The organism is Rhizobium sp. C4, assembly GCF_021026315.1.
Classification (GTDB): domain Bacteria; phylum Pseudomonadota; class Alphaproteobacteria; order Rhizobiales; family Rhizobiaceae; genus Ensifer_A.
In genome coordinates, this window is the sequence record NZ_JAJNCX010000002.1 from 456482 (window position 1) to 514152 (window position 57671).

51 protein-coding genes (2 of these 51 running past the window's edge) are annotated in these 57671 nt (G+C 62.2%); 26 read left to right on the forward strand and 25 right to left on the reverse strand.

All coding sequences use genetic code 11. The features are described 5' to 3' along the window. The 10 genes from LQK84_RS05675 to LQK84_RS05720 all read right to left on the reverse strand — a co-directional run. Window positions 1-1268, reverse strand: partial view of an amidohydrolase family protein gene (locus LQK84_RS05675; protein WP_230827714.1) — the 5' portion only. It extends 109 nt beyond the left edge of the window; only the first 1268 of its 1377 coding nucleotides appear in the window; it begins with the start codon at window positions 1266-1268; its stop codon lies beyond the left edge, outside the window. A gap of 37 nt (window positions 1269-1305) precedes the next feature. Next, window positions 1306-2862, reverse strand: a complete 1557-nt coding sequence (locus LQK84_RS25210) for a GMC family oxidoreductase (RefSeq protein ID WP_230827715.1) — start codon at window positions 2860-2862, stop codon at window positions 1306-1308. Window positions 2863-2877: 15 nt separating this feature from the next. After that, entirely contained in the window at window positions 2878-3486 is a 609-nt protein-coding gene (locus tag LQK84_RS05685; protein ID WP_230827716.1) for a thiamine pyrophosphate-dependent enzyme, read from the reverse strand. Further along, a complete protein-coding gene (locus tag LQK84_RS05690) occupies window positions 3483-3983 on the reverse strand; it encodes a thiamine pyrophosphate-binding protein (RefSeq protein WP_230827717.1) in 501 nt (166 codons plus the stop codon). Before LQK84_RS05690 ends, LQK84_RS05685 begins: the two co-directional genes overlap by 4 nt. Before the next feature lie 104 nt (window positions 3984-4087). Next, the gene (locus LQK84_RS05695; protein WP_230827718.1) at window positions 4088-5008 is read right to left on the reverse strand and encodes a LysR family transcriptional regulator; all 921 of its coding nucleotides are present in this window, start codon (window positions 5006-5008) and stop codon (window positions 4088-4090) included. Window positions 5009-5015: 7 nt separating this feature from the next. Beyond that, window positions 5016-6815 carry an adenine deaminase gene (locus LQK84_RS05700; RefSeq protein ID WP_230827719.1) on the reverse strand — a complete coding sequence of 600 codons (1800 nt, stop codon included), beginning with the start codon at window positions 6813-6815 and terminating at the stop codon, window positions 5016-5018. A gap of 54 nt (window positions 6816-6869) precedes the next feature. Further along, complete coding sequence (locus LQK84_RS05705) at window positions 6870-7502, reverse strand: glutathione S-transferase family protein (protein WP_230827720.1); 633 nt, start codon at window positions 7500-7502, stop codon at window positions 6870-6872. Further along, window positions 7502-8179: a Rieske (2Fe-2S) protein gene (locus LQK84_RS05710; RefSeq protein WP_230827721.1), complete on the reverse strand. Its 678-nt coding sequence runs from the start codon at window positions 8177-8179 to the stop codon at window positions 7502-7504. The genes LQK84_RS05705 and LQK84_RS05710 overlap by 1 nt, the downstream gene beginning before the upstream one ends. A gap of 13 nt (window positions 8180-8192) precedes the next feature. Continuing rightward, a complete protein-coding gene (locus tag LQK84_RS05715) occupies window positions 8193-8444 on the reverse strand; it encodes a hypothetical protein (RefSeq protein ID WP_230827722.1) in 252 nt (83 codons plus the stop codon). A gap of 185 nt (window positions 8445-8629) precedes the next feature. Beyond that, window positions 8630-8863: a hypothetical protein gene (locus LQK84_RS05720; protein ID WP_230827723.1), complete on the reverse strand. Its 234-nt coding sequence runs from the start codon at window positions 8861-8863 to the stop codon at window positions 8630-8632. A 76-nt stretch (window positions 8864-8939) separates the two neighbouring features. On the opposite strand from LQK84_RS05720, the gene LQK84_RS05725 reads away from it, so the two are divergent. The 6 genes from LQK84_RS05725 to guaD all read left to right on the forward strand — a co-directional run bounded on the left by LQK84_RS05725 (window position 8940) and on the right by guaD (window position 16096). Then, complete coding sequence (locus LQK84_RS05725; RefSeq protein ID WP_230827724.1) at window positions 8940-10064, forward strand: BMP family ABC transporter substrate-binding protein; 1125 nt, start codon at window positions 8940-8942, stop codon at window positions 10062-10064. Window positions 10065-10159: 95 nt separating this feature from the next. Beyond that, window positions 10160-11740 (forward strand): ABC transporter ATP-binding protein, encoded by a 1581-nt coding sequence (locus LQK84_RS05730; RefSeq protein WP_230827725.1) that lies wholly within the window; start codon window positions 10160-10162, stop codon window positions 11738-11740. Beyond that, a complete protein-coding gene (locus tag LQK84_RS05735; RefSeq protein WP_230827726.1) occupies window positions 11740-12777 on the forward strand; it encodes an ABC transporter permease in 1038 nt (345 codons plus the stop codon). The genes LQK84_RS05730 and LQK84_RS05735 overlap by 1 nt, the downstream gene beginning before the upstream one ends. 9 nt (window positions 12778-12786) lie before the next feature. Beyond that, a complete protein-coding gene (locus LQK84_RS05740) occupies window positions 12787-13722 on the forward strand; it encodes an ABC transporter permease (RefSeq protein WP_230827727.1) in 936 nt (311 codons plus the stop codon). 122 nt (window positions 13723-13844) lie between these two features. Then, window positions 13845-14702 (forward strand): aromatic ring-hydroxylating oxygenase subunit alpha, encoded by an 858-nt coding sequence (locus LQK84_RS05745; protein ID WP_230827728.1) that lies wholly within the window; start codon window positions 13845-13847, stop codon window positions 14700-14702. A 5-nt stretch (window positions 14703-14707) separates the two neighbouring features. After that, a complete protein-coding gene (gene guaD, locus LQK84_RS05750) occupies window positions 14708-16096 on the forward strand; it encodes a guanine deaminase (RefSeq protein WP_230827729.1) in 1389 nt (462 codons plus the stop codon). A 62-nt stretch (window positions 16097-16158) separates the two neighbouring features. Here the strand turns inward: guaD and LQK84_RS05755 are convergent, their stop codons facing one another. After that, the gene (locus LQK84_RS05755) at window positions 16159-17052 is read right to left on the reverse strand and encodes an aldo/keto reductase (RefSeq protein WP_230827730.1); all 894 of its coding nucleotides are present in this window, start codon (window positions 17050-17052) and stop codon (window positions 16159-16161) included. Then, window positions 17052-18209, reverse strand: a complete 1158-nt coding sequence (locus LQK84_RS05760) for an LLM class flavin-dependent oxidoreductase (protein WP_230827731.1) — start codon at window positions 18207-18209, stop codon at window positions 17052-17054. The genes LQK84_RS05755 and LQK84_RS05760 overlap by 1 nt, the downstream gene beginning before the upstream one ends. A 162-nt stretch (window positions 18210-18371) precedes the next feature. On the opposite strand from LQK84_RS05760, the gene LQK84_RS05765 reads away from it, so the two are divergent. After that, window positions 18372-19076, forward strand: a complete 705-nt coding sequence (locus LQK84_RS05765; protein WP_230827732.1) for a GntR family transcriptional regulator — start codon at window positions 18372-18374, stop codon at window positions 19074-19076. A 19-nt stretch (window positions 19077-19095) separates the two neighbouring features. Beyond that, window positions 19096-20211 (forward strand): Gfo/Idh/MocA family protein, encoded by a 1116-nt coding sequence (locus LQK84_RS05770; RefSeq protein ID WP_230827733.1) that lies wholly within the window; start codon window positions 19096-19098, stop codon window positions 20209-20211. 17 nt (window positions 20212-20228) lie between these two features. On the opposite strand, the gene LQK84_RS05775 is transcribed toward LQK84_RS05770, so the two are convergent. The 10 genes from LQK84_RS05775 to LQK84_RS05820 form a co-directional block, all read right to left on the reverse strand. Beyond that, window positions 20229-21296, reverse strand: coding sequence for a Gfo/Idh/MocA family protein (locus tag LQK84_RS05775; RefSeq protein WP_230827734.1), 1068 nt, complete (start codon window positions 21294-21296; stop codon window positions 20229-20231). Then, window positions 21293-22315 carry a Gfo/Idh/MocA family protein gene (locus tag LQK84_RS05780; protein ID WP_230827735.1) on the reverse strand — a complete coding sequence of 341 codons (1023 nt, stop codon included), beginning with the start codon at window positions 22313-22315 and terminating at the stop codon, window positions 21293-21295. Before LQK84_RS05780 ends, LQK84_RS05775 begins: the two co-directional genes overlap by 4 nt. A 5-nt stretch (window positions 22316-22320) precedes the next feature. Then, a complete protein-coding gene (locus tag LQK84_RS05785) occupies window positions 22321-23616 on the reverse strand; it encodes a Gfo/Idh/MocA family protein (protein WP_230827736.1) in 1296 nt (431 codons plus the stop codon). Next, the gene (locus tag LQK84_RS05790; protein WP_230827737.1) at window positions 23613-24707 is read right to left on the reverse strand and encodes an ABC transporter ATP-binding protein; all 1095 of its coding nucleotides are present in this window, start codon (window positions 24705-24707) and stop codon (window positions 23613-23615) included. Before LQK84_RS05790 ends, LQK84_RS05785 begins: the two co-directional genes overlap by 4 nt. Before the next feature lie 11 nt (window positions 24708-24718). Continuing rightward, window positions 24719-25567 carry a carbohydrate ABC transporter permease gene (locus LQK84_RS05795; protein ID WP_230827850.1) on the reverse strand — a complete coding sequence of 283 codons (849 nt, stop codon included), beginning with the start codon at window positions 25565-25567 and terminating at the stop codon, window positions 24719-24721. A 49-nt stretch (window positions 25568-25616) separates the two neighbouring features. Beyond that, complete coding sequence (locus LQK84_RS05800) at window positions 25617-26510, reverse strand: carbohydrate ABC transporter permease (protein WP_230827738.1); 894 nt, start codon at window positions 26508-26510, stop codon at window positions 25617-25619. A gap of 71 nt (window positions 26511-26581) precedes the next feature. After that, a complete protein-coding gene (locus LQK84_RS05805; RefSeq protein WP_230827739.1) occupies window positions 26582-27865 on the reverse strand; it encodes an ABC transporter substrate-binding protein in 1284 nt (427 codons plus the stop codon). A gap of 157 nt (window positions 27866-28022) precedes the next feature. Further along, window positions 28023-29132, reverse strand: coding sequence for a beta-galactosidase BglB (bglB, locus tag LQK84_RS05810; RefSeq protein WP_230827740.1), 1110 nt, complete (start codon window positions 29130-29132; stop codon window positions 28023-28025). Window positions 29133-29246: 114 nt separating this feature from the next. Further along, window positions 29247-32366, reverse strand: a complete 3120-nt coding sequence (locus tag LQK84_RS05815; protein WP_230827741.1) for an alpha-mannosidase — start codon at window positions 32364-32366, stop codon at window positions 29247-29249. A 198-nt stretch (window positions 32367-32564) separates the two neighbouring features. Beyond that, complete coding sequence (locus tag LQK84_RS05820) at window positions 32565-33617, reverse strand: LacI family DNA-binding transcriptional regulator (RefSeq protein WP_230827742.1); 1053 nt, start codon at window positions 33615-33617, stop codon at window positions 32565-32567. A gap of 220 nt (window positions 33618-33837) precedes the next feature. On the opposite strand from LQK84_RS05820, the gene pglB reads away from it, so the two are divergent. From pglB to LQK84_RS05865, 9 genes are all read left to right on the forward strand, one after another. Beyond that, on the forward strand, window positions 33838-35160 hold the full coding sequence (pglB, locus tag LQK84_RS05825) for a polygalacturonase PglB (RefSeq protein ID WP_230827743.1): 1323 nt from the start codon (window positions 33838-33840) through the stop codon (window positions 35158-35160). Between the two features lie 385 nt (window positions 35161-35545). Continuing rightward, on the forward strand, window positions 35546-36010 hold the full coding sequence (locus LQK84_RS05830) for an Lrp/AsnC family transcriptional regulator (protein ID WP_269071827.1): 465 nt from the start codon (window positions 35546-35548) through the stop codon (window positions 36008-36010). A gap of 469 nt (window positions 36011-36479) precedes the next feature. Beyond that, on the forward strand, window positions 36480-36938 hold the full coding sequence (locus LQK84_RS05835; protein WP_230827744.1) for an RrF2 family transcriptional regulator: 459 nt from the start codon (window positions 36480-36482) through the stop codon (window positions 36936-36938). Between the two features lie 40 nt (window positions 36939-36978). After that, a complete protein-coding gene (locus LQK84_RS05840) occupies window positions 36979-38334 on the forward strand; it encodes an FAD/NAD(P)-binding protein (protein ID WP_230827745.1) in 1356 nt (451 codons plus the stop codon). 235 nt (window positions 38335-38569) lie between these two features. Continuing rightward, entirely contained in the window at window positions 38570-39202 is a 633-nt protein-coding gene (gene msuE / locus LQK84_RS05845) for an FMN reductase (RefSeq protein ID WP_230827746.1), read from the forward strand. An 84-nt stretch (window positions 39203-39286) separates the two neighbouring features. Next, window positions 39287-40639: an LLM class flavin-dependent oxidoreductase gene (locus tag LQK84_RS05850; protein WP_230827747.1), complete on the forward strand. Its 1353-nt coding sequence runs from the start codon at window positions 39287-39289 to the stop codon at window positions 40637-40639. A 30-nt stretch (window positions 40640-40669) separates the two neighbouring features. After that, the gene (locus tag LQK84_RS05855; protein ID WP_230827748.1) at window positions 40670-41587 is read left to right on the forward strand and encodes an ABC transporter permease; all 918 of its coding nucleotides are present in this window, start codon (window positions 40670-40672) and stop codon (window positions 41585-41587) included. Window positions 41588-41634: 47 nt separating this feature from the next. After that, on the forward strand, window positions 41635-42639 hold the full coding sequence (locus tag LQK84_RS05860) for an ABC transporter substrate-binding protein (RefSeq protein WP_230827749.1): 1005 nt from the start codon (window positions 41635-41637) through the stop codon (window positions 42637-42639). A 63-nt stretch (window positions 42640-42702) separates the two neighbouring features. After that, complete coding sequence (locus tag LQK84_RS05865; RefSeq protein WP_230827750.1) at window positions 42703-43473, forward strand: ABC transporter ATP-binding protein; 771 nt, start codon at window positions 42703-42705, stop codon at window positions 43471-43473. 18 nt (window positions 43474-43491) lie between these two features. On the opposite strand, the gene LQK84_RS05870 is transcribed toward LQK84_RS05865, so the two are convergent. Continuing rightward, on the reverse strand, window positions 43492-44526 hold the full coding sequence (locus LQK84_RS05870; RefSeq protein ID WP_230827751.1) for a LacI family DNA-binding transcriptional regulator: 1035 nt from the start codon (window positions 44524-44526) through the stop codon (window positions 43492-43494). Between the two features lie 143 nt (window positions 44527-44669). On the opposite strand from LQK84_RS05870, the gene bglB (LQK84_RS05875) reads away from it, so the two are divergent. The 7 genes from bglB (LQK84_RS05875) to LQK84_RS05905 all read left to right on the forward strand — a co-directional run bounded on the left by bglB (LQK84_RS05875) (window position 44670) and on the right by LQK84_RS05905 (window position 53716). Beyond that, window positions 44670-45770, forward strand: a complete 1101-nt coding sequence (gene bglB / locus LQK84_RS05875; protein WP_230827752.1) for a beta-galactosidase BglB — start codon at window positions 44670-44672, stop codon at window positions 45768-45770. Next, window positions 45767-46603, forward strand: a complete 837-nt coding sequence (kduI, locus tag LQK84_RS05880) for a 5-dehydro-4-deoxy-D-glucuronate isomerase (RefSeq protein WP_230827753.1) — start codon at window positions 45767-45769, stop codon at window positions 46601-46603. Before bglB (LQK84_RS05875) ends, kduI begins: the two co-directional genes overlap by 4 nt. A gap of 8 nt (window positions 46604-46611) precedes the next feature. Beyond that, window positions 46612-49104: a hypothetical protein gene (locus LQK84_RS05885; protein ID WP_230827754.1), complete on the forward strand. Its 2493-nt coding sequence runs from the start codon at window positions 46612-46614 to the stop codon at window positions 49102-49104. Between the two features lie 89 nt (window positions 49105-49193). Continuing rightward, window positions 49194-50456 carry an ABC transporter substrate-binding protein gene (locus LQK84_RS05890; RefSeq protein WP_230827755.1) on the forward strand — a complete coding sequence of 421 codons (1263 nt, stop codon included), beginning with the start codon at window positions 49194-49196 and terminating at the stop codon, window positions 50454-50456. 76 nt (window positions 50457-50532) lie between these two features. Then, window positions 50533-51549 carry a carbohydrate ABC transporter permease gene (locus LQK84_RS05895; protein ID WP_442966888.1) on the forward strand — a complete coding sequence of 339 codons (1017 nt, stop codon included), beginning with the start codon at window positions 50533-50535 and terminating at the stop codon, window positions 51547-51549. Next, a complete protein-coding gene (locus LQK84_RS05900; protein ID WP_230827756.1) occupies window positions 51549-52616 on the forward strand; it encodes a carbohydrate ABC transporter permease in 1068 nt (355 codons plus the stop codon). Before LQK84_RS05895 ends, LQK84_RS05900 begins: the two co-directional genes overlap by 1 nt. Window positions 52617-52627: 11 nt before the next feature. Next, window positions 52628-53716, forward strand: coding sequence for an ABC transporter ATP-binding protein (locus LQK84_RS05905; protein ID WP_230827757.1), 1089 nt, complete (start codon window positions 52628-52630; stop codon window positions 53714-53716). A gap of 98 nt (window positions 53717-53814) precedes the next feature. Here LQK84_RS05905 and LQK84_RS05910 read toward each other — a convergent pair whose 3' ends face one another. Both LQK84_RS05910 and LQK84_RS05915 read right to left on the reverse strand, forming a co-directional pair. Beyond that, a complete protein-coding gene (locus tag LQK84_RS05910; protein WP_330166396.1) occupies window positions 53815-54810 on the reverse strand; it encodes an MDR family oxidoreductase in 996 nt (331 codons plus the stop codon). Window positions 54811-54858: 48 nt separating this feature from the next. Continuing rightward, window positions 54859-55617 (reverse strand): FadR/GntR family transcriptional regulator, encoded by a 759-nt coding sequence (locus tag LQK84_RS05915; RefSeq protein WP_230827758.1) that lies wholly within the window; start codon window positions 55615-55617, stop codon window positions 54859-54861. Between the two features lie 131 nt (window positions 55618-55748). On the opposite strand from LQK84_RS05915, the gene LQK84_RS05920 reads away from it, so the two are divergent. Together LQK84_RS05920 and LQK84_RS05925 are read left to right on the forward strand one after the other, a co-directional pair. Next, window positions 55749-57221, forward strand: coding sequence for an FAD-binding oxidoreductase (locus LQK84_RS05920; protein ID WP_230827759.1), 1473 nt, complete (start codon window positions 55749-55751; stop codon window positions 57219-57221). Further along, a protein-coding gene (locus tag LQK84_RS05925; protein ID WP_230827760.1) for an indolepyruvate ferredoxin oxidoreductase family protein crosses the window boundary here: on the forward strand, window positions 57218-57671 show its start. 3047 nt of this gene lie beyond the right edge of the window; only the first 454 of its 3501 coding nucleotides appear in the window; the start codon lies at window positions 57218-57220; its stop codon lies beyond the right edge, outside the window. Before LQK84_RS05920 ends, LQK84_RS05925 begins: the two co-directional genes overlap by 4 nt.

Consider the following 57671-nt stretch of genomic DNA (forward strand, 5'->3'; position numbering starts at 1 on the left):
AGATCGACTTCCGTCAGGCGGCCGTCCTCCACGATGATTTCCCCATCCACCATGGTCATGACGACATCGCTGCCGCGCACCGCGTGGACGAGATTGTGCTGGAGATTGAAATAGCGACCTTCGCCGAAAAGCGGCGTCATGCGCGGTGTGGAGGTGTCGACGGCGATGATGTCGGCGCGCTTGCCGACCTCGATGGAGCCGATTTCGTGGTCGAGGCCGATGGCCTTGGCACCGAGGATGGTGGCCATGCGCAGGCATTGCCAGCTGTCCATGGCGGCCGCATCCCGGTGACGCAGCTTGCCGAGCAGCGAGGCCACCTTCATCTCCTCGAACATGTCGAAATTGTTGTTCTCCTTCTCGCCATCCGTGCCGATGCCGACGGGCACGCCCAGCGCCAGCATGTCGGAGATTGGCGCAATCCCGGAGGCGAGCTTCATGTTGGAGACGGGATTATGCGCCACGGAGACGGGATATTTGGCAATCAGCTCGATCTCTGACGGGTCGAGCCAGACGGCGTGTGCAATCATCGTGCGCGGGGTTTCGAAGAAGCCGAGGTCTTCCAGCGCAAACATCGGCCGCTTGCCGTAGCGGTTGACGAATTCCTCGACCTCGATATCGGCTTCGGAGCAATGGGTGTGGAAACCTGTCTGGTGCTTCTTCGCCAAGGCGATGGCGCGCTGTTGGCCCGCCTCGTCGGCATAGAAAAGATGTTCCAGCCCGACCCAGACATTGATGCGGCCATTGGCCTTTCGATGCCATTGCTCGATCATCGCCTCGTTCATGTCGAGCGTGTCGAAATAGTGGTAATCCGGATGCTCGCCGACATAAGGAACGGCGACAAGGCGGGTGCCGACCGCTTCGGCCGCCGTCGCGCTCCCCTCCATGAAGCGCCACATGTCGACGACGGTCGTGGTGCCGGCGAGCGCGGATTCGGCATAGCAGAGGAAGGAGGCGGCTTCCGCCTCATGCGGACGGAGGACCCGGTGCATGGGGTTGATATGCTGCGTCAGCCAGTCCCAGACCGGCAGATGCTCGGCCGTGCCGCGCAGGAAGCCGGAATGCGCGTGGGCGTTGATGAGCCCCGGCATCAGCACGGCGTTTTCAATCTTTGTCACCTCGAAGTCGGGGTGTGCTGCCTTGACGGTCTCCAATGGGCCGACGTCGAGAATGCGGCCATCTTCGATGGCCACGGCGCCATGGGTGATGACGCTGTTGTTGGCATCCATGGTGAGGAGAAATTCGGCTGTCAGGATGCGGCCTGAAGTCATTTGATGTGTCCTTCCGTCGCGGCGCTTCCGGCCGGGTTCAATCCTGTCCGGTGAGGAAATCGGCGGCGCGTTCGCCGATCATCGTCACGGGGGCATGGGTGTTGCAGGTGGGGATGATCGGGATCACCGAGGCATCCGAAATGGTAAGACCGTCGAGGCCGTGGACCTTGAGGCGTGGATCGACGACCGAGAGAGCATCGCGCCCCATCTTGGCCGTGCCGCTGGTGTGGAAGAATGTGCCGCAGGCATTGCGGATGAATTCGACCGTTTCGGCCTTGCTCAGCCGCCGCTCCGGCGCTGCAAAGCCGGCGAAGAGATCGCTAAAGGCCTTTGTTTCGGCGAGGTCCATGATCGTGCCGACGGCAGAGACCAGTGCTTCGAGATCTTGCCGCTCTGCGAGATAATTCGGCTGGATGTCCAGCGGGCCGAACGGGTCGGAGGACAGCATGCGCAAATGGCCGACGCTCTTCGAATGCATCAGCCCGACGCCCATCGAGAAGACCTCGCCCGAGGTGTCGTAGAGTTCGCGAACGCGCGGTTCGGCGCTATTGCCCTGAACCGGGAAGGCATGGACATCGGCTTGCACGAGGTCGGGTCGCGATTTCCAGTTCAGCATCGTGCCGCCGCCATTGTCGCGCGGCTCGCCAAGCGGCTGCTTTGCCTTGCAGACGATCGCCTGCACCAGCGGGTGGTCCTGCAGGTTCTTGCCCACGCCCGGCAGCGCGTGGCGAACAGGAATGCCGAGCGGTGCAAGCTCGGCCGGGTCGCCGATGCCGGAGAGCATGAGAATACGCGGCGTGTTGATGGCGCCGGCGGAGAGTATGACCTGCGTCGTCGCGCGCGTTTCGACCGGCTGGCCATCGACCAGATGGCGAATGCCGGTGCAGGTCGTGCCATCCAGCAGGAGGGTGAGCACATGGCTGCCGGTCAGCACTGTCAGGCGCGGGTTGCTGAGGATGGGTTTCAGATAGCCATCAGCGGAGCTGAAACGGCGGCCTTCGGCGATATTGAAATTGGAAGGCGCTGCCCCCTCATTCGTCTCGCCATTCGGATCGGCAATGGCGCGGATGCCGACATCTCCAGCGCCTTCGAGCATGGCACTCGCGACCGGGTGAAGATTGCGGCTCGTCGTGAGCCGCAACGGACCGCCCGCACCGCGAAAGGTGGTTTCGCCGCCTTCCCAATCTTCCGCGCGCTTGAAATAGGGCAGGACCGAGGACCAGCCCCATCCATCGCAGCCGGCGGCGTCCCAGGCGTCATAATCAGCCGGATTGCCGCGATACCACATCAGCGCATTGATGGCCGAAGAGCCGCCCAGAACCTTGCCGCGCGGAATGCCGATCGTGCGGCCATTGACCAGCGGCGAGGGGGTATAGTCATAGCCCCAGTCGAAGCGGCTGCGGCCGAGCGGCACCCAGGCGGCCGGATCTTCGATCTCCGGCACGCCGAAGCCGGTCTCGCCGGCCTCGATGAGGAGCACTGTCGCATCCGTACGCTCGATCAGCCGCCGCACCACCGGCAGGCCGCCAGAGCCAGCACCGACGACGATATAGTCGTAGGCCTTTTCAAGCGGTCTGGCGGAAAGGGTGCTCACGGTGTCTGACGCTCCTCAGTTATGCTCGCTCGGGCCCATGATGACGATACCTTCGGTCGCCTCGACATGGCGGACGAAGATGTATTTGTCCTCGCGGCCGTCCGAATGCTTGCGCTTGATGTCCGGCTGGACGGTGCCCGCCACCTTGGCGACGACGATATAGGGTACATCCGCCTTGAGGCCGGCTTCGCAATGGGCTTCGAACTCTTCAAGCGTGCGGGCCGTGTAGGCCTGCTCGACGCCGGCGCCGCGGGCAATTGCTGCGATATCGACGCGGCCGGAGGCCGTATGCGTCGGCGGGCCGCCGATCGACTGGTAGCATTCATTGTCCCAGACGACCGTGAAGAGGTTCTTCGGCTGCTCGTTGCCAAGCGTGGCCAGAATGCCGAGGTTGAACATCATGCCGCCATCCGTATCGAGCGAGATGATGCGGCGATGCGGCAGGCCCGCTGCCAGCCCGAAGGCCTGCGGTGTCACGCAGCCAAGCTGCTGCTGGAACAGGCTCGCCTCGCGCATATGCGGCGCGGCATTGTACCATTCATCCACCGAGGCCCCGAGCGAGAGGATGACCAGCTCGTCCTTCAGCCGCGCGGCCAGAAGCTTCATGCAATCATAGCGCTTCATCGAACGATCTCCCCGCCAAGGGCAATCGCCGAATGGTAATAGGCATTGTAGGACCAGTTATAGGCGTCAACGATCGACTGTTCGATGGCGTCTTCCTCGCGCACGATGCGATAGGGGATGCGCAGCGCATTCAGCACCGGCTCCATGGTGATGCCATGCGGGATCGCCCACCAATTGTTCTCGCCGAGTTCGCCGCGATAGCTCATCAGCATGACGACCGGGATGCCGGCGCCGAGACCCATGCGGGCCAGCGGTTCGACAGAAGCGCGAAGACCGGAATTCTCCATGATCAGCGCGGCGCGCTTGCCGGACAGGAACACGCCGCCGCAGATGGCAGCGCCTTCGCCCTCATTGGTGACGCGGATCGTGCGGATATCGGGATCGGCATCGAGCGCGGGATAAAGCTGTTTGAAAAGCGAATCCGGCAGATAGCAGACGATGCTGACGCCCGCCCGCTTGAGCCCCCGGATGACCGCATCGACGGATGATTGCTTCATGTCATGTCCTCTGTTCGGCTTGAGGAAAGCAAATGCGAGATGTGCCGAATAGACGGTATTTTCTGGTGAGATCGTTGCGCTGAATGCAACAACTTGAGCCCTGCCTATTCCGCCATCCCGACGATCAATTGTTCGAGCAGTCGGCCGAGTGCGAGCGCGGCATCCGACATTTCCTTTTCGGGCCGGGAGAGCAGCGTCAGCTTGCGCGGCGGCAGGCGCGGATCGATGAGAGGCACGAATTTGATCGTACCGTCGATCAGCTCCTGTTCGACACCGACGCGGGTCTGCAACACCAGTCCGAGACCACGTTTGGCCAATTCCACCATCAGGCTGATCGAATTGGTGCGCGTACGGCTCTGGATATCGACCAGCGACCGGCTGAAGGCCTCTTCCACGGAAGAGCCGAGCGTCAGGCTGGCGTCCGACAGGATGACCTTCTGGTTGGCGAGGTCGAAGAGCTTGAGTGTGGCGCGTTCCGCCTTGTCGCTGCCCGGCAGCGCCAGCACGCCAAGTGGCAGCGAAATCGAGGTGATGCGCCGCACGGCGCGGGGTGCGCGGACATCGAAGATGATGGCGAGATCGCTTTCACCTTCAGCAATGGCATTGCAGGCGGCCTGCGAACTCATCACCTTCACATCGACCGAGACATCCGGATGCTTGCTCCAGAAGGCCTCCAGCGCGCGCGGCATCAGACCACGCGCAACACTCTCTACTACGGCAATCGACACCGTGCCGCGATGCAGCCCATGCAATTGGTCGATCTCGTTGCAGGCACGGCCGAGCTCGGAGAGTGCGGCGCGGGCGCGATAGAGAAGCAGTTCGCCCGCCGAGGTCAGCTTCAGCCGCTGGCGCACCCGCTCGAACAGCGGGGTGCCGAACTCCTCCTCCATCTGCCGGATCACGCGGCTGATCGAGGAGGGGGCGACATTGAGCGACAGCGCGGCCTGGCGGATCGAGCCCAGTCTCGCCACCAGCTGGAAATAATGGATCCGGGCGGGGACGAGGCCGAGGCGATAGGGGTCCATGGCGGCCTCAGACGGGCTCGAACAGCGGCACGATTTCCATCTGCGGCACCGTCACCAGACCCATGTCGGTGATGCGGATTTCCGGGATAACCGACAGCGGGATCAGGTTGAAGCCCATATAGGGAATGGTGCAGCCGGCCTTGTCCCACTCCACCTTCAGTGCCTGCACTTCCTTGGCCACTTCATGCACGCGCTTGTCGGAGAGGAGACCGGCGATCGGCAGCGGCACGATGGCTGTCACCTTGCCGTCCTGCACGACGCAGGCGCCGCCCTGATGCTCCTCGATGGCGCGCAGCGCCACCTGCATGTCGGCCTCGTTGGTGCCGGCGAGGATGATATTGTGGCTGTCATGGCCGACGGAGGAGGCAACCGCGCCGCTCTTCAGCGAGAAGTTGGACAGCAGCCCATAGGCAACATTGCCGGCCGACTTGCCGTGACGCTCGACCACGGTCACGAAGCAGAGGCCATGTCGTTCGAAATGCGTCTGCCAGTCGTTGGCGGGCTCCAGCTCGACCTTCACATGGCCGAGAATGATGCCGGGAAGTTCGGTCTTGATCGTGTTGGCGATGACCTTTTCCGTCGGCAGTTCCGGCGTCAGCTTGATGGACTTCGGCAGCTTGACGGTGTGATAGGCGGCTTCCGGGTAGCGCCACGGCTTGGACAGCGTTTCGTCCAGCAACGGCGTGATCTTCTTCTGGTCGACCATCAGCTCGCCGCCATACCAGGTGGAGATCGGGTTGAGGTCGTCATCCAGCATGACGAGATCGGCGCGGCGACCGCCGCCCATGCCGCCGAAATCGCCTTCCATGCCGAAGCGCGTTGCGCCATGCAGCGAGCCCATGGACCAGGCCTGTTCGCGCGACATGCCGGCCTTGCGCGCCTCGCGCACCACCCAGTCGAGGCCGAAGGTCAGGAGGTCGTCGGCATCGCGGTCGTCGGTGCAGACGGCAATGCGCTTGTGCGACGCGCCAAGCTCGGTGACGGTCTTGATGGCCAGCGGCAGCGAATGCCACGGCGTCGTCGGCGGGCCACCGCGCAGGAAGAGCCAGATGCCGGCCTCCAGCATGTCGTCGGCGATTTCGCGGTCGATCGCCTCATGCGTGTCGGTGACGCCGGAGGCGGCGTATGCTGCGACGAATTCGCGGCCATAGACATGGCCGCTGACCGGTTTGCCGCGGGAAAGCGCTGCGGCGATGATGGCGTGGCTGCGCTCATCGCCCATGGCGACCGGCACGAAATCCATCTTCTCGCCAAGGGCTGCGGCTTCCGGCCACTTGTCGAAGATCGCGGCAATCTTTTCCGGCGTCAGGTCGCCGCCGGCAGTTTCCAGTTCAGGCGATGTGGCCGGCACGGTGGAGGGGACGGTGAGGAAGATCGAGAGCGGCGCATGGCGCGCGTCTTCCAGCATTGCCTCGACGCCGGCGACGTCCATCACGTTGCCGATTTCGTGGCTGTCACAGAAGATCGAGGTCGTGCCGTTCAACAGGGCGGCCTCGGCATAGGCGCAGGCCGTGACCATGCTCGATTCGATATGGATATGCGGATCGACCAGACCCGGCGCGATGATGCCGCCCCTGGCATCATAAAGCTTGGCGCCGCCTGCCTTATAGGTGCCGGCCGGCTTGACGGCGGCGATGCGGCCGCCGGAGATCCAGACTTCACGGTCAGGCAGGATGCGCTCCGAATAGGTGGAAAGCACCCGCGCGCCCTGGATGACGAGGTCCGGCGCTGTGCGACCGGAGGCGACATCCGCGAGCTTGCGGGTCATCGTTGCCAGCGGTGCAACGGAAAAGCGGGTGATGGCCATCTCAGAACTCCTTGTGATCGCGACAGTCTGGCCTTTCCGGCCTGAATGCCTGCCTTAATGATAGTCCGGAATGCCCGGCATGGTGATGAAGCCGGGAAGCCGGCGGAAACGGCGAAGCCACAGGCGCAGTGCCGGAAACTCCTCGTGGTCAATGTTGAAATCGCGCGACAGCGCGAAGCTCGGGATCAAAGCCAGATCGGCAATCGTCGGATAATCGGCGGCAAACCACTCTTTGCCCTCGATGTGGCGCAGCGTCATGTGGTCGTCCATAATGCGGAAGGCAGCGCGCGCGTCGGCCTTCAACCGCTCCAGATGGCCGCCAACGGCAAAGACGGCAACTTCCCGCGCCTTCACGGCCGCCTGCAACGGGCCGGCGGCAAAACCCAGCCACATCATGGTCGTCGAAAAATCGGGGCGGTCGATGGGGAGCCATTTGCCCGAGGCATCGTTGTGTCTGGCAAGATGGGCAAGGATCGCTTCGGCGCCGAAGAGAACCGTGTCGCCCTGCTTGATGAAGGGCAGCGTGCCGCACGGGTTCAGTGCCAGAAGCGCCGGCGACTTTTCCTCGCGGCCCGGCAGCATGTTGACCGAATAGACATCATGCTCAATGCCGAGCATGGAAAGCAGAAGGCGGACGCGATAGCTGTTTTCGTCCAGTTCATAATTGTAGAGCGTCAGGGCGGACATCAGGCGACCTCGGCAAGGGGTGTTTCAAGGGCGAGGCGAAGGGCCTGCGCATAGCGGGCAAGGGCGGCGATCGGCGCGCCTTCGTTTGCCATCAGGTGCAGCGCGAGCTTAGCGTCGCCCATGGACTGGATGGCGACCAGAAGCCGGGTCGCGCCGGCAGTCAGAGATATGTAATTCTCTGAGATCGTTTCGATTTTCGGCGCGTCGCTCACGCCGGGCAGCGGCGTTGCAGCCAGGATCGCGAGCGCCTTCTCCATTGTGCAGTCTGCATAAAGGCTTCGCACCGGAACAAGTCCGGCAATCTCGGCCGGCAGGAGGGCCGGGTCTGCCTCCGTGGTCGAGCCTGCCCAGATGATGCCGTTGCGTTCGGCGCTGGCGAAGGTCTGCATGCGGATGGTCTGCGGCACGTCCAGCTGCGGATGCGCCGGGATGTGGCGGCATTGACCGGCCGTGTCATATTGCCAGCCATGATAGAGGCAGGCGAGGTGATCGCCGCGCACGAAGCCGAAGCTCATGCGCATGCCGCGATGCGGACAGCGGTCTTCCCAGACATGCGCCTTGCCGCTGGAATCGCGCCAGACCACCAGTTCGGCGCCGTTCACGACCGCGCCCGTCGAGGTGCTGGGATCAACCATGTTCGACAATGCGACCGGTGACCAGATGGGTTGAGGTGTCATTGTTGAGTCCCCTTCAAATATTGCCGGCCGGAGCGATGTCCCGCCGCGTCACGTCCTGAATGATGCAATCATATGGGCCAAGGCTGCAGGCCATTTCGAACATGTCGACCAGTGCCTCGTCGCCCGTGACGGTCACGTCGAAAAAGCGGTCGCTGGCGGCCCCGAAATCGATCCCCAGAGACAGCCGATTGGCCCGGTGCTGGGCAAATTGCCGAAAACTCGCCTGCACGAGAGCGCCGGAAAATACGAATGCGACCTCAGCCAAGGTCGTGCCTCCCGGATTGGGTATCGTGTCGCGCCTGTTGTTCTGCTTCCGTCATCTGACCGCCAAATTGGCATTCGCGAATGCAAATGCACAAAATTTAATCATGCTCTATTATTGATCACTTTACCGACAGGTCGGATGGCTTTTCAAGCGGTTTTTTCGTCGCACTTGTTGCTTATTGCGCATCAAACTCGACGAATTTTTTCGTCTATGCGGAACAACTGGCTTTTGAAAATCTCAGGTCCGGCAGCGGTTTCAGCGTTGAAAGGGTCGAATTTACGCCGGCTTTCCCGCCTTTTTGCCGACACGAGAAAGTGTGGCGGCGTGCCTGCTGAACGTGCACCGGTTTGTGTGTTCTGCACGGCAGGGTAGACGGAGTTCAATTCGGCCTTTCTGGCACGGATATTGCTGAATGTCACCAGACGGCATTCGCTTGAGGCCCGGGCAACCGGTTCCGGCAGGCGAGATGTTCAAACCAACGAAACAGGGGTTCACATGATCGACATACGCAATCTATCCCGTCGCGGATTCTTGAACATGACGGCGGCCGGCGGTGCAGCCGCTCTGATGTCGGGCACGCTTGCCCGTCCGTCCTTCGCCGCCGCAGCGCCCTTGCCGGCCGTGAAGGAAGAGGATGCCATCATCGGCTTCGGCCATGTCGGCCCCGTAACCGACGAAGGCTGGACCTGGGCGCACCATCAGGGTGTTCTTGCAGTCAAGGAAAAGTATCCGAAGCTGAAGAAGATCCTCGAAGTCGAAAACGTTCCCTATTCGGCCGATGCGACGCGCACCTATCGCCAGTTCGTCAGCGAAGGCGCGAACATGATCTTCGACACCTCCTCGACGGGTGACTTCCTGCATGAAGTCGTCAAGAAGTCGCCGAAGGTCGCCTTCATGGAATGCGACGGCCGCACCGACATGCCGAACCTCGGCTGGTACTATCTGGCACACTGGTATCCGACCTATGTCATCGGCGTTGCCGCCGGCATGATGTCGAAGACCGGCAAGCTCGGCTACGTCGCCTCCTTCCCGGTTCCGTCCGTCTTCTCCGGCACGAACGCCTTCCTGATGGGCGCGCGCTCGGTCAATCCGAAGGCAACGCTGCAGACCATCGTCATCAACTCCTGGTTCGACCCGCAGGCTGCTGCCCAGGCCGGCACGGCGCTGATCGACAATGGCTGCGACTTCCTCTTCGGCATCATGGACGAGGCCGCCTATCTTCAGGTTGCCGAAAAGCGCGGCGTATGGGCTGCCATGTGGAACACGGATATCCGTCGCTACGGCCCGAACTCCTACGTGTCTTCCGTCGTCATCGACTTCAAGGATTTCTATGTCGATCAGGTCGGCCAGCGCCTCGCCGGCAAGTGGACACCCTCGCAGACCATCCTTTCCATGGGCAAGGGTATCGACCGCGACAAATGGGGCGAGAAGGTTCCGGCCGAAGTCGCCAAGGCAGCTGATGCCGTGCGCGACAAGATCCTTGGTGGCTGGTCGCCGTTTACCGGCGAACTCAAGGATGCCAAGGGCAATGTGAAGGTTCCCGCCGGCAAGACCATGTCGGAAGTCGAACTCTACCACTGGGATTGGTCGATCGAAGGCGTTTCGGGCCTTTCGAGCTGATCCAACTTGCGAGCGGCCCGGTTTCGCGCCGGGCCGCTCAGCCGTTTTCTTGTCGTTTCGGCACCTCCAACGATAGCCCGATCGGTCTTCCGCGCATGCAAGATGAAATTCCAGCCGCCGCCTCATCGCCAGGGACGCCGCCGCGCGTCTACCTGAAGGGGATTGCCAAGTATTTTCCGGGCGTGATCGCCAATGAGAATGTCGATATCGAGGTTCTGCCGGGCGAAATCCATGCGCTTCTGGGCGAGAATGGTGCCGGCAAATCGACGCTGATGAATATCCTCACCGGCATTTACCAGCCGGATGCGGGTGAGATCATCATCGATGGCTATGCCCGGCAGTTTGCTTCGCCTGTCCAGGCAATCGCCGCCGGCATCGGCATGGTGCACCAGCATTTCAAGCTGGTGCAGGCCTTCACGGTGGCCGAAAACATTCATCTCGGCTGGGATGAAACGCCGAAGCGCACCTCTGCCGCCGTTCTGGAGGCGCGCACCGCGGAGCTTGCCAAGACATTCAATCTTCAGGTCAAGCCCGGTGCGCGGGTCAGTGAACTTTCGACCGGCGAACAGCAGCGTGTCGAAATCCTGCGCGTGCTGTCACGCCGTGCCAAGATCCTGATCCTTGATGAACCTACCGCCGTTCTGACGCCGGCGGAAGCGCGAGAGCTTTTCCGGGCGCTGCGCGACTTCGTTTCGCATGGCAATTCGGTGATCTTCATCAGCCACAAGCTGGATGAAGTGCTGGAAATCTCCGACCGCATCAGCATTCTGCGCCAGGGCCGCAAGATCGCGACCGAGAAGGCCGCAGACTGCAATCCGCGCATGCTTGCCAAGCTCATGGTGGGCCGCGATATCGTTCTGGACGACATGCGCGAGCGCGCCGCGAATGCCAAGCCGATGTCTGCTGAGCCAGTGCTGAAGGTCTCGGGTCTATCCGCGCTGGGCGACAATGGCCTGACGGCGCTGCATGATCTCAATTTCTCGCTCCGCGCCGGCGAAATCCTCGGCATTGCAGGCGTTGCCGGCAATGGTCAGCGGGAGTTGAGCCAGGTGCTGACCGGTGTCCGCCCCGCGTCTACCGGCGACATCATGATTGCCGGCAAGACGATGGCGGGTCTGAAGGCCGGCGAATTTGCCGCTGCCGGCATCGGTCATATCCCGGAAGATCGCCTGCATAGCGGCCTCGCGCCCGCCATGTCGATCACCACCAATGCCGTGATGCGCGAATATGGCAAGCCGCCGGTTGCCAAGGGTGGCTTCTTCAGCCGCGAGGCGGCGGGGAAGTTGGCTCGCGAAATTGCCGGTGCTGCCGACGTCGCGATACCCGATTTCGCCATGCCGATCCGCAATCTCTCCGGCGGCAACCAGCAGCGCCTTGTCGCGCGCCGCGAGATGCGCATTGCCGAGCGCATCCTTGTCGCCGCCTATCCGAGCCGGGGGCTCGATGTCGGCGCGATCAATACGATGCTGCGCTACATCGTCGAGCTGCGCGACGCGGGCGCGGGCGTGGTGCTCATTTCCGAAGAGCTGGAGGAACTGCTGAACCTCTCCGACCGCATTGCCGTGCTTTATGAAGGCCGCATCATGGGAATTCTTGACAACAACAATCTCGATATTGACGAGATCGGCCTGATGATGGGCGGGCGGGCGCATGTCGGCGCAGGGGAGGCCGCCTGATGGCCTATCGCATTCAACGTCTCCCGTCCTCGACGCCACTGATCGCCTTTGCCGCCCGCGTGATCGCAGTTGTTCTGGCGCTGCTCGTCACGGCGCTGATCCTGGCAATCAGCGGGCATGACCCGATCGATCTTGCCGGGCAGGTGCTCTCCTCCTCTCTGCTCGACAGTTTCGGCCTTCAGGATCTCGGCGTGATCTTCATTCCGCTGATGCTGACGGGGCTTTCCGTCGCCGTCGCTCAGCAGATTGGCGCCTGGAATATCGGGGCTGAAGGGCAGTTCTATGCCGGTGCCTTCGCCGCGACCGCCATCGGTCTTTTCATTCCGGCACCAGATTGGCTGAGCCTGATCCTGATGGTGATCGGCGGCTTTGCGGCTGGGGCCATCTGGATTCTCGTGCCGACGCTCGCCAAGGCCTATGCGGATGTCAGCGAGTTGATCTCGACGCTGCTTCTCAATTTCGTTGCGGCGCTGATGGTCTATTATGTGGCGACCGGGCCTTGGCACGATCGGATGACCAATTCCTCGACGCCGAAGGTCGGGGCCGAAATTCCGGAATTCTGGGGCGCCATCCACTGGGGCTTCCCCATTGCCATTGTCTTTGCGATCGTTCTCGCTCTGGTCTTGAGCAACACGAAATGGGGCTATGAGGTCCGGCTTTCCGGCTCCAACCCGTCTGCGGCCGAATATGCCGGCATACCCGTTCGCCGGCATCTGATCATGGTCATGCTGCTTTCGGGCGCGATTGCCGGCTTTGCCGGCATGCTGGAAGTGGCCGGCACGGTGCATCGCCTGCAAGGCGGGATTTCCAACAATTACGGCTATATCGGCATCATGGTCGCGGTTCTGGCGCGCGGCTCGCTGGTCGGCGTCATCTTTGCCGGGGCCTTCATGGCCTTCATCCAGAATTCCGGCATCATCCTGCAAACGCAGGGTCTCACGACATCGGCCGTGCTTGCCATGACGGGCCTCATCCTCTTCCTGACGGCAATCGGCGAAGAGCTTTCCTATTATCGCATCACCCGAGACAAGGTTTAGGAGAGCGTCATGGATCTGATTACCGGACTGCTGACAACCGCGTTTCTCGCCGGCGGCGTGCTGGCGCTGGCGGCCATTGGTGAAGTGCTGGCCGAGCGCGTCGGCGTCGTCAATCTCGGCGTCGAGGGCTTGATGGCCATGGGCGCCGTCACAGGCATTGCTGCCGTTTCGGCAACGCATTCGCCGGTGCTGGGTTTCCTCGCCGCGCTTGCCGTGGGCGCGCTCTTCGGCGCGGCCTTCGCTTTCGCCACCGTCATGATCAAGGCAAACCAGGTGCTTTGCGGCCTCGCCCTGACGCTGATGGGCACAGGCCTTGCCCAGACGATCGGCCGTGGCTATTCCGGCATGCCGGCGGCGGCGACTTTCCAGCCGATTACCATACCGCTGCTGTCCGACATTCCGGTTCTCGGCAAAGCCTTCTTCTCGCAGAATATCCTGATTTATCTCATCTATCTGATCCTGCCGATCGGGCTCAGCTATCTGATGTTCTACACCCGCCACGGCATGAACATGCGCGCAGTCGGCGAAAACCCGGCAGCTGCCGATGCGGCGGGCATATCGGTCAACACGATGCGCTTCTGCTACGTGACGGCGGGTGCGGCACTTGCCGGCGGAGCCGGGGCCTATCTGACGCTCGCCTTCGTACCCTCCTGGTCGGATGGCGTGATTGCCGGACGCGGCTGGATCGCCGTCGCGCTGGTCATTTTTGCGGGCTACCGGCCGGGCATGGCGGCGCTTTCCGGCCTGCTTTTCGGTCTGATCACCGCGCTCGGGTTTGTCGGGCAGGCGAGGGGCTGGCCGATTGCGCCGGCCTTCCTCTCCATGCTGCCTTATCTCGGAACGCTTGGCTTCATCATCGTGCCGGTCATCGCCTGGCAGAAGATGCGCCGCGCCATGGCGGCCCCGGCAGCACTGGGCGAGCCCTATTATCGAAATGTGCGCTAGCTGAGTGCCTGCGACGCGATTAAAGTAACTGAATGTCGAATGCGCCCCAAGCCGACTAGATGTCGGGTGGCGCAGCGATCAACTAACATTTTAGAATGCGGTCCGCTGGAAAGGGTAAGATCATGGTTCAGGCAAGTGACAAGGCGTCCATTGATCAGTGGTATGTTATCGATACTGAAGCACAGATCCCCTTTGGGACGTCAAGTAACCGGCTGCTGGGCTTCGACCTCAAGGTGGTGCGCAGCAAGACGGACGGTGTGACGGTCTATTGTGCCGGTCGTGACGAAGCACTGCCGATCCGCCAGCGCTTCGGTTTCATCTGGACAACGCTTGGCACGCCGGAGCGCGACGTATTCCCGATGCCGGAAGCCGATGAGCCTGATAGGCGCTATGTGCCCTGCGGCGTGGTGGCCGTGAACGCCTCAGGCCTTCGCATTGTCGAGAACTTCCTCGACATGGCGCATTTCCCCTTCGTCCATACGGATATCCTGGGCTCCGAACCGCATACCGAAGTCGAGCATTACAATGTCGAGATCCGTCGTGACGTGGACGAGGTCTGGGCGACAAATTGCCAGTTCTTCCAGCCGCAGGCAGCCCTGTCGGCAAAGGAGGGCATCATGACGCAATATATCTATCGCGTGATGACGCCGTTCACGACGCTGCTTTACAAGACCTGCCCGAATTCGGCCAATCGCTGGGATCTGATCTGCCTCTTCGTGCAGCCCGTCGATGTCGACCGCTGCCGTGCGCATCCGGTCATGTATCTGATCGATGATGTCTCGACGACCAGCTCGCTGATCGAGTTCCAGCAGCTCATCTTCCTTCAGGACCGCATCATTCTGGAAAACCAGCGCCCGGTTCTCTTGCCGCTGGAGCCACGCTCGGAAATACCGACACGGGCGGATGCCTCCTCCATCGCCTATCGCCGCTGGCTGAAGGAAAAAGGCGTGACCTACGGCACCAGCCTTCAAGCCGCGTGACAGCGATGATGCTGAGAAATGCATGGCTGCTTGCCAGAGGTTTCCACGCGCCCGTGTGTGGCGACGTTGAGGTTCTGGACGACACGCTGATCGAGATCGATGCGGATGGTGTCATTGGTGACGTCGTTCGCCCGACCGAAGCCCGATATGAAGTGCTGAAGTCCGCGATCGAAGGGCAGGGCATTCTGCATCGACTGCCGGAGGGCTGCTATATCCTGCCCGGCTTTGTCGATTGCCATGTCCATGCGCCGCAATATCCGCAGCTGGGCTCGGCGCTGGATGTGCCGCTGGAAGTGTGGCTCCACAAATACACGTTCCCCCTTGAGGCGCGCTTTGCCGATCTCGCCTATGCGCGCCGCGCTTATGATCTGCTGGTGGCCGATCTGCTTGCGAATGGAACGACGACGGCGCTCTATTTCGCGACCATCCATCAGGAGGCGACGCGGCTGCTCGCCGATATCTGCCTTGAGAAAGGCCAGCGTGCGCTGGTCGGCAAGGTGGCGATGGATCATCCCGAAAACTGCCCGGACTATTATCGCGACGCCTCGCCAGAGGCTGCCGTGGAGGGCACGCGGGCGCTGATCGACTATATCTTTGCCCATCCCGACAATGCGAGCGGCCTCGTGAAGCCGGTCATTACTCCGCGCTTCATTCCCGCCTGCACCGATGCGGCGCTGGAGGGCCTGGGGCAATTGGCGCAGGAATGCGGCTGCCATGTGCAGACCCATTGTTCGGAGAGCGATTGGGCGCATGGCTATGTGCTGGAGCGCCACGGCATGACCGATGCCGCTAGCCTTGATCGCTTCGGCCTTCTCGGACGGCGGACGATGCTGGCGCATTCCAACTTCCTGACGGCCTCGGATATGGAGTTGCTGAAAGTCCGTGAGGCGGCTGTCGCGCATTGCCCGCTTTCCAATTCCTTCTTCGCCGGCGCCGTGTTTCCGCTCCGCGCCGCGCTGGAAAAGGGGCTCCATATCGGCCTCGGCACGGATATTTCCGGCGGCCCCAGCGCCTCCATGTTCGAGGCGAGCCGCAATGCGATCACGGTTTCGCGGATGCTGGAAACGGGTGTCGATCCGCAAAAGAGTGCGGCCGAGCGCGCGTCCGGTGCCCCTGCACGGATCGATTTCCGCCATGCGTTCCATGTCGCAACCGCCGGCGGAGCGAAGGCGCTGGACCTGCCTGTGGGGCAATTTGCGCCGGGCTATGCCTTCGATGCGATGCTGATCGATTGCAACGCGCCCGGCGGCACGATCCGCCTGTGGGATGAGGCGGAGACGAGCGATGATCTCTTGCAGCGGATCATCTTCACCGCGTCAAAGGGCAATATCGCCCAGGTCTGGGTGGCTGGCCGGGCGGTGGCCGGAACCGGGATTGCCGATCAGGCCGCGTGACGCGAAAACCGTCCGAAGGCGCACCTTCCGCATCCGGAATCTCGCGCCGCCGCGCGCCGTCCTCAGGGCACTTCTTTTCCGATTGCCAGCGTGTAGAGTTCAAACCAGGTCTGCCGGTCGATTTCGACCTTGGCAGCCTCGCCGATCTTCGCGATACGGGAAAGATTGTTGGTGCCGAGCACGGGCGCGATGCGGGCCGGATGTGCCAGCAGCCAGGCAACGGCCACGGCGGTTTCGGCAACGCCCTGTTCGCCGGCGATCCGCTTGAGTGCGGCGCTCAGCGCCGGCTTCGAACCATCCATCAGCCCGCCACCGCCAAGCGGCGACCATGCCATCGGCACGATCAGGCGTTCCTGCAGATAGGCGAGATCACCGTTGGTGAACGGGTCCGTGCAGGCGAGGCTCAGTTCGATCTGGTTGACGACAAGGTTCTGCTCCATGGACGATTGCAGCAGCGAGAAATCCCAGGGGCGGAAATTGGAGACGCCGACGGCGCGCACCTTGCCCGATGCGACCAGTGCGTCCAGCGCCGTGCCGGTCTCGTCCGGGTCCATGAAAGGATCGGGGCGATGGATCAGCAGGAGGTCGACATGATCGGTGCCGAGTTCCTTCAGCGAGGCCTCGAGGGATGTGGTGATGTGGGCCGCACTCGTGTCGTAATATTTGAGGCGTGCAGCGGAATGCCGTCCGGCCGGCACGACGATATCGCATTTGGTGACGATCTCGATCTGGTCGCGCAGCGACGGCGTTGCCTTCAGCACGCGGCCGAACAGGCCTTCGACCGTGTAGCCGCCATAGATGTCGGCATGGTCCATCGTCGTGATGCCCTGCGCAAGGCAGGCGTCGAGCTTGGCGCGGATATGCGCATCCGACGTATCCGTGTCATCGCCCAGCCGCCACATGCCGTAGACGAGGCGGCTGAAGGTGAGATCGTGTGTAATATCAATGCGTTCCATCAGCGGCGAACTCCGGTTCCAAGAGGTGTCGCCGGGGTTTCGGCGGGCACACGTCCATATTCATGCGGCAGCGAACAGGTTTTCAGCTGCGGCAGAACCTTGGTGCCGAAATATTGCGCTTCGTCAAGATGCGGATAGCCGGACAGGATGAAAGCGCGGATGCCCATCTTGCGATAGGCCTCCAGTTCGGACAGCACCTGATCGGTCGAACCGACGATCGCGGCCCCGCAGCCGGAGCGCGCCCGGCCGATGCCGGTCCAGAGATGCGGCTCGATATAGCCGAACTGGTCGGCCAGCTCGCGTGCGCGGGCCTGATGCGCCACGCCGAGCGAAATGGAATCATGCGCCCGCTCGCGGATCAGCTTGCCATATTCGTCGTCGAGCCTGGATACGAGGTGTTCTGCATAGTCCCGCGCTTCCTTCTCGGTGTCGCGGACGATCATGTGGACGCGCAGACCGTAGTCCAGCGTGCGGCCATGGGCAGCGGCGCGGGCGTGGACCGCCTTCATCCGCTCGGCGAGCTGTTCCTTCGTCTCCGGCCACATGAGATAGACGTCGCATTGCGCGCCGCAAAGCTCCAGCGCGTCGGGCGAATAGCCGCCGAAATAGAGCAGCGGGCCACCATTCTGCTGATAGGGCCTTGCAGGGTCGGTCGGCACGTTCTTGAAGTTATAAACCTCGCCCTCGAAGTCGATCCTGTCGCGCGTCCAGGCCTGGCGCAGGATTTCCACGACCTCGTGGCTGCGCCTGTAGCGGAAGGCGCTGTCGGCCACTTCGCCCGGGAAGTCGGAGGAGATGACATTCAGCGTCAGCCGGCCCTTCAGCATGTGGTCAAGCGTTGCGACCGTGCGCGCCAGCATGATCGGCTGCATCTCGCCGCAGCGGATGGCCGCCAGCATGTTGATCTTTTCGGTGATGGGCGCACACGCCGCGACGAAGGAGAGCGTATCCTGGCCCACCTGATAGGAGGAGGGGCAGAGAATGTTGCGGAAGCCTAAGCTTTCCGCCGTCTTCACGATGTCCGAGCAATGCTCGAAGCTGGAGCGCAGGTTCCCATCGGGTACGCCGAGATATTCATAGTCATCGGAACACAGAGCGGCGAACCACGACACTTCGGCGGCGTCGAGATCTGCGGATGTGACGGGAACGACCGTCATGATTTTCCTCCCGGAGGTGCATTTTTCTCTTGCGTAACATCAAGCTTGTTGTAGATCAATGGTGTATCAATTTTTGCAGCATCGCCCCCGGATGTCGGTACGACACGTCGGAAAGGACGATGCGCCAGGAATAGTTTCGGCGGTTGGGAGGTCGCGGAAGCCATGAATTCGACCGCAGGCAGCCTGCCCATCTATATCCAGATCGCCGAGCTTCTGGTGCGCGACATCGCTGCCAATCGGCTGATCGACGGTGAGCGTTTGCCGCCCGAGCGCGACATGGCGGCGGAGCTTGGAATCGCTGTAGGAACGCTGCGCAAAGCCTTGGCCGAATTGGAAAAACGCGGGCTTCTTGAGCGTCGGCAAGGCTCCGGCAATTACATTCGCGCCGTCAGCAATCCGCAAAGCGTCTACGCCATGTTCCGCCTCGAACTGATCGAGGGCGGTGGCCTGCCGACGGCGGAAATCCTCAGTGTCGTGCGCCGCGAGAAGCCGGCGGATTTGCCGGACTTCGGTAAGTCATCCGAGGCCTGGCGCATCCGTCGCCTGCGCCGGCTCTCCGGCAAGCCCGCGGCGCTGGAGGAGATCTGGCTTGATGCCGGCGCCGCAGTGGGCTTCAAGGTCGAGGACCTGTCGGAATCGCTCTATCTCTATTATCGCCAGAAGCTCAAGCTCTGGATCGTGCGGGCGGAAGACCGCATGGGCCTTGGTTTCGTACCCGAATGGCGGCCGGACGAATTCGGCATGCCCGCCGGCGCGCCCGCGCCGCAGGTGCTGCGTATCAGTCATGACCAGCGTGGCGGCAAGGTGGAAGTCTCCCACACATGGTTTGACCCGGAAATCGCCCGCTATGTGGCGCGACTGAAATAGACAGACAGCAGGAAGTCCAATGACGACGTTGAATTACGGATTGATCGGTTGCGGCATGATGGGGCAGGAGCATTTGCGCAATATTGCGCTTCTACCCGATGCGAGCGTTGCCGCCATTTTCGAGCCGGATGCCGGGATGCGCGCGATTGCCGCCGAGATGGCGCCGGGTGCCGCGATGGTCAATTCGATTGCCGATGTTCTGGCGGTCGATGCGGTCAACTGCCTGCTGATCGTCAGCCCGAACTACATGCATCTGCGCCAACTTGAAGAGATCGCGGCAATCCGCCCGCTGCCCATTCTCTGCGAAAAGCCGCTTTTTACCGATCCGGACGATGCGCCGCGTCTCGCAGCCCTTCGTGCCGCTTACCCCGCGCCGATCTGGGTGGCGATGGAATATCGTTACATGCCGCCCGTTGCCCGGCTAGTGGAAGAGGCGGAGGCCGCGACTGGCGGCATCAGGATGCTGACCATTCGCGAGCATCGTTTTCCGTTCCTGGAAAAGGTCGGCGACTGGAACCGCTTCAACCGCAATACAGGCGGCACACTGGTCGAAAAATGCTGTCATTTCTTTGACTTGATGCGCTTCATTCTGAAATCGGATCCGGTGCGTGTCATGGCCTCGGGAGGCCAGTCGGTGAACCATCTGGACGAGGTCTATGACGGCAAGCGCTCCGATATCTGGGACAATGCCTATGTGATCGTCGATTTCGCCTCCGGCGCACGCGCCATGCTGGAACTCTGCATGTTTGCCGAGGGCGCCCGCTATCAGGAGGAGATTTCCGCCGTCGGGCCGAAGGGCAAGATCGAGGCGCATGTGCCGGGGCCGGGGCGCTTCTGGCCCGACCATCTCGGCGAGCCGCCGGTGCCGCAGGTTGTCGTCTCGCCGCGCGAGCCGAAGGGGCCGCGACTGGTCGAAATCCCGGTTGATCAGCAACTGCTCGCCGCCGGCGATCACAACGGCTCGACCTTCTATCAGCATCAGCGCTTCCAGCGCGCCGCTCTTGGCGCGCAGCCGGTCGAGGTGACGCTGGAGGATGGCTGGTGGGCGGTCGCCATGGGCATGGCCGCGCAGCAGTCGGCAGCAACAGGCGAGGCGGTGCGTCTCGATCAGGTTGCCTACGGGGTCAAGCGTTGAGCCGCGCACTCAGGTGATTATGGCAGCCAGCCGTCCGAAAGCGCGTGATCGCGAGCCAGCGGAAGGCTGACAAACCTGCCGTTGCGGGCGGAATCGTAGATCGCCGTCATCAGCTCGATGGAATGGCGCCCTTCCACCATCGTGGGCAGGAAGACGTCCTTTCCTTCGGTCAGATGCGCGTGGATGTCCATGAACATGCCGGTAAATCGCCGTTCGGTGTCGGGGTAGAGCGCGACGATCGCGTCGATCTCCGCCTGGCGCGCCGGATCCGTGGCCAGAAACGTCCAGTTGCCTCCGCCGATATGATAGGCCTCGGTATCCGAGGTCATCATGACATGTTCGAAGCAGGCGCGGAACCGCGAGGTGTTGCCGGCCGCGCCCAGCGTCAGGGATGAGGTCACCAGGGCGCCGTCGCCGGTCCGCATGATGATTGCGCCGCAATCCTCCGTCTCGATCGGGTTGACGCGCGTGTCGAGGAAGGCGGCAACTTCGACAACCTCGCCGGTCAGATGCGTGGCCAGATTGTGGATGTGGCAGGCGTGGCTGACGATTGCTCCTCCAAGCTCGCCCTTCCACATCCCGCGCCATTTCTGCGCATAATAGTCGGCGCCGCGCTGCCAGTGGGTTTCCAGCGACAGCGTATAGGCCTTGCCCAAGAGCCCGCGTGTTTTCAACGCATGGGCTGCGCGATAGCCCGCGCCGTAACGGTATTGAAAGACCGGAAAGACCTGCTTTCCGATGCGCTTTGCGGCATCGATCATCCGGTCGACATCGGCGAGAGAGCCGGAGATCGGCTTCTCGCAGATCACATGCTTGCCGGCTTCCAGCGCCGCAAGCGAAATGGGCGCATGCAGGTGTGGCGGCAGGCAGTTGTCGATGATGTCGATGTCCGGGTCGGCAAATGCTTCCGCCATATCGGCGATGGCGCGGCAGCCGGGCATCAGCTCCACCACGTCCTGCGCCCTGTCGATATTGAGATCGCAGACATAGCGGATGTCGAAGAGATGCATGAGCTTGGCATAGGCGATCATGTGGTTCTTGCCGATGCCGGCGCCGATAATGGCCACGCGAAGACGTGTTGTCACTTGTTAGCTCCGTTTTCTGCGATTGCCTGCGCTGTCAGCGCCAGTTCGGTGGCCATGAAGGCATGGGCCTGGGTCATCGCCGTTTCGGTGCGCGCTTCGATATCGCTGGCGAAGTGGCCGAAATAGGGGAGGCCGGTGCCCGTTGCGTCGAAGCGTTGCACGCCCCCGCCATTCACCAGAAAGACATGGTCGCCGCCCGGTTGGCCAGCAATATCAATGTATTTTCTGAGCTCGATATAGCCGTCTGTGCCCAGAATGGTCATGCGGCCGTCGCCCCAGACCGGCAGGCCCGATGGCGTCAGCCAGTCGACGCGGTGATAGCCGCGCCCGCCATTGCCTTCGAGCAGCACTTCGCCAAAATCCTGGAAGTCGGGCCTGTCCGGATTGGCGACATTGCCGGTAAAGGCGCTGACGATCCGGGCTTCCGTCGAACCGGTGAAATGCAGGAACTGGTCGAATTGATGGGCGCAGATGTCGGTCAGGATGCCGCCCGTCTTCTGCCGCTCCCAGAACCAGGCCGGGCGGGCTGACGGATTGGCGCGGTGCGGACCGAGGCCGACGGTCTGCACGACCTTGCCGATGCGGCCTTCGGCAATCAGCCGATCGGCCAGCGTGTTGCTCTCCACGCAGAAGCGCTCCGAAAAGCAGACACTCCATATGCGGCCGGTCTCCGCGACAGTCCGGCGGATATCGGCAAGCTGTTGCAGGCTGACGCAGCCGGGCTTGTCGACCATGACATCCTTGCCATGGCGCATGGCCGTGATGGCGACCGCGGCGCGCTCGCTGTTGATGCCGGAGCACAGGATCAGATGGATGCTCTTGTCTTCCAGGATTTCGGCTTCGGTCTTTTCGGGGACGTGGGGGTAGGTGGCCTGAAACTCGGCACGCGTGTGTTCCGGTGTCTCCGGCCCGGTCGCCCACGCAGCAAACACACCACCGGCTTTGAGCATGCCGTTCAGCATGTCGTAGATATGGCCATGATCGATCCCGATCACGCCAATCTTCAGTTGGGATGCCATGGTCTTTACCGGTCCAGCTTCAACCCGCGCGCACGCAGCATGGTGGGAATATGGACCAGCGAACCGGTCTCGATCGAAGCGTTGGCGGCAATGCCGGTGAGGATGGACCAGGCGCCGCCGATGTGATCGGAGGCCCGCTGATAGCGGTCCGGCTCCTGATTGTCCGGATCGAAGATATAGCCGAGCATCAGCGGATCGGCCCCGCCGTGATCGCCTTCGCCGGCCGGCACGTCGAGCATGCGCGGCGGCTCTCCGGCCAGATGAAGCTCCGTGGTGATCGCGTCCTTGTCGGCATGGTCGCGCACGCCGCCGAAGACGCCGTGAACCTCGACATGGCGATGCGTGAGTTCGCCCTTGGTGCCGTGGAACTTGATTTCCAGTCCTTCCCAGGGCGAATAGGCGGTCAGCGTGTAATTGGCGGTGGCGCCGGAAGCGTAGCGGATATGGGCCTGCACCGTGTCCTCGATGCCGATCTCCTCATCGAAGACGCAGAGGTCGCGGAAATAGCCGTCTTCGTTTTCCGCATCGAGATAGAGACTGCGCAGGTTTTCGTCGCCGTCGAGATCGAGGCGGAAGACGCAGCGATCGAAGGCGGGACAGCCATGACAGCGCGGGCCGTGATCCGACAGGCCAAGCTCCACTGCCGTTTCCGGCCTGTAGAAGACGCGCCGGCCTGTCGCCAGAACGTCCGTCGGCACCGAGCCTAGCCACCAGTTGAGCAGGTCGAAGTGATGCGTCGACTTGTGGACGAGGAGGCCGCCGGAATTCTCTTTCTGCCGATGCCAGCGGCGGAAATAGTCGGCGCCGTGAACCCGGTCGAGATGCCAGCGGAAATCGACGGCAGTGATCGTGCCGATGATGCCCGAGGAGAGTAGCTCCTTGATCTGCGTGCGCGCGGGCGAATAGCGGTAGTTGAAGGTGACCTTCACTTTCCGACCCGTTCGTGCCTGGGCATCGATGATGTGTTTCAGCCTCGAAAGGTCGATGGTCAGCGGCTTTTCGCAGATCACGTCGCATCCGGCCTCGAAGGCGCGCACGATATAGTCGGAATGCAGGAAGTCCGGCGTCGTGACGACGACCGTGTCCGGCTTCTGCTCGTCGAGAAGCCGGTCGAAATCGGCGGCGAGATAGGTTGCGACACCATTCGTTCCCGGCTTGTCGATCGCCTTCGCGGCTTCGCCGAGCCTGTGGGCATTGCTGTCGCACAGCGCGACGATCTCATGCCTGTCGGAATAATCCTCGGTGACTGAATCGCGGAACATCTTGTGCCGCGATCCGCACCCCACGATGGCAATCTTCATTGCAAGAGACCCTCATGCTGGAGTGGCTCGACACGCTGGCCGTTGCTGTCGAAATAGTGGATGTCGGAGAGTTCGAAGCCGACGGTGACGGTGTCTCCGGCTTTGGTCGCGCCTTGCTCCTTGCCGCTGACCAGCAGGATCTGGCCGGAGGCGAGCTGGACGTGAAGCAGCGTTTCGTTTCCGAGATATTCGACAAGCCTGACCGTGCCTTCCGCCTGGACCGCGCCGGTTCCCAGCGCGATGGAGCCGGGACGCACGCAGACGGTGATTGCGGTATCCGTCGTGGAAAGGGCTGGGATGCGGAATGGGCGGAAGCCTCGCGCGGTCGCCTCCAGTCCGTCATTGCCCTGTGTCAGCCGGGCCTCGATCATGTTGATCTTCGGCGAGCCGATGAAGCCGGCGACGAAGAGGTTCTGGGGCCGGGTATAGAGTTCCTGGGGCGTGCCAACCTGCTCGATCTTGCCGGCACGGAGCACCACGATGCGGCTTGCCAGCGTCATGGCTTCCACCTGGTCGTGGGTGACATAGATCATGGTGGTGCCGAGACGGGCATAGAGCGAGGCAAGCTCGGCGCGCATCTGCACGCGCAATTCCGCATCGAGGTTGGAAAGCGGCTCGTCGAAAAGGAAGAGCTTGGGTTCGCGCACGATGGCGCGGCCGATGGCGACGCGCTGCTTCTGCCCGCCTGAAAGCTGGCGCGGCTTGCGGTCGAGCAGCTTTTCGATCTGCAGGATGCGCGCTGCCTCGGCAACGCGGCGCTCCACCTCGGCGCGCGGAACCTTCATGTTCTCCAGCCCGAAGGCCAGGTTCTTGGCGACCGTCATATGCGGATAGAGCGCGTAGCTCTGGAACACCATCGACAGTTCGCGCTTGGAGGCGGGCAGGTCGTTGACGACGCGCCCGTCCATGGCGATCGTGCCGTCGGTGATGTCCTCGAGCCCCGCGATCATGCGCAGAAGGGTCGACTTGCCGCAGCCTGAAGGGCCGACGAGAACCAGAAACTCGCCGTCGCGCACGTCAAGGTTCAGGTCCTGGATGATGGAGAGGGCACCGTAGCGTTTGCCGGTGTTTCGAAGGGTCAATCCTACCATTGCCTGATATCCTATTTCATCCCTGTGGTCGCGATGCCGCGGATGATGAGCTTCTGAAAGAGAACGAAGAAGATGATGACCGGGACCAGCGAGGTGACGGACATCGCGAACATCTGCCCGAAGGCCGATTCCCCTTGCGAGTCGACGAAAAGCCGCAGCGCCAGCGGCACCGTGAACGTCTTGATGTCGTTGAGGTAGATCAGCGGCCCGAGGAAGTCTTCCCAGATCCAGATGAAGGAGAAGATCGCCGCCGTTCCCATCGCCGGCAACGACAGGGGCAGGATGATCCGCCAGTAGATCTTGAAGGGCGAGCAGCCGTCGATTTCCGCCGCTTCGTCCAGCTCGCGCGGCAGTTGCCGGAAGAACTGGATCATCAGGAAGACGAAGAAGACGTCGGAGGCGAGAAACTTCGGCACGATCAGCGGCAGATAGGTGTTCACCCATCCGAGCTTCAGGAATTCCACATACTGGGGAATGAGGACCACATGATAGGGGATCATGAGGGTCAGCATCATCAGCGCGAAGAAGAAATTCCGCCCGTTGAACCGCAGCCGCGCAAAGGCATAGGCCGCAAAGGAACAGGAGAGCAGGTTGCCGATGACGGAGAGGCCCGTCACGATGGCCGAATTGATGTAGAATACCGAAAACGACATCGGCAGGGCGTTCCAGCCCTTCGTGTAGTTGTCGAACTGGAACACTGTCGGCCAGAGCGAAAGCGACGTGAAGATTTCGTTCTCGGGTTTGACCGATGCGGAGAGCAGCCAGAACAGCGGATAGAGCATCACGCAGGAGGCTGCGATCAGGAAAGCGTGCTTCAGCAGACGTCCGCGCCGTGCCTGCGCCTCCCGCCGCTGCCGCATGACGGCGGCAATCGCGGCGGCTTCGGCGAGCTGGCGGTCGAATGCCGGGTCAGTCGCGTTCGTTTTCATAATGCACCCAGTATTTCGAAGAGAGGAAGGCAAGTCCGGTGAAGACCGCGATGATGACCAGCAGCACCCAGGCAAGCGCCGAGGCGTAGCCCATGCGGAAGAAGCTGAAGGCCTCGTTGAAGAGATAGACGGTGTAGAACAGCAGGCTGTCTGCCGGTGCGCCATTGCCATGCGAAATGATGAAGACGCTGGAGAAGGTCTTGAACGCGTCAATCGTCTGCAGGACGAGGTTGAAGAAAATCACCGGGGCGAGCAGCGGCAGCGTGATGCGGGTGAACTGCCGCCATGCCGGCGTCCCGTCGATTTCGGCGGCCTCATAGAGATCCTTCGGAATGGATCTCAGACCCGCCAGGAAGATCAGCATCGGTGAGCCGAACTGCCACATTGCCAGAACGACAAGGGTGTAGAGCGAGGTATTGGGATCGGTGATCCAGGATGGTCCGTCAATGCCGACGAAGGACAGAACCGCATTGACCGCGCCGTCCTTGGCAAAAAGCTGGCGCCAGAGGATGGCGATGGCGATGGAGGAGCCGAGCAGCGACGGGAGATAGAAGATCGCCCGGTAAAGGCTGATCGAGCGGAGCCCCTTGTCGAGGATCATCGCCACAGCCAGGGCCATGATCAATCGGGCCGGCACGGCCAGAGCCACATAGCTGAAGGTCACGTGCAGCGCCTTCCAGAAACGCCGGTCGCGCGTGAACATATAGACGTAATTGTCCCAGCCGACCCAGCGCGGCGCACTGACCATGTCGTATTTTGTGAAGGACAGATAGAGCGAGGCCAGAATGGGGCCAAGCGTCAGAAGGAAAAAGCCAATCAGCCACGGCAATAGAAATGTGTAGCCTGGTGCGTTCCGGGTGATGAAGCGTCTCATGAAGCGGCCTCTGTCTCGAAGATCCGGATCCCGAACCTGAAGTGTCAGTTCGGGATCCGGTATGATGCCTGTCAGCGTGCGCGATCGACGATGTCCTGCGCATCCTGGATGAACTGCCCGGCCGCCTCGGCCGGCTTGATCTTGTCGAGAACGACTTCGGAGGCGGTGCGGGTGAAGAGCTCATAGACTTCGCCGGCGCCCTTGGGTTCGGGCAGCGGAAGCTTGCCGACCCGATCCTGAATCGCATCGAAGAAGGCAACGGCGTCCTTTTCGGTGTCGCTCAGTGTCGGTTTGAGGGCAGCACGCACCTTGGGCGAGCAGGGAATGCCGCGTTCCAGACCGAGGACCTGCGTCGATTCCGGGTCGTTGACCCAGTCGTTCATGTAGGCAATCGCCGCGTCGACATCCTTGACGTCGCGCGTCAGGGACATGAACATCGAAGGCTTGATGTACTGGCCATAGGGCCCATCCTTCTTGTGCGGGAACATGGCGGCGCCCACCTTGTCCTTCATCAGTGCCTGGATGCCGACCATCTGGTTCGACCAGAACTGCGAGATCGCGGTGCCGCCCGTGACGATGCCGGTTTCGCTGAGCGGCGGGTTGATGACCACCGTGCGATCCTTGCCCGAGACAACGCCGGCCTTGCGCATCTGCGCCCAATAGTCCCAGAAGCTCGCAATATCGTCTGCCGTGGCGGTGACCTTGCCGTCGGCGTCATAGAATTCGCGGCCGTTCTGGCGGACCCAGACCTGCATGATGTCGACCGATGTCGAGAGATCGTCCGATCCCTTCATCTTGCCGCCCGATGCGGAGGTGATCTTTTCGCAGATCGCGGGGAAGTCCTCGCGCGTCCAGTTGATCACGTCCGCGGTGATGCCCGCATCCGCGAAGGCCTTGTTGTTGTAGACGAGGACCTGGCTGTTGGAGCCGATGTTGAGGCCGTAGAGCTTGCCGTCAACCTTGCCGCCGGAGAGCGGGGCCGCATCGAAATCGGCGAGCATCAGCGTCTTGCCGACATATTCATCGAGCGGCTTCAGCGCGCCGCGATGGACGTACTCGAACAGGTAGCGGTAGTCCATCTGGATCAGGTCGGCCATGTTGCTGCCGGCCGTCTGTGTGGCCATTTTCGTCCAGTAATCCTTCCAGCCGATGGTCTCGCCGGAGACCTTGATCCCGGCATGGTGCTTCTGGAACAGATCGATGACGGCGAATGTCCGCTTGTCGCGCTCGGGGTTACCCCACCAGAAATGGCGGATCGTCCGCTCGGCGGCAAAGCCGGGGATTGCCGACATGGCCGATGCGGCGGCGGCTGCCCCCATCGTTCCCAGCAGGGTTCTTCTCGTAATCTTGGTCATTCACTCCTCCTCCTTGTAACAGGTGACAAATCCAAAGCGGACGTGTCCCTTCTCCTCCGTTGACGGGAAGGCCGGGTCCTCAACCCTGGCGATCCCGGTTCCTTTCAGTCCCGATCACCGGCCCGCATCGCGAGGCGATGCCGGGTACGGCACCTTCTCATCCGGCAGCACTCATCCGGGGTTTGGCGTCGCCTTCGAACTCCGACAGCGCCTGCACGAGCATCAGCATCGTGAGCGCCTGGCCGTAAGGTGCGGGCACGTTCGGGATCTTGCGGTAGAAATCGAGATCGTGGCCCATCGGAGTGCCGTCCGACACCTCAAGCACGATGCCGTCGCCGCCGATGCGCTTGACCACCGCGTCATAGGCCTTGTCCGCAACGGTGCGGAAACTGTGCGGCAGCAGCCCCATCTCCACGGCGCGGCTGATGCCGTAGGAAAAACCGGCGGTGGCCGAGCTTTCCAGCGGCGCGTTGGGGTCGTCGAGCAAGGTGCAGAACATGCCGTCGGGCTTTTGCAGTCCGGCAATCGCCGTTGCCTGCGCGCGCAGAACGGACGTCAGGAAGCGGGCGGCGAAGGGCGGAATGTCATCGCCGACGAGGCCGAAAAGCTCGGGGATCGCAACGGTGACCCAGCAATTGCCGCGCGCCCAGAAGGCCTTGGCGAAATTGTGCCGGCCATTGAAGTTCCAGCCGTGATACCAGAGGCCCGTCACCGGATCGGAGAGATAGCGGGTGTGGACGAGAAACTGATGAATGGCCTCGTCGATCCAGTCCTTGCGGCCGAAGCGCTTGCCGGCCTTGGCCAGGAACAGGCAGGTCATGAAGAGCGTGTCGTCCCAAAGCTCGCCGTCATTCGCGCGCTCCTTGACGACGTGCTGGAACCCGCCATCCTCGGTCCGCGCAAGGCCTGTCATCAGCCAGTCGGCCCAGTCCTGGACAAGCGCCTCCCAGTCGGGGCGCTGCACATGATCGATCAGACAGGCGAGGGGGAGCATCGGCGAGGTCGAGTTGACCTGGCGCGGCGGCAGGCCCCGCCCGATCTGCCAGTCATACCAGGCGGCGATGGACCCGATGAGTTCGTTGTCACCCGATGCTTCCGCATGGCGCACGAGACCATACAGGCCGACGCCCACCTCCCAGTCCCATTCCTCGAACTGGATGGTGATCTTGTCGTCAAGGAGCGGTGCGGTCTCGTTCATGCCTTTCAGGCGCGCCAGACCCGTGGCGACGCTGGAAAGGAGATTGGAAACCGCTTCGGCATTCTTCATGGCTGCGACCTTATGCAATGAGTTTGACAACGACGGGGTTGAGAGGGCGTTCAGCGCCCGCTTTGAGACAGCCCTGTCGAAAGATCCGGTTCGTGAGGGTGAACAACTGTCCCATCATTGGCTCACACTCCTTGCGAGCCGGAGGGAGCGGATTTCGAACGGGGCGAAATCGAGCCGCAGTTCGCGTCCCGCATGGACAAGCGGTCTGGCGTCCCGTTCCAGCAGGTCCACCTCGGCTGCATCGCCGAAATGATCCGGCAGCATGAGGCTGACGCTCGCTCGGCTGCCTTGCGTTTCCCAAAGCCGGACAATGAGGTCGTCGCTTTTCTCGGCCTTCTTGACGCTTTCCACCGCAACGCCACTGCCTTCGAGGTCGAACAGGGATGCTGCCTCTTGCGCCAAACCCTCGCCGCCGCCGCGATAAAGACGCAAGGGCGCGTTGAAGGCTTCCGCGACCGCGGGGACGCCCTGGCCTTCAAACAGGCCGTGATGCACATGGATCGCGTAGCGGAAGCGATGCTCGCCCTGATCGGCCTCCGGCCAGGGATAGGTGGGTGACCTGAGCAGCGTCAGGCGCAGAAGACCATCCTTGGCGTCATAACCGTATTTGCAGTCGTTGATCAGCGCGACGCCGAAATCCGGCTCGGACATGTCGACCCAGCGATGCATGACGGTCTCGAAGCGAGCCTGATCCCATGAGGTGTTGCGGTGTGTGGGGCGGCGGACATGGCCGAACTGGATTTCGGCTGTTGTTTCCCTGGCAAAGACATTGATCGGAAACGCGGCCTTGACCAGCGTGTTGCTCTGGCGCCATTCGATGAAAGTGTCGATCTCGACGGTCGATGCGCCCGCTTCCAGCGAGATGACCTGCACGATGCTGGACTGCTCGTAGCGCCAGACAAAGCGGAGCGCCGCACGGTAGGGTCCCGTCTCGACCACGTTGACGGATTGGAGATCGTCGATCTCCCAGCTTTGATCTTCGAAACTGTCGTCAATGTCCCAGGCGTCGTATTGCGCCGGCATGTCGCGGAAGGCGACGAGGCGATTGGCGAGTTCGCCGGGCGTCACAGCCTCGCGACCGGTCGACTTGTCGACGATCGAGCTGATGCGGCCCTTCTTGTCGAAGCTGACCGAAAGACGTTCGTTTTCAAGGTGCGTCTGGGAAACCGAAAGGCCACCGGTGCCCTCGGCGGACGGGCCGGGCTGCGCAGCACCGATCAGGACGCCAAGTGCCGGGATGTCTTTCACCGGGCCAGCCTGCTGCCTGCTGCCGTCGGCGCGGGTGATTGTCTGGGTCGGCACGTTTGTCCCGCCGAATGCCAGTTGAAGCGCGGCATCGCCGTCGATCGTCACCAGCCCCTCGCGGCGATGGCCGAGCGGATTGGCCACCAGGATTTCGCCGTCGCCGGCAAAGGCCGATACGAGTTCGTCGCGCAGCCGCGCGGCCCCGGCGAAGAATTCCGCATAGTCGCGATCGCTGTCAACGAAGACCGCGCCGATCGAGGAGCCAGGCAGGATGTCGTGGAACTGGTTCAGGAGAACGATGCGCCACAGGCGATGCAAGGCCTCGGCAGGATAGGCCGTTCCCCGCTTGACCATTGCCAGCACGGCCAGCGCCTCAAGCTCGCGGAGCGTCTGTTCGGCGAGGCGGTTGTTACGTTTGTTCTTGGCGACCGAGGTCAGCGTGCCGCGATGGAATTCGAGATAGAGTTCGCCGTCCCAGGTCGGGAAGTCGGCCGGGTTTTCTGTCATCCGTTGCTGCAGACGCTCGAAGAAGGGGCGCATCCGGTCGTGCACCACCGTCGGGCAGCCCGGAATGCCCTTTTCCATTCTGCGGATGTTTTCCAGCATCTCGCGCGTCGGCCCGCCGCCGCCGTCGCCGTGGCCATAGACGACGAAGAGCTCGTTGTTCAGCGCCTTCTGCCCATGCCGCTTCCAGGCGCCCATGATGTGCGTCGGCTTGAGGTCCGGACAATAGGTCGTGTTGATGCCGGTCGAAGTGTAGGGCTGGGTCGTCAGGAAATAGGTTGCGACCTTCGTGCCATCGACGCCCTTCCACCAGAAGGTTTCGAAGGGCATGCGGTTGGTGTCGTTCCAGCTCATCTTGTGGGTGATGAACGTGTCGATGCCGGCAAGCTTCATCAGCTGCGGCAAGGCCGGCGAATAGCCGAACGTGTCGGGAAGCCACATGATACGCGGGCGCACCGCGAACCGTTCCTCGTGATAGGCAACGCCGTGCAGGATATGGCGGACGAAGGACTCGCCGCTGGTGATGTTGGCGTCCGGCTCGAGCCACAGCGCGCCTTCGATCTCGAACGCACCCTGTTTGACCTTCTCGCGAACCCGCTCGAAAAGCTCCGGATAGTCCTCTTCAAGATAATCCAGAAGGACGCCCTGATTGAACATGAAGCGGTAGTCCGGATACTGATCCATCAGATTGAGGGCGGTGGCGATGGACCTCGCCGTTTTTTGCCGCGTCTCCCGGACGCGCCAAAGCCATGCGACGTCGATATGGGTGTAGCCGGTGACGGTGATCACGGGCTTTTCCGAAAAATCCGTCGCCTGATAGATGGTCTCCGCAATTACCTCGGCTGCCCGAAGCGATGTTTCGAAGCGCTCCGCGTCCGCCGGGCGGAAATCGATTGCCGCGAGTGCGCCATCAATGCGGTTGAAGATGAATTCGCGGCGCGGATCGTCTTCGGCGAGCAGCCTTGCGACATCCAGCGGTGCGCGCAGATCATAATAGAGCTTTTCGGCGAGAGGATCGTGGATCATCAGGCGGCAGGCGAAACCCAGCTGCCGCCGGTCTTCGATCGTGCCCACCTCAATCAGGACGCGGTGGACCTGGCCTGCCACGGCTCGCTCTGCCAGCAGAACTTCACGGTGATTGCCATCGCCACCCTGGACGATCTGGCCGTCGATGCGGGTCAGCAATTGCGGATCGGAACGCCCCATGACGTTGCCGAACTGAGCTTCGACCTTGAGGAACACCCGCTTGCCGTCAACCTGCTCCGGCATGACGACCGAGCCGGCGAACCAGAAATACCCGTCGGGCTCACCCCAGACGAGATCCGGTCCGGCATCCATCCAGCCGTCACCTGTGCCGGCAACCACGTCTGCGCGGTCCCGGTCTTCGGCACGCCGGAACTTGAGCGGCACATCGGCGGCAACCGGCAAGAAGACGCGCTCTCGCAATTCCGCAAGCAGCCGATCGAATTTTTGCAAGCGCCGCATTCAGCCTCCCGATGCCACCGTGAAGTGGCCCTCCCGAGCGCTGGAAAAATCTATTGAAATATTTTCATTAACTCAGCGTTCTGAAGCCAGAATATTCAATGGCGGGGAAGAGCGCAAGACGACTTCTACGGCAAAATCAAAAAATCAGCCTGCCGAACAAGAAGGCTGATAATGAAAATTTTTCAATCTTAATTTTGCTTATGTTCTCTTCTCGGGTGCCTGGGCAACGCTGGCGCGGACGACCAGGCTGCATCCGAGTTCCAGTCGTTGTGTGGCGCGATCCGGATCGCTGGCGACGATATTCTGCTCCAGCAGCGCAAGGGCTGACGGCCCCATCTGGTGGATGGGCACGCGGATTGTGGTCAGCGGCGGATCGAGGAGTTCGCCGAGCGTCACGCCGTCAAACCCCATGACGGAAACATCGCCCGGGACTGAAAGGCCGGCGGCAGAGAGGCCGCGGAGCGCGCCGATCGCCAGATTGTCCGCCGCGCAGAAAATCGCCGTGACGCCATTCATGCCGCCATGGTCGGCGATCCACCGGGTGATGGCCTCCTCGGCACATTGCGGCTCGTATCCGCTGGCGCGCAGGATGCAGGCGTCGTCCATCGGCAACCCGTTGCTGCGGAAGGCGTCGATGAAGCCCTCATGCCTGCGCAGCACCGTCGCCCGGTTGCCCCATGTGACGTGTAGGATCCTGCGGTGTCCCTTGGAAATCAGATGGTTGGTGGCATGTCTTGCAGCAAAGCGGTTGGATGGCACGACGCTGTCGATGCACATGTCCTGATCTTCACCATTCATCAGGACGGCGGGGATTCCCGACATTCTGATGCCGCTCAGAAACTCCCGTCCATCTTCGGCAATGACGATGATCCCGTCGGCGTTTGCATCCCTGGCGGCGCTGACGACGCCGCTGACCTCCAACCGGTCCTCGGGCGAATAGGGCACGAGCTTGACTCCCAGCCGTTCGCATTCGCGGGCCAGTCCGCTCAGCATAGTCCAGGAGAAGAGATTGATATCGTTATGCGGAAGCTGATCCTTGTGGACGGCGAGGAGGACCGTGCCGAGCGTCGCGATCGTCGCCTTGGCCTTTCGTTCCGCCAGGTAGCCAAGGCGCTGGGCTACCGCGAGGACCCGGAGGCGAACCTCGTTCGAGATCTGGGCGGTCCCGTTCAGGGCGTGGGATACGGTCGATATTGCGACCCCTGCCTCCCGCGCGACGTCCTTGATGCCAATCTTGCCGGTCCCAGCCATTTGCTTCTGTCTTCCCCATGATGTGTCCGATTTACTCGGTGACTTGGCTGACTATATCAAATCATGAAAAAATTTCAAGTAAAACAGCGGTGTTTGAAACAGGGCCAAAACGCAATTTCGATCTTGCTGGGATTTCGCCGGCAGTTTAACGATACGGCGGGGGGCGACGGAGGAATGGCGTCTCTTTTCATGAAAATATTTTCTTTTTCAGGGTGATCAAGTGGACTTGTGTATCGATGCGGCCCCGGGAGATGTCACGGCAAGGCTCCAGAATTCCATCGACCGGATATCGGCTGCCGGCGGCGGGCGACTGGTCTTGATGGCGGGAGAACATGTTTGCGCCGGGCTCAGGCTGAGGAGCGGCGTGGAGGTGCATCTGAGCGAAGGCGCTGTCTTGAAGCCCGTCCCGAACTATGATCGCTATGCGCACACGACCGTCGAAAGCGTTGCGGAGGAAAGCAATCGTGCGATGTTCGTTGCCGAAAACGAAACGGCGATCAGCATTTCCGGTCCTGGTCTGATTGACGCCGGGGGGAGTGCGTTCATTGACGGGGATCTGCCGGAGATGGGAACATGGATGCCGCGCCGGTTCCGTCCGCGCGTTCTGGTCCTTGATCGCTGCAAGGATATCGTCCTTTCCGGTTTCACGGTGGTCAATTCTCCGATGTGGACGCTGCATGCGATCGACTGTGCGCAGATCGTGGTGCGCGACGTCACCGTCGACAACGACCGGCGGATGCCCAACACCGATGGTTTCGTTGTCGATGCCTGCCGTGATGTGCTGATCGAACGCAGCACGTTTCGCACCGCCGACGACGGGATCGTGCTCAAGACCACCGCGCGTCCCGATGGAATGGCCGCAGGCGTCTGCCGCGACATCCGCATCCTGGGCTGCACGGTGGAGAGCAAGTCCTGCGCCATCAAGATCGGCACCGAAAGCCATGGTGACGTCATGTATGTGGTCGCGGATCATTGCGTGATCGAGAAGTCCAATCGCGGGCTGGGCATCTTTTCGCGCGACGGTGGCGCCATTACCAATGTGCGCTTCTCCAATATCGTGCTCGATTGCGCAGAGACGCGCGACGGCTTCTGGGGGTCCGGCGAGGCGCTGACCGTCAACGTTGTCGATCGGAAGCCCGATGTGAAGCCCGCCGGACGTGTCGCCAATCTCGTCGTCGAGAATGTGACAGGCGCCATGGAAGGCGCAATCAACCTCTTTGCCGAACGACCTGGGATGATCGACAACGTCAGGCTCAGCAATATCGCGATCGACCAGCGCAAGGGCGTGCTGGGCACGGCGGAAAGCTATGATCTTCGTCCCGGCGCTGCCGATCTCGTCCCCGCACCCGAAGCGGAAGGCCGGGCCAATGCGTGGGTCAAGGATGCCAGCGGCAAGGTCGTCGGGCTGGTTCCCTATCCCGGGGGCCTGCCGGGCCTCTACGCACACAATGTCGAAGGTTTGAAACTGGAAAACGTGTCCTTCTTCCGCCCCGTGCCGCTGCCGCAGGGCTGGAACGGCGAGGATGTCGTGATTTCAGCCTGACCGCTCTTTCGCGTCCTTTGGGGATCCCGGCGATTCTTCGCTGCTGAAATGAGGGCGACACCGGGGTGAGTCGCGTCTGCATGGTGCGGCTCACGCCGTTCCTTTGCCTATGAACCGGTCCAATCCGCACTGAAATGCCCGGGCGGAGCGTCAGCCAAGGCGGACGTTCCGGCGCGCGGCCTCGAACGCGGCGGAGGGAATCGAGAGCGGTCTGGCTTGGGGCTGGAGGGGGCGGACCGGAAAAGCTTTCCCTCGGGCCGGCGTTGGGGGACGCATAAATTCCCCCAGCGGCGCCATTCTGAGAAGAAGTATATCTATAAATTTTATATACAATAATGTTGAATGTGCTCACATCCGGCCGGTCCGGACAATCGAGGAGTACATCATGGACCTGATCGACCGTAAGATCATTGCCGCACTTCAAGCCGACGCGACGCTCTCCGTCGCGCAGATCGCCGAACAGGTGGCATTGTCTCAGACGCCGTGCTGGAAACGCATCCAGAAGCTGGAGCAGAGCGGTATCATTCTGCGCCGTGTTGCACTGATCTCGCCTGAAGCCGTCGGGCTCGGGCTGACGGTCTTTGTCGCGATCGAGGCGGCCGATCACAGTCCACAGTGGCGCGACAGGTTCTCGGAGACGATCGGAGCCATGCCGGAGGTGATGGAAATTCACCGTATGGCCGGGGAGATCGACTACATGCTCAAGGTCGCAGTTGCCGACATGGCCTCTTTCGATGCGTTCTATCGGCGGCTGACGGAGGCCGTCGCTTTGAAGAACGTGACCTCGCACTTTGCGATGGAGCGGATCAAGAGCACGACTGCCTATCCGGTGGATACGGTCCACCGGTGAGCGCGCCGCGTTTTCGCCTCAAAGGAGATGAATTTTCTCCTAATCGCGTCAGAAAGAGAATTTACAAAGTCTACAACTGTACTAGACTAATTCGCGTTCAAAGCTGCATTCAACCCTGAACGGGAGGTTGCCGTGACGACAAGACAGACGACGAATTCGCATATCAAGATGAGTCAGAACTTCAGCGGGCACGCCCTTGCGCGAGCCCTGGGCTGGATGGCGTTCCTGGCTGCCTATGGTGTGGTTGCGGTTCTAGTTCTGAAGCCCGGAGCGTTTTTCTGACGGGCGTGAAAGTCGGGGCGGCGGGCTGTTGACCCGAAGTCCGCCTCGCAAACCGCAAGCTCACCAGGCAGTCGAGATAATCGGCGGAGACCTGCGATGCACGAGTTCGAGACGAGAGTAACGAAGGTAGGCAGTCGGGCGCATGTGTCGCGCCCGGGGCTTTGTTGCCGAAAGGATTTGCAGACCAATGCTCACCATGAAGGGCAAATATGGTTTGAAGGCGCTTCACTATCTGTCGGGCATCCCGGAAGGGACCGTCGCGCAGTCGGTGGAAATCGCCGAGACATACGGCATGTCGAAGAAATTTCTCGACGCGATCCTGGCCGATCTGCGCAATGGCGGCTTTGTCGAGACTCGCAAGGGCAGGAGCGGGGGCTATCGCCTGGCGCATCGCCCCGAGGAGATCATGGTGGGCCATGCCTTGCGCGTTCTCGACGGACCGCTGGCTCCGATCAGTTGCGCCAGCCGAACAGCCTATCAACGCTGCAGCGATTGCGCCGACGAGGCGACATGCGCCGTGCGCCTGTCGATGCTGGAGGTCCGCGAGGCGATTGCCTCAGTCCTCGATACGAAGTCGCTGGCCGACATGAGTGCCATGGTCGAAGCTGCGCGCATCGACGCGGAAGAGTTTCTGGAAATATCCTGAGCGGAGCCATGCGGTTTCCGTTCCAACCCGGGAGGCGGAAATGACGCATCACATCGTAATTGCAGGCGGCGGAGCCAGTGGGGCCATCATGGCGGCCAATCTGTTCCGGCTTGGCGATGGCGCGCTGCGCGTCACACTGGTCGAGGCGAGCGGCGAGATCGGCAAGGGTCTGGCCTATTCGACCAACAATCCCTCGCATCTCTTCAATGTGCGCGCCGCACAGCTCAGCGCGTTTTCGGGCACGCCCGATCATTTTGAACGCTGGCTGGCGATTGCCTATCCGCAGATCGCCCGCAACGGCCCCTTCGTGCCGCGCGGCATTTATGGCGAATATCTCGAGGCGGCGCTGCGCGAGACGGCGCCCGTCGGCAAGTTTCGCGTCCTGAGCCAGGCCTGCGTCGGCATGCGCCAACTCGAAAATGGTGTCGAGGTGACGCTGGCCGACGGTTCGTCGCTGCCCGCGCATTTTGCCGTCGTAGCAACCGGCTTCGGCATGCAGAAACCGAATGAGGGTTTGCTTTCCAATCCGTGGAACGACCCGCTGCCCGAGGACAAGGACGCGCGCGTTCTGATTGTCGGCACCGGGCTGACCATGGTCGATACCGTCCTGTCGCTTCTCGACAACGGACACAGGGGCAAGATTATCGCCGTGTCGCGGCGCGGTCTGCTGTCGCAGCGCCATGCGCTTCATCGCCCGCTGCAGCTCTCCACCGCCGATATACCGCTCGGCGCGAGCATCCATTATCTCAGCCGCTGGCTCACCGATCTTGTCCGCACGCATGTGGCAAACGGGGGCGACTGGCGCGATGTCATGGACGGCATGCGCCCGCATATCCAGGCGGTGTGGAGGTATCTGCCGACGGAATCACGTCAGCGCTTCCTGCGGCATGCTGCAGCCTTCTGGGACATTCACCGCCACCGCATGCCGCCCGCGCAGGCCGAACGCATCGACGCTGTGCTGGAGAGCGGTCAGCTTGAGATCGTCAAGGGCCGGTTCGTTTCGGCCACTCGATGCGGCACCCGCCTGTTTGCCGATATCGTGCGGTCGGGCTGGGACGAGCCGCAACCCTTCAAGGCTGACGTCATCTATGACTGCCGTGGCGTGCGCCGTCGTGCGGATCAGACGTTGCCGGGCCTTCCCGGCGCGCTTGTCGAAGCCGGTGCGGCGCGGCTCGAGAAACTCGGCCTCGGCCTGGAATTCGATCGCAATTGCGCGCTGGTCAACCGGGAAGGCGAGCCATCTGCCCGCATCTTCGGCATCGGCCCGGTGACGCTCGGAACGTTCTGGGAATCGATTGCCGTTCCGGATATCCGCGAACAGGCACGTCTGATCGCCGAGAAGATTGCTTCCGGCGGGCGGGTGGCCCCGCGCAATTCCCTGGCCAGCCTGCCGTAAAGGTCACGCCAAATTCCGCATCCAGGGCTTCGGGGCCGGGTTCCTTGTCAGGAGGTCCCCGGCCCCGCGGCTTTTCGCAATGAGGGACGCAAAATCGCGGAGAGAAATTCTATCGCGGACGTGGCACGCGAGAGATCAGCGCATCTCTTGGCACCCCCGAATATGGAATGGACGGAAAAGCTTTCGCGGGCTTAGTCTATCAATACGATAGACATTAAACGCGAAGGAAATGCACATGTCCGCGACCTCGTCCAAGATCGGGCCCAAGATCGGTATCGTCGGCCTTTCCGGCAGCTTCAGCAGCCCGTCCAAGACCCGCGCGCTGGCGGAAGAGGCTGTTCGCCGCGCCGCCACCCGGTTTGACAAGAGCGCCGAGGTTTATGATCTCGGACAGCTCGGCCACGAACTCGGTCATGCCCGCAGCTTCGCCGATCTCGGCGAAGAGGCCCGCCGCATTGTCGACCAGATTGTGCAGGCCAAGGCGCTGGTCATTGCAAGCCCCGTCTACAAGGGCAGCTATCCGGGCCTGTTCAAGCATCTCTTCGACCTCATCGATCCCACCTGGCTTGCCGGCAAGCCGATCCTGCTGGCAGCCACCGGCGGCGGCGAGAAGCATGCGCTGATCATCGAGCACCAGCTGCGCCCGCTCTTTGCCTTCTTCGAAGCCCAGACGCTGGCAACCGGCGTCTATGTGTCGGAGCGCGACTTCGCAGATGGCCGCATCGTCAACCAGGCGGTTCTCGACCGGCTGGATCGCGCGGTCGAGCAGTTCGGCCCCTATCTGCGCGAGCCCCGCCAGCAGGAACGCAGCCTTGCCCCTGTGAGCCATCTGCGCCTGCATCAGGAAGCGCTCGCGGCAGGCTTCTGAATACCCTTCAAGACATCCAAGAAGCGGCGCCAGCGCGGAGAGGCGAGGCCTGCCGAGACCCTCAACTCCATGGAGATCAAGATCATGACACGCAAGATTAGGTTAGGTGCATTTCTTCCCGGCGGCGGCCAGCATATCGCGGCCTGGCGTCACCCAGACCAGCCGGCGGATGGTGCCACCAGTTTCGAATTCCACAAGCAGCTGGCGCAGACGGCAGAACGCGGCCTCTTCGACGCCTACTTTCTGGCCGATGGCCTGGCCATTGCCTTTGGCGGCGGCATCGAGGGCGGCAATGCCAGGGTGGCGGGCTTCGAGCCGGTCACGCTCTTCTCGGCGCTGGCGCCGTTTACCACGCATCTCGGCTTCATCGCCACGGCCTCCACGACCTACGAGGAGCCCTATAATCTTGCCCGCAAGTTCGCCTCGCTTGACCTCATTTCCGATGGCCGCGCCGGCTGGAACGTGGTGACGACGGCGACCGAATCCGCTGCGCAGAACTTCAACCTCGACCAGCAGCACCCGCACGCCTTCCGCTATCGCCGCGCCGGCGAATTCGTCGAAGTGGTGAAGAAGCTCTGGGACAGTTTCGAAGACGATGCCTTCATTCGCGACCGCGCCACCGGCCGTTTCTTCGACCCCAACAAGGTGCATTACACCAATCACCGCGGAGAGCATTTCAAGGTCCGCGGGCCGCTCAATGTCTCGCGCTCTGCACAAGGCCATCCGGTCATCGTGCAGGCCGGCCAGTCGGATGACGGCCGCGGGCTAGCCGCCCAGACGGCGGAAGTCATCTTCACCGCACATCAGCACATCGAGACGGCGCAGGAATTCTATCGCGACATCAAGAACCGCGCCCGTGGTCTTGGCCGCAATCCGGATCACGTTCTGATCATGCCCGGTGTCTCGCCCTTCATCGGCCGCACGCTGGACGAGGCGAAGGAGAAATACGAGCGCCTGACCAGCCTCATCCTGGAGGAAGACGGTCTTGCCCTGATCAAGGGTCTCACCGGCGGCGAGCTCGACCTGACGGGTGCCGATCTTGACGGCCCGCTGCCGCCGGCCCCGCCGACGGAGGGCATGAAGAGCCGCCAGACACTCATCCGCCAGATTGCGGACGAGAACAACTTCACCATCCGTCAGCTCTACCAGTGGGTCGCCTCGGCACGCGGTCATTTCACCATCGTCGGTACGCCGGCAACGATTGCCGACACGCTGCAGGAATGGTTCGAGAACGAGGCCGCTGATGGCTTCAACATCCTGCCGCCCTGGCTGCCGACCGGTCTCAACGACTTCGTCGACCTCGTCATTCCGGAGCTTCAGCGCCGCGGGCTCTTCCGCACCGAATACGAAGGCAAGACGCTGCGCGAAAATCTCGGCCTGCCTTTCCCGCAGAACCGCTGGACGCTCGCCGAAGGCGCGGTCCAGGCCGCCGAATAAACCGACAGACACGGATCAGAGGACACTCCCATGGCGCTCGATATCGAACAGTCGTTTCCGCTGAAGGCCAGCTCCCTGCAAACCGGCTCTCCAAGGGCTGCCACCCTGAAGGCCAGCCCGTCGCAAGCGGGCGGGCAGCACGCCGGACAGGCCGGCCCCGCCTTCTCCACGGTGGGCCGGCTTGTCCGGGGCGGTGTGCAGGGCGCTTTCGTGCGCTACGGTTCGATCATCGCGCTTGCCATCCTCTGGCAGGTCGCGGCAACCGCCGGGTGGATCAACCCGGCGGTGATCCCGCCGCTCGACCGCATCTTCGAAGCGCTGACCAATGGTTTCATTTCAGGCCCGCTCTGGCGCGATCTCGCCATCAGCCTGCAGCGCTCCGGGATCGCCTTTGCCGCAGCGGTCGCCATCGGCATTCCGCTCGGCCTGTTCATGGGCGAGATCCGCCTTGTCGAACGCGCGCTTGATCCGATCCTGCAGCTGCTGCGCCAGACCTCGGCGCTGGCGCTTTATCCGGTCTTCATCCTGCTGCTGGGGCTCGGTGAAACCTCCAAGGTCTTCGTCATCTTCTGGGCGACCCTGTTTCCGATCTTGCTTGCCACCATTGGCGGCGTGAAACAGGCAGACCCGAAGCTGATCGAGATGGCCCGCGTCTACGGCGCCCGCCGGCGGCATATCTTCCGCAGTGTCGTTCTGCCGGGCGCTCTGCCGCAGATCTTCGTCGGCCTGCGCCTCAGCGCCACCACCGCGCTGCTCCTGCTGATTGCCGCCGAAATGATCGGCGCCAATAGCGGCCTCGGCTTCCAGGTGATGAACGCCCAATACAATTTCCAGATCCCGCTGATGTTCGGCGCCATCCTGCTGCTCGCAGCCCTTGGCCTTGTCGCCAACCTCATTCTCGAAACCCTGCAGAAGCGATTGTGCCGCTGGGCGCCCGCCAAGGCATGAGCAAAGCCCACTTGTCGCCAAACCCCTATTGATCAAGGAGAGACCCCATGACAACCATCAACCGCCGCCGCTTCAATGCGCTTGCCGCCCTGTCCGCCAGCCTTTTCCTCTCGACCCCGATGGGCTTTGCCTATGCAGCCGGCCCGGAAGAGGTGAAAATCCGCTATCTCGCAAGCCAGGGCGGCCTGTCCGGCCATGAGCTTGCCGATGCGCTCGGCTATTTCGAGGGTACCGGCATCAAGATCGAGAATGTCGGCTATGCGCAGGGCGGCCCGGCTTCGCTCTTCGCGCTCGCCTCGGGCAATGTCGAACTCGGCAGTGCCGCAACGTCTGCCGTTCTCAACTCGATTGCCGGCGGCAATGATTTCGTCGCGGCCTATCCGTCCAACGGTATCAACCAGCAGACGGAAAGCATCTTCTATTCGCTGGACGGAAGCCCGATCAAGTCGATCAAGGATCTGGCCGGCAAGACGATTGCCGTCAACACGCTCGGCGCCCATCTCGACTACACGGTGCGCGAGGCGCTGCATTCCGTCGGCCTGCCGGAAAATGCCGCCAAGCTCGTCGTCGTGCCCGGCCCGCAGCTGGAACAGGTCCTGCGCTCCAAGCAGGTTGATGTCACGGCCTTCGGCTACTGGCAGAAGACCTTTGAAGGCGCGGCTTTGAAGAATGGCGGCCTGCAGAAGATCTTCGGCGACACCGATGTCCTCGGCGAAATCGCCGGTGGCTTTGCCGTGCTGCGGCGCGACTGGATCAAGGCGCATCCGAAGGCGGCACAGGTATTCATCGAACAGTCCGAGCGCGCCGCCGACTATGCGCGGACCCATCCGGAAGAAACCAAGAAGCTGATTGCCAAGGTGCTGACCGCCCGCGGCGAGAACGGCGACATCGCGCAATATTTCACCGGCTATGGCCTGCGCCCCGGCGCCAAGGCGGTCGATCGCGACCTGCAGTTCTGGATCGATATCTTCGTCCGCGAAGGCCAGATCAAGAAGGACCAGATCAAGGTCGAGAATGTGCTCTACACGCCAGAGCGTTTCGCCAGCAACTAATCCCAGGAACAGAGAACCGGGCCCCTCCGGGCCCGCCGTTCCACGCCGCAAGCGAGGTTTGACATGACGACAGCAACCGAAGCCCTTCGCGGAGAGGTGACGATCCGCGACCTCTCCAAGACCTTCAACATCAATGGCCGCGCGCTGAACGTGCTGAAGGGTGTCAATCTCGATATTCGCGGCGGCGAATGCCTGGCGATCGTCGGCGCCAGCGGCTCGGGCAAGACGACGCTGCTGCGTGTTCTCGCCGGCCTTGAGGATGCCGATGAAGGTCGCGTGCTGATCGATGGCGAGCCGGTCCATGGTGTCGGCACCGAGCGTGCCGTCATCTTCCAGGAGCCGCGCCTGCTTCCATGGCGCACCGTCATCGAAAATGTTGCCTTCCCTCTGGAACTGCGCGGCCTGTCTCGCGACGAGGGGCTGAAGCGCGCCCGCCGCTATGTCCAGCTCGTGGGTCTCACCGATTTTGTCGAGGCCTATCCGTCACAGCTGTCCGGTGGCATGGCGCAACGTGTCGGCATCGCCCGCGCGCTTGCGATCCAGCCCGAAATTCTCCTCCTCGACGAGCCCCTTGGCGCACTCGACGCCATGACCAAGCTCACCATGCAGGAAGAACTCTCCCGCATCTGGCGCGAGGAAAAGGTGACGATGATCATCGTCACCCACGACCTCGAGGAAGCGATCTACCTCGCCGACCGCGTGCTTGTCCTTCCCAAGGACAAGAGCGGTCAGTTGCGCGAGATCAGCGTTGACCTGCCGCGTCCCCGCAATCGTAGCGAGGAGGGCTTCGTCAGGCTACGGGAACAGCTGCTCGCAGAGTTCGGCCTGCACTGATCCGCATCTCAGGTTTGATCAGGCCCGCGCCGTCGACTGCCGTTCAACGATATGGCAGGCCAGCTCGATGCGTCGTGCCGGCGTCGCATTACCGTTGACGGCATCGAGAAGAAGATCGAGCGCGCTCGCACCGATCTCGTGCATGGGGACATGGATGGAGGAAAGCGGCGGATTGTAGAAGGCCGCTTGCGGCAGATCGTCCATCCCCATGACGGAGACATCGCCCGGTACGCTGAAGCCTGCCTTCTGCACACCCATCATGGCACCGACGGCAAGGCTTTCGCCGGCCGTCAGCACGGCGGTGAAATCAAGGCCGCGCCTGGCTATGCGCTGCTCAATGGCTGCTGCCGCCAGTTCCGGTAGCCAGTCCTCGACCTCAACCGTGAGGTCATCGATATCCTGTGCACCCTTGGCCGCCACCGCGTCACGCCAGCCCTCGAAGCGGCGCTCGATGGTGCGGCGGCCGCGCCGCATGAGGAAGAGGATGCGCTCATGGCCCAGCGACTGGAGATATTCCGCTCCGATCCGCGCGCCGGACCGGTTGCAGGGTGTGACGCTCGAAAGCCGCATCAAGGGGTCGTCGCTGTTGACGAGGACGACCGGCTTGCCGAAATCGCGGCTCAGCGACAGGGCGCTTTCGTCGTCAATGGTGAGAAAGAGAAACCCGGCCACGCTCACGTCGTCGAGCGCCCTGCGCAGGCCCTCGATATCGCCCGGGGCGCCTGAAATGGGCTGCGTGACGATCTCGACGCCCAGCGTTTCGGCGCGCTGGTGCAGCCCCTGCAGAACCTGCGCGGTGAACTGGTTGCGGACATAGTCGATCATGGCCGCGCTGCTGGCCGCGAGAATGATCTTCTGGCCGCTGACCGAGGTCGGAATGTTGTAGTTCAGCGCCTTGGCCATTTCCGTGACCTGTGCGCGGATTTCCGGCCGCACGCCCTTTTCGCCGGCCAGCGCCCGCGATGCTGTGCTCATCGACACGCCGCAGCGCGCGGCAATGTCTTCCAGCCGCACCTTGCGGCTCGGTTTGCCTCTTTTGCCGATGCTGCTCATGTCCGGTTCCCCGCAGATATTGCGCGCAAACTGCAAGAAATTTTCATATTGCGCAAGAATTTTCCGTGTGCCAACGTCCTTTTCAAGCCGCCCGGCGCGCCTCAAATGGCGCAAGAGGTGGCGCGATACGGGAGGAAATTGCGATGACGCCTCAGGCAAGCGTTCTGAAAGAGCGCCTGGACCGGCTTGTGCAGGGCATGACCAAGCTCAGCCATGACGGCCGCTACAACGAGCCCAATCTCGACGGCACGGCGGGCGACTATATCAGCTTCAATTCCTGGGAATGGCCGCAAGGCATCGGGCTTTATGGCCTCGTGCGGCTCTGGATGTTCAATCGCGATCCGGGCCTGAAGGCGCTGATCGAGAACTGGTTTGATGGTCGCATTGCTGCTGGCCTGCCCAAGCTCAACATCAATACGACTGCGCCCATGCTGCCGCTTTCGCTTCTGTGGCGCGAGACGGGCGAGGCGCGCTGGCAGGGTGAACTCGACAAGTGGGCGGATCGCGTCCTTTCCGAAATGCCGCGCACGCCGGAAGGCGGCATCCCGCATATCGTGTCCGACAAGATCAACGATCGGGAACTCTGGGACGACACGCTGGTCATGGTCGGCCTGTTCCTGGCCTCCTACGGCCAGACGAGCGGCCGCCGCGAGCTGGTGGACGAGGCCTGCCATCAGTTCCTGCTGCATACCCGCTATCTGGCGGACACAAAGACCGGCCTCTGGTTCCATGGCTGGACCTTTGAGGGGCGGCATAATTTTGCCCGCGCGCTCTGGGGGCGCGGCAATTCCTGGATCACGGTCGGTATTCTCGACCTGATCGAAATCGCCGACATCGCGCCGCCAATCCGCACATTCCTGCTCGGCGTGCTGGAAGCGCAGATCGAGACGCTTCTGAAGCTTCAGGCGCCGTCCGGCGCATGGCATACGCTGCTCGACGATCCGACCTCTTACGAGGAAATCTCGGCCACGGCCGGTTTCGGCTATGGTCTCATGAAGGCTGCCCGCCTCGGCATCGGCCCGGCCGGCTGCCGCGAGGCGGGGCTGAAGGCGCTTTCCGTCGTGCTGGCCAATATCGACGACAATGGCACGGTCGCCAACGTCTCCTACGGGACGCGCATGGGCCATGACCTGCAATTCTACAAGGATATCCCGATCGAGCCGACGGGCTACGGCCAGGCGCTCGCCATTCTCTGCCTCACCGAGGCGCTGTCCCATGTGGATCACAAGGAGGCCGCGGCATGACCATGCGCGTGCTCTACGGGGTTTCCCCCAACGATATCAAAAGCTTCGACACGGAGCGCTTGCGCGCCGAATTCCTGATCGAGGGGCTTTATCGCCCCGGTCATATCGAATTCGCCTACACCCATTTCGATCGCATGATCGTGGGGGCGGCAACGCCAGCCGCCGAGCCGCTTTCCTTCGGCGACGGTGCGGAAATCGGCACGCCGCTTTTCTTCACCGCCCGCGAAATGGGTGTCGCCAATCTCGGCGGTGCCGGCAAGATTACGGTCGATGGCCAGACATTCGCGCTCGCCAACCGCGATGTTCTCTATATCGGCCGGGGCGCTGAAAAGGTGACGCTGATGAGCGACGATCCGGCCAAGCCGGCGCGTTTCTACATGAATTCCGTGCCCGCTGGGCGCGATATCCTGCATCGCCTGATCACGAAGGAAGAGGCCAAGCCTCTCGATCTCGGTGACGAGGCCCGCTCCAACAAGCGCCGGCTGCGCATGTACATCCATCCCGAGGTCGCCCCGTCTTCCCTCCTTTTGATGGGGATCACCGATCTCGCACCCGGAAGCATCTGGAACACAATGCCGCCACACCTCCATGAGCGGCGTATGGAGGCCTATTGCTATTTCGACCTCGATGAGGCCGACCGGGTCATTCATCTCATGGGTCGTCCCGACCAGACGCGCAATCTCATCGTCGCCAATGGCGATGTCGTGATCTCGCCGGCCTGGTCGATCCATATGGGCGCTGGCACCGGCCCTTATGCCTTCGTCTGGGGCATGACCGGGGAAAACCAGGCCTATACCGATGTCGATCCCGTTCCCGTGGCTAGCTTGAAATGAACACGCACATGACGTCCCTTTCGACCGATCACCTGAACCGTCCTCTGCCTGCCGGCGCGCCGATCACCTATTGGCAGCTTGGGGCTACGGCGGAAGCCCGCTATGACGTGCCGGACCAGCCGATGAAGGGGGAAATGGATCCCTTCTTCTTCCTCACCAAGCACAAGAACTTCATTCCGCACGAATATCCCTGCCGCACGGCCTTCGGCGCGGAGCGTCGCGGCAAGCGACCGGAAGTCAAGGGCGAGTTCGCTCTTTCGCGCTTCTGGCTGCCCTTCGGCTCGCCGCGCGTCGATCTCTCCGGCTTCTGGTTCCGCCCGACCGTGATCGGCACATGGGCGCGGACCTCCATCAAGGCCGCCAGCGCCGGCGACGCCGTGCTGCGTCTCGGCACCTGCGGCGGCGCGATCCTGTTCGTGAATGGCGCGGAAGTTGGCTTCATGGCTGATTATGTCCGGAACCTCGAAGCGAAGAAGGATTTCACCGTCTCGCTGAAGGCCGGTCTCAACGAAATTTCCGTCTTCTTCGACGATCTCGCCGAGCGCGATGCGCGCTATTTCTTCCAGATGGATTATGTCTCCGGCCCCGCTGCCGAACAGGCGCTGCCGGTTTCCGGCAGGGCCGCGACGGCCTCGGCCATAGAGGCGGCGCTGGATGACATGCATTTTGAAAAGCCGGTCTATCGCGCTGGAGAAGTCGCCCTGGTGACAGGGGCTCCGCTGCAGGTTGCTGCGGACGCCAAGATCACCGTCGAAGGCGATTTCATGTCGCGCGAGGAGCCGATGCGGCTGGCGCTGACGCTCAAGGCTGGCGAAAGTCGGCTGTCGCTGGGCGAGACGTCGGCACTGCCGTCAGACTTCCGCCATTTCCACGTCAGCCTCTCGGCTGATGGTTTCACGGCGGCGCGCGTCTTCGGTGTCGAAATCTGCCATGCCGAGCGGCAGGGCGTTGCGGGAACAGATCTTGCGGCCCGCATCACCGAAACGCTGAATGAGATTTCCGAATTCGGCGAGCCGGACAATGTCATGGCGCTGGCGCGTCTGGCCTCCGGCCGCTATGGCGCAAAGACCGACGAGATGATCGCGGCGACGCTGCCGACCATTGTCGATTGCCATGACTGCGCCGACTTTGCCCTCGTGCCGCTGCTCTGGTGCCGCATGGCCTATGGCCAGCACATCGACCCCGATGTCGTGACGCAGATCGACCGCGCTATCCTCTCCTATCGCTACTGGATGGATGAACCGGGCAATGACGTGCAGTGGTATTTCTCGGAAAACCATGCGCTGCTGTTCCACACGGCCTGCTATCTTGCAGGCGCGCTGCATCCGAAAGAGCGGTTTGTCCGCTCTGGCCGTCTCGGCGCTGAGCAGTCGGCCGTAGGCCTTGCCCGCGTGCGCGCCTGGCTCGATCATTTCGAGAAGTGGGAGATGGCCGAGTTCAACTCCGCGCCCTATTTCCCCATCGACCTCAAGGGACTGACGGCACTCTTTGCGCTGGCTCCCGATCACGATGTCCGCGACCGCGCCCGCAAGGCGATCGTTCGCCTCGTGACTATTGTCGCCCGCTCGGCCCATCATGGCATTCTGAGCGGCGCGCAAGGCCGTTCTTACGAGCATACACTGCGTGCGTCGGGCTCGCTCGAACTCTCCGGCATTGCCCGCCTCATCTGGGGCAAGGGCAATTACGGACGCCGCGTCCATGCGCTGCCGCAGACGGCGATTGCGCTGCGCGATCATGGGCTGGACATCCCGGCGGCACTCGCTGCTGTCGCCGATTGGCGCTCAAGCGAGGGCCAGGAATGGGCCTTCGCGCAGGGCGAAAACCGCATCGCCAAGCTCTATCACTACAAGACGGCGCATTACGCCATCGGCACGGCGGCGCATTACCGCTGGAACGAATGGGGCTATCAGGAAACCGTGCTCCAGCTTCGTCTCGGCGAGAATGCCGATGCGCAGGTCTGGATCAACCATCCGGGCGAGACCATCCACTCCGGCTATGGCCGCCCGTCCTATTGGGGCGGCTCCGGCACGCTGCCGCGGCTGCATCATTATCGCGGCCTTGCGGTCCTGACATTCAATTGCGCGGCGGAACAGCCGGGCTTCTCGCATGCCTGGTTCCCGCGTCAGGAATTCGATGCCTCGTCCGTGAAGGGCGACATCGCGGTTGCGCGCTCAGGGCAGGGCATGGTTCTGTTGAAGGGTAGCCGTCCGTTCTCGCTCGTTGAGACTGGCCCGACGGCCGGCAACGAGCTGCGGCTCGATGGCCACAAGACGCACTGGATCGTGCGTCTCGGCGACCAGGATTCCGAGGAGGACTTCGCCGCCCGTTTCGGAAATCTTTCGATCTCCGAGGCATCGGATGGCGTATTGATGATCGATGATCCGGAATACGGAACCGTCATCTGCCATGCCGACGGCCGGACCGAGGCCGAAGGGCGCGTACTGAACCCCGCCGACTGGAGCGTCGAGGGCAAGGCGATGAACATGACGCACGGGGGCTGACCCTCATGCGGGAATAGGCGGACTTGCGGCGGAGGGGCCGCAGTTCGCTCAACTGACGGGAAAACCGTCCATCGAAGGAGGAGACGACGATGAAAAGCATTTCCATTCTGGCGGCTGCAGGTATCGCGCTGCTGTCGAGCACGGCAGCCTTTGCAGGCGACGTGCGTATCATGTGGTATTCGGACGGCGTGGAAGGCCAGGTCTTCAAGGATCTGATCGCCAAGTTCCAGAAGGACAATCCGGATATCAAGGTGACGGTCGACGAAGTCGCCTACTCGACGATCAAGGAGCAGCTTCCGGTTCAGCTTGCTGCCGGCAATGGCCCGGACATTGCCCGCGTCACCAACCTGAAATCGCTGTCGCAATATTGGCTCGACCTGACGCCCTATCTGAAGGACGCCGAGTTCTGGAAGAAGAACTATGGCGACCAGCTCGACTGGATGCGCCCGGACGGTTCGAACATCATTCCGGGCTTCATGACGCAGATCACGCTGACCGGCGGTTTCATCAACAAGACGCTGTTCGATCAGGCGGGCGTCGCCGTGCCGGGCGAGAAGGCAACTTGGGACGAGTGGGTTGCGGCCTCTGCCAAGGTCGCCAAGAGCCAGCAGGTTCCTTATGCTTTTGCCATCGACCGCTCCGGCCACCGCATCACCGGCCCGGCGATCTCCTATGGCGCGAATTATATCGGCAAGGATGGCATGCCGGCCCCGCTCGACGACGCTGCCAAGAAGTATCTGACGCAGCTGATCAAGTGGAACGCCGATGGCGTGTCCGACAAGGACGTGTGGGTGTCTGCCTCCGGCACGACCTACAAGCCGGCCGCCGATGACTTCATCAACGCACAGGTGGTCATGTATTATGCGGGCTCCTGGCAGATCCCGAACTTCATGACCAAGATCGGCACCAATTTCGACTGGGTGGCGATCGGCAGCCCCTGCGGCCCGGCCGCCTGCACCGGCATGCCGGGTGGCGCTGGTCTCGTCGCCATGAAGGACACGAAGAACCCGAAGGATGTGGCCAAGGTCATGGACTTCCTGGCCTCGACTCCGATCGCCAAGGAATTCGCCGAACGCACACTCTTCCTGCCGTCCAACAAGGAAGTGGTCGCCGGCGGTCTCGACTTCAAGACGGACAACAAGTTCGCCAAGGAGGCGCTGAACACCTTCGTGAAGGCAACGACGACGACAGCACCGGAAGCGCTGAAGCTTCCCGGCTGGAAGTGGTCCGACACCTATTACGGCGCGCTGGTGAGCCGCGTCGGCCAGGCCATGGCGGGCGAGATGACGGCTGACGAAGCCTTCAAGCGCATCGACAGCGACATTGCCGAAAAGGTGAAGGCGGCCAAGTAAGGCCTGAAATCCCCGATGCGCGGGAGGGAGGTTCCCGCGCATCGGTCGCACCAGTAATGTGAGGGAGGGCACATCCATGAAAGCCAATGGGCTTCTGTCGGCGTCGCAATCGGTCCTGATGGCCGTTGTCAGTCGCGTGATGGGCATTGTCGATGTGCCGCTGCGCTATCTGCAGCGCAAGGCTGGTCAGAACGGCATGGCCGCCTTCTTTCTGGCGCCGAACATGGCGATCTTCGCCGTCTTCGTGCTCGTCCCCTTCGTCATCAACTTCGTCTATTCGCTGACGGGCGGCTCGGCCATTTTCCTCAGCGAACGCAGCTTTGTCGGGGCCGAGCAATATCGCGAGATCTTCGCCTGCGGCAATTATCTCGATCCGAACACCTGCAAGCAGGACGTCTTCTGGATTGCGGCCGGCAATACGGCGGCCTTCGTGGTGCTTCAGGTCTCGCTGATGATCGTGGCGGCGCTGATCACGGCGCTCATCCTCAATCGCGAGATCATCGGGCGGGGCTTCTGGCGCGCCGTCTTCTTCTTCCCGGTCCTGCTGTCGCCGGTCGTCACGGGCCTCATCTGGCGCTGGATCTTCCAGCGGCAGGGCGTGCTCAACGCGGTCATGCAGGGGCTTGGTCTTGAGCCGCATGATTGGCTGACCGAGCGCAACAGTGCCTTCTTCGCCTCCATCGGCGTGTCGATCTGGGCGCATGTCGGCTTCTACACGCTGATCCTGCTCGCCGGCCTTCAGGCGATCCCGAAGGATCTCTACGAGGCAGCGCAGATGGACGGAACCAGCCGGTCGCGCGTCTTCTGGCGCATCACGCTGCCGCTTCTGATGCCGAACCTGATCGTGGTTCTGGTGCTGGCGCTGATCCGTGCCGTGCAGATTTTCGACGAGGCCTTCGTGCTGACCCATGGCGGGCCGGGGACGAGCACCATGTATCTGGTTCAATATATCTACGAGACCGGTTTTGCCTCGGAACTGCGCAATCCGGGTCTGGCGGCCGCGGCGTCGATCCTCATGGGCGCGGTGCTGGTTGTGCTGACGCTCGTCCAGATGGCCGCCTCGCGGCGCAGTGAAAAGAAGGGGGCTCGCTGATGTCTCGCGCGGTTGATTTCGTCACACGCCGTCGCGGCGCCTCGGGCTCGGGCGGTAAGGGCTGGCACTGGACCGATGTGTTCACCTGGGTCTGGCTGATCGGCGGACTGTTCGTCATGTTCGCGCCGGCCGCCTGGCTTGCACTCTCCTCCTTCAAGACGCCGGCGGCTCTCTCCGAATTCCCGCCCTCGCTGCTGCCTTATGTCACCGAAACGGTGAAGATCGCCGGCAATGACAAGCCGTCGCCGCTCTATGACGTGACCATGCCGGATGGCAAGACGGCGCGGCTGGTGGAACTCAGGCGTGTTGGCATCGTGGCCCAGATGGTCGATCCGGCAAGCCCGGAAACCGTCATCAAGGTCAATATCAAGGACCGCAAGCCCGTCCAGAAGCTGCATTTCGAAACGTCGAACTACACGGAACCCTTCGTGCATTTCGATTTCCTGCGCTATCTGTGGAATTCGGTCTTCGTCACCGTGACGGCGACGCTCATCACGCTTGTCGTCAACTCCATGGCGGCCTTTGCGCTGTCGAAATATCAGTTTCGCGGCCAGAATGCTGTGCTGATCGTCATCGTCGCGACGCTCATGGTGCCGCTCGCCGTGATCATGGTGCCGCTCTATTCGGTCGTCTCTTCGCTCGGTCTGCTCGATTCACTCTGGGGCGTCATCCTGCCAACGGTCGCAACGCCGACCGGCGTTTTCCTGCTGCGGCAATATATGCTGACCATCCCGGATGAACTGATCGACGCGGCGCGCATGGACAAGGCCTCCGAATGGCAGATCTATTGGCGCATCGTCCTGCCGCTCTCCGCGCCGGCGCTTGCCGTGCTCGCCATCTTCTCGGTTGTCTGGCGCTGGAACGACTTCCTCTGGCCGCTGATCGTGCTCAGCCGCTCGTCGCTCTACACGTTGCAGGTGGGCCTCAACGTCTATTCCGGCCAGCTGAATGTGCAGTGGCATTTCATCCTGGCGATGACCGTCGTCACCATGATCCCCGTTGTCCTCGTCTTCGTGTTCCTGCAGCGCTTCATCGCGCGGGGCATTGCGACGTCGGGCCTCAAGTAAGGAATAAATCCATGGGCCGTATCACGCTCGAGAAAGTCACCAAATCCTTCGGCGCGATCGATGTCCTGCATGGCATCGATCTCGATATCGGCGAAGGCGAATTCGTGGTCTTCGTCGGTCCGTCGGGCTGCGGGAAGTCGACGCTGCTCCGCCAGATCGCCGGCCTCGACCGGCCCTCAAACGGCGAAATCCGCATCGACGGGACGCTGGTCAATGATGTGCCGGCCTCCGATCGCGGCCTTGCCATGGTGTTCCAGTCCTATGCGCTCTATCCACATATGAGCGTGCGCCAGAACCTTGCCTTCGGGCTGGAAAATGCCCGCATGCCGAAGGCGGAGATTGATGCGCGGATTGCGGAAGCGGCGCGCATGCTGGAAATCGGTGACTATCTGGAGCGCCGTCCGGGGCAATTGTCCGGCGGCCAGCGCCAGCGCGTCGCCATCGGCCGCGCCATCGTGCGCAACCCGACCGCCTTCCTGCTCGACGAGCCGCTGTCGAACCTCGATGCGGAACTGCGTATTTCCATGCGCGCCGAACTCGCCGCCCTGCATGGGCGCCTGAAGACGACGATGATCTATGTGACACATGACCAGATAGAGGCGATGACGCTTGCCGATCGCATCGTGGTTCTGCGCAAGGGCAGGGTGGAGCAGGTCGGTTCGCCGCTGGAGCTTTACAATCGCCCCGCAAATCGCTTCGTCGCCGGCTTCATCGGTGCGCCGAGCATGAATTTCCTCTCCGGCAGGATCGAGGGCGTCAGCGAGGCAGGAACGCTGCTGCGTCTCTTTGACGGCGAAGTGGTGACTGTGCCGCGACGGGCGGAAGCCGCACACGCCGGCGAAGACGTCTCGGTGGGCCTGCGTCCGCAGCATATGCGCGTAGCGCAAGCAGGCGAAAACGGCGTGCCGGTGACGATCGACATGGTCGAGGCGCTGGGATCGGAAACGGTGGTCCATTCTCATGCACCGACCGGAGAGCTGGTGCTGGCCGTCTTGCAGGGCCAGCACAATCTCAGCCGGGGGCATAACCTGAAGCTTTCCTTCCATCCCGACGATCTGCATCTCTTCGACAAGAATGACCGCCGGGTCGCCGGGACCTGATGTGGCAGGTCTGAACCGGCTGAGAGGCCGTCAGGACGAATAGTGGTGGACGAGCGTCATGACACCCGTCCGCGCGCTCTTCTCCGGGAAAGCCTCTGCTAACGTGTGACGTCGATGACGACACGGCCGCGAATCTGGCCGCCGATGATTGCTTCCGCAAGCTCGGGGAGCCGGGACATCGGCTCAACCGTCGTGATGGCCGCAAGATGGTCCGGGTTCAGCGTGCTGGCGAGTGTTTGCCAGGCCTGCTGGCGCAACGACATCGGCGCCATGACCGAATCGACACCGAGAAGCGCCACGCCGCGAAGGATATGCGGCAACACCGTTGCGGGCAGATCCGCGCCGCCCGCGAGGCCACAGGCGGCGACGGCACCGCCGTAATTGGTTTGCGAAAGGACATTGGCAAGCGTGGTCGAACCGACTGAATCGACGGCGCCGCTCCAACGCTCCTTTTGCAGCGGGCCGCCCTTTTCCGTCAGGCTCGCGCGGTCGATAAAGCCGGTGGCGCCGAGGGAGCCGAGGTAATCATGCGTCTCCGGGCGGCCGGTCGAGGCCGTCACATTATAGCCTTTCGTCGCCAGCAGGCTGATTGCGACAGAACCGACGCCGCCGGCGGCCCCTGTCACCAGGACCTCTCCCACGCCGGGCTTGATCGCGCCCCAGCGCTCCAGGGCATCGACGCAGAGGGCGGCCGTATACCCGGCCGTTCCGATGGCCATCGCCTGTTCGAAGGAGAAGGCTTCCGGGAGCTTCATCAGCCATTCGGGTTTCAGGCGCTGGTAGCGGCTAAAGCCACCCCACTCCGTTTCGGACAGGCCGAAGCCATTGACGACGACCCGGTCACCCGTTTTCCAGAGCGGGGAACGCGATTCCACCACCGTCCCGGCAAGATCGATGCCGGCAACAAGCGGCATGCGGCGCGCGATGCGCCCCTTGCCGCTGACGGCGAGGCCGTCCTTGTAGTTCAGCGTCGAAAACTGGATTTCAACCAGGACATCATGGTCGGGCAGATCTGCGAGGCTGAGCTCACGGAATATGCCCTTGGGCTTTCCGTCCACGGTGTCGATCACCATCGCGTTGAATTTGTCGCTCATGACTGCAATGTGCTCCTGGCATTCGGTTTGACGGGACGGGAAAGGGGATCAGGTCGCGCTTTCGGCGACGCTCTTGCGGCTTTCGCGCGCGGCAACGGCCGCGACATAGGATTGGCTGACATAATCAAGCAGGGCATTCAACGCCCTGACGGCGCGGGCTGCATCCGCATTGCGCAGCCCCTCGACGATTTCGCGATGCAGGCTGACCACCTGTCTGCGTTCACGCACGCGAAACACGATCATGTTGGTGATCGGAATGAAGGCTTCGATGACGGTATACATCATCAGCTTCAAGGGGCCGTTATTGGTGGAATCCACCAGCGCGCGGTGGAAACGGACGTCCGAGGCACAGAAGTCCTCGTCTGTCAGCGCCGGGTCTTCCTGATTGGCAATTTCATCTTCCATCAGGAGCAGGAATTCTTCGCCGCAATTTTCTGCCGCCAGTCGGCAGCAGATGGTTTCGGTTTCGCGCCGGGCGACAATGATCTCGTCGATGTCGAACGCACCCACGCCGACAAGAAGCGTTGCCGCCCCGGTGATTGCCTTCGACAGACCCTCGGGGTCCGGTCGCTTGACGAAATTGCCGCCGGTGGGGCCGCGTTTGGAAAGAATGAGGTTCTGCGCGGCCAGCCGTTTCAGCGCCTCGCGCACGGTGGGGCGCGAAATGCCGAAGCTGCGCGCAAGCTCCTCTTCGCTCGGGAGGCGTTCGTCGATCTTCAGCCGGCCGTCCATGATCGCGGACCGGATATTATCCGCCACCTGCTTGGCGATTCCCGATCTGACAACCTCATCATATTTCAGGATCATAACGTTCCTCCGATGCTATCACAGACCATGCCATGAATGCTTTCCAAAGGCTATAGCCTATTTAAATATAGGTTTGACAAATATCGGAACCTGTATAACCATGACCCCAATAACAAAGGGAACAGCGGCTCATGGTCAGCCTTTCGGGCGACATAGAACCTGTCGACGGGGTATCCCGCGCGGGTGGCAGAGCGACGACCGAAAAGGTCGGTGCGCTCGTGGCGGTGCTTTCCCCGCGTCTTGATTCGGCTGCGATTCTGCTTGGCGGCGCGGTAGGCGAGGCCTATCGTGGCGATGCGACGGACAAGCTCGGCCCCCTGCCGTCCCTCGTCTTCAGGCCACGCAATACGGCCGATGTGGCCCTCATTCTCTCCACCTGCCAGAGCCATGCCCAACCGCTGGTCACCCAAGGCGGGCGTACAGGACTTTCCGGTGGCGCGCGTCCGCAGGATGACGAAGTCGTTCTCTCCCTGGAGCGGATGACGGAGTTGTCGGAGGTCGACCGGCAGGCAGGCACTCTGATTGCCGACGCCGGCGTCGCGCTTCAAAGGGTCCATGAAAAGGCGGAAGAGGCGGGTTTTCTCTTCGGCGTCGACATCGGCTCGCGTGGTTCCTGCACGATTGGCGGCAATGTGGCGACCAATGCGGGCGGCATTCGCGTGCTTCGCTATGGCATGTTCCGCGCCCAGGTCGCGGGTCTCGAAGTCGTTCTGGCGGATGGAAGCGTGCTCAGCTCGCTTCGCGGTCTGCCGAAGGACAATTCAGGTCTCGACCTCAATCAATGTTTCATCGGTTCGGAAGGCACGCTCGGCGTGGTCACGAAGGCCTGCCTCAAGCTGCATCCGCTGCCGGCCACAAGTCTGAATGCGCTGGTTGCGCTCACGACTCTCGCCGCCGCGCAGGCGCTGCTTGAGCGTTTGCGGCAACGGCTCGGCTCTCTCCTGTCGGCTTTTGAGATTATCTTTCCCGAGGTTTATGAAGGCGTAGCACTTGGCGGCTTCGCCAGTGCGCCATTGCCGGTGGGGCCGTTCTTCTATGCGCTGATCGAAATCCAGGGCCAGCAGGCGGCCGACGGGGAAAGGTTTGCTGCGGAACTGATGGCAGCGTTCGAAGACGGTCTCGGCGAGGACGTGGTTCTGTCGCAATCGACCCGCGACTATCGCGCCCTCTGGGCCTATCGGGAAGCCTGCAGCACATTCATCTTTTCCAAGCCGGACATGGCAGGCTTCGATGTGTCGCTTCCGGCTGCGCGGCTTGAGGATTTCACCCGGAAAGCCAGCCTCCGGCTGAAGGATGTCGACCCCGAGGCAAGGCCGTTTGTTTTCGGCCATCTTGGCGACGGCAATCTGCATTATATCGTCCAGACGAAGAGGCCTCAGGCAATGGCGGATGCCGTTCTGGAAACGGCTGCCGCCTGCGGTGGCGCCATTTCCGCCGAACACGGCATCGGTCTCGACAAGAAGGCCTGGTTGCCGCTGGTCCGCAGCAAGCCTGAAATAGACGCGATGCGCCGCCTGAAGCGGGCGCTCGATCCTCACCTGATCCTCAATCCAGGTCGTGTCTTCGACATGGATGCGGGCCATTCCGGAAGTGTTCTGCCATGACGTCACCGCTGATTTCCGCCAGCCGCAAGATCAACGAGGCCGTGACGCTGGACGATCGCTATGCGCTTGAAAGCGGGACGATCCTGGTGTCCGGGACGCAGGCTCTGGTGCGCCTGCCGATGATCCAGCGCCAGCGCGATCTGGCCGCCGGTCTCAACACTGCGGGCTATATTTCCGGCTATCGCGGTTCTCCACTGGCCGGGTTCGACCGCGAGGTGGTGCGGGCGCGCAAATATCTCGATGAGGCGCATGTCAAATTCCAGCCGGGCCTCAATGAAGACATGGCGGCGACGGCGGTCTGGGGAACCCAGCAGACGGCTCTCTTCGATGGCGCGCGCTATGATGGTGTCTTTGCCATGTGGTATGGCAAGGGCCCCGGCGTCGATCGCAGCATGGACGTGATCCGCCATGCCAATGCTGCCGGAACCAGTCCGCATGGCGGCGTGCTGC

Coding starts and splice junctions, on each gene's coding strand:
- LQK84_RS05710 (WP_230827721.1), bottom strand. CDS start 8,179: ATGACACCTCAACCCATCTGGTCACCGGTCGCATTGTCGAACATGGTT.
- LQK84_RS05705 (WP_230827720.1), bottom strand. CDS start 7,502: ATGTCCGCCCTGACGCTCTACAATTATGAACTGGACGAAAACAGCTAT.
- LQK84_RS05840 (WP_230827745.1), top strand. CDS start 36,979: ATGACGCATCACATCGTAATTGCAGGCGGCGGAGCCAGTGGGGCCATC.
- LQK84_RS05805 (WP_230827739.1), bottom strand. CDS start 27,865: ATGACCAAGATTACGAGAAGAACCCTGCTGGGAACGATGGGGGCAGCC.
- LQK84_RS05860 (WP_230827749.1), top strand. CDS start 41,635: ATGACAACCATCAACCGCCGCCGCTTCAATGCGCTTGCCGCCCTGTCC.
- kduI (WP_230827753.1), top strand. CDS start 45,767: ATGACCATGCGCGTGCTCTACGGGGTTTCCCCCAACGATATCAAAAGC.
- LQK84_RS05790 (WP_230827737.1), bottom strand. CDS start 24,707: ATGGTAGGATTGACCCTTCGAAACACCGGCAAACGCTACGGTGCCCTC.
- LQK84_RS05745 (WP_230827728.1), top strand. CDS start 13,845: ATGGTTCAGGCAAGTGACAAGGCGTCCATTGATCAGTGGTATGTTATC.
- LQK84_RS05785 (WP_230827736.1), bottom strand. CDS start 23,616: ATGAAGATTGCCATCGTGGGGTGCGGATCGCGGCACAAGATGTTCCGC.
- LQK84_RS05735 (WP_230827726.1), top strand. CDS start 11,740: ATGGCCTATCGCATTCAACGTCTCCCGTCCTCGACGCCACTGATCGCC.
- LQK84_RS05755 (WP_230827730.1), bottom strand. CDS start 17,052: ATGGAACGCATTGATATTACACACGATCTCACCTTCAGCCGCCTCGTC.
- LQK84_RS05920 (WP_230827759.1), top strand. CDS start 55,749: ATGGTCAGCCTTTCGGGCGACATAGAACCTGTCGACGGGGTATCCCGC.
- LQK84_RS05885 (WP_230827754.1), top strand. CDS start 46,612: ATGACGTCCCTTTCGACCGATCACCTGAACCGTCCTCTGCCTGCCGGC.
- LQK84_RS05855 (WP_230827748.1), top strand. CDS start 40,670: ATGGCGCTCGATATCGAACAGTCGTTTCCGCTGAAGGCCAGCTCCCTG.
- LQK84_RS05690 (WP_230827717.1), bottom strand. CDS start 3,983: ATGAAGCAATCATCCGTCGATGCGGTCATCCGGGGGCTCAAGCGGGCG.
- LQK84_RS05835 (WP_230827744.1), top strand. CDS start 36,480: ATGCTCACCATGAAGGGCAAATATGGTTTGAAGGCGCTTCACTATCTG.
- LQK84_RS05910 (WP_330166396.1), bottom strand. CDS start 54,810: ATGAGCGACAAATTCAACGCGATGGTGATCGACACCGTGGACGGAAAG.
- bglB (WP_230827740.1), bottom strand. CDS start 29,132: ATGAAGAATGCCGAAGCGGTTTCCAATCTCCTTTCCAGCGTCGCCACG.
- LQK84_RS05815 (WP_230827741.1), bottom strand. CDS start 32,366: ATGCGGCGCTTGCAAAAATTCGATCGGCTGCTTGCGGAATTGCGAGAG.
- LQK84_RS05725 (WP_230827724.1), top strand. CDS start 8,940: ATGATCGACATACGCAATCTATCCCGTCGCGGATTCTTGAACATGACG.
- LQK84_RS05770 (WP_230827733.1), top strand. CDS start 19,096: ATGACGACGTTGAATTACGGATTGATCGGTTGCGGCATGATGGGGCAG.
- LQK84_RS05760 (WP_230827731.1), bottom strand. CDS start 18,209: ATGACGGTCGTTCCCGTCACATCCGCAGATCTCGACGCCGCCGAAGTG.
- LQK84_RS05795 (WP_230827850.1), bottom strand. CDS start 25,567: ATGCGGCAGCGGCGGGAGGCGCAGGCACGGCGCGGACGTCTGCTGAAG.
- LQK84_RS05695 (WP_230827718.1), bottom strand. CDS start 5,008: ATGGACCCCTATCGCCTCGGCCTCGTCCCCGCCCGGATCCATTATTTC.
- LQK84_RS05830 (WP_269071827.1), top strand. CDS start 35,546: ATGGACCTGATCGACCGTAAGATCATTGCCGCACTTCAAGCCGACGCG.
- LQK84_RS05700 (WP_230827719.1), bottom strand. CDS start 6,815: ATGGCCATCACCCGCTTTTCCGTTGCACCGCTGGCAACGATGACCCGC.
- LQK84_RS05865 (WP_230827750.1), top strand. CDS start 42,703: ATGACGACAGCAACCGAAGCCCTTCGCGGAGAGGTGACGATCCGCGAC.
- LQK84_RS05915 (WP_230827758.1), bottom strand. CDS start 55,617: ATGATCCTGAAATATGATGAGGTTGTCAGATCGGGAATCGCCAAGCAG.
- LQK84_RS05765 (WP_230827732.1), top strand. CDS start 18,372: ATGAATTCGACCGCAGGCAGCCTGCCCATCTATATCCAGATCGCCGAG.
- LQK84_RS05740 (WP_230827727.1), top strand. CDS start 12,787: ATGGATCTGATTACCGGACTGCTGACAACCGCGTTTCTCGCCGGCGGC.
- LQK84_RS05895 (WP_442966888.1), top strand. CDS start 50,533: ATGAAAGCCAATGGGCTTCTGTCGGCGTCGCAATCGGTCCTGATGGCC.
- guaD (WP_230827729.1), top strand. CDS start 14,708: ATGATGCTGAGAAATGCATGGCTGCTTGCCAGAGGTTTCCACGCGCCC.
- LQK84_RS05905 (WP_230827757.1), top strand. CDS start 52,628: ATGGGCCGTATCACGCTCGAGAAAGTCACCAAATCCTTCGGCGCGATC.
- LQK84_RS05850 (WP_230827747.1), top strand. CDS start 39,287: ATGACACGCAAGATTAGGTTAGGTGCATTTCTTCCCGGCGGCGGCCAG.
- LQK84_RS05780 (WP_230827735.1), bottom strand. CDS start 22,315: ATGGCATCCCAACTGAAGATTGGCGTGATCGGGATCGATCATGGCCAT.
- LQK84_RS05730 (WP_230827725.1), top strand. CDS start 10,160: ATGCAAGATGAAATTCCAGCCGCCGCCTCATCGCCAGGGACGCCGCCG.
- LQK84_RS05685 (WP_230827716.1), bottom strand. CDS start 3,486: ATGAAGCGCTATGATTGCATGAAGCTTCTGGCCGCGCGGCTGAAGGAC.
- LQK84_RS05900 (WP_230827756.1), top strand. CDS start 51,549: ATGTCTCGCGCGGTTGATTTCGTCACACGCCGTCGCGGCGCCTCGGGC.
- LQK84_RS05820 (WP_230827742.1), bottom strand. CDS start 33,617: ATGGCTGGGACCGGCAAGATTGGCATCAAGGACGTCGCGCGGGAGGCA.
- LQK84_RS05800 (WP_230827738.1), bottom strand. CDS start 26,510: ATGAGACGCTTCATCACCCGGAACGCACCAGGCTACACATTTCTATTG.
- msuE (WP_230827746.1), top strand. CDS start 38,570: ATGTCCGCGACCTCGTCCAAGATCGGGCCCAAGATCGGTATCGTCGGC.
- LQK84_RS05870 (WP_230827751.1), bottom strand. CDS start 44,526: ATGAGCAGCATCGGCAAAAGAGGCAAACCGAGCCGCAAGGTGCGGCTG.
- bglB (WP_230827752.1), top strand. CDS start 44,670: ATGACGCCTCAGGCAAGCGTTCTGAAAGAGCGCCTGGACCGGCTTGTG.
- LQK84_RS05890 (WP_230827755.1), top strand. CDS start 49,194: ATGAAAAGCATTTCCATTCTGGCGGCTGCAGGTATCGCGCTGCTGTCG.